This is a genomic window from Phorcysia thermohydrogeniphila, from assembly GCF_004339575.1.
Classification (GTDB): domain Bacteria; phylum Aquificota; class Aquificia; order Desulfurobacteriales; family Desulfurobacteriaceae; genus Phorcysia; species Phorcysia thermohydrogeniphila.
In genome coordinates this window covers 396,655-453,364 of the sequence record NZ_SMFV01000001.1, presented here as the reverse complement: position 1 = coordinate 453,364, position 56,710 = coordinate 396,655, and the positions used below count along the sequence as shown (strand labels likewise).

Here is a 56,710-nt window from a genome sequence, read left to right as displayed (position 1 = left end):
ACAGGCTAAACACCTGTTCTTTGGATAACCTTTTAGAGAGTCGGGCCAATCTCCGTGGGTTGTATCAAAAGAACCGTACATGGCAACGTTTTCAAGGGCAAGCTCTCCCTGCTTGTCATCCATAAACATGCTGACAGAGTAAACAGCAGTGACCTTTATGTCGTGCCCTTCAACTTTTCTTAAGTCCTTAGTGTGCATCCAGTAAGACGGAACTACAGGGTCTGCAGAGTAATTCTCGTAGCCGTCATAAATGCTGCAGCCTTCCATTGCTGGAGGTTCTGAGCCTGTTCCACCTGTGTTCCACTTACCATCGGAGAGGAGAATTACAAAATCCTGAGCACAAGGGTAAGGTTGACAGTTCTTGCCATTTTCATCGCATAGGTAGTGCGGGTCGCGGTAGAGGGTGGAAGAAGTTGCCATTTTAAAGCCGCTCTTATAGTTGTGCTCGTCGCTTTGCTTGAAGTAGTCGTAAGCTTCCCAGAGGGCTGGAGCTGTTGCTGTAGCTCCTTCTGGAATTACGGAGTTGATGTACGCTTTTATCCAAAGGTAAGGGTTTGAGGGGTCAAACTCGTCAATTTCGTCGTCTACCGTTGGATATCCTCCTATGTAAACCTTTTCGTCAACGGTGCTTGCAAACATTATAAGTCCAAGCCTTGGCTTTTCCTCCCTTGCCTCAAGCTGAGGTATTAAAGCTGTTTTTATTCTTGAGTAAGGTACAGTAACTTTAACTTGTTTCCCGTACCTTTCGTCTCCAATACCTATACCGAGAGTTTCAAGCTCACACTCTTTGCCATTGCACACGTACTCAGCATCGCATTTCTGGGCATCCTTTAGAGACTTAAGTTTTTTGCCTTCTTTACACTTAGAAGGCTTTCCACCCGTTATAGCCCATCTTAGTAAGTCCATCCGAGTCATGTAGGCAAAGTTTAACTTATTACCTGAACAAACCAGCTTACCCTTCTTTTTAGCCTTACTCACATCCCAATAACATATGCAGCTCCAGCCATCGTAATCGCATGTTAAGTAAAGCTCACAGTTCTCTTTTTTATTGGTTTCTTTCCACTTCTTCCCTTTGCCCTTTCCTTCATAAAGTTTGTGGGGGTCAAAGTAGCCCTCGTAGGTTTTGTTGGGGTCGTACTCGCCTACGAGTTCTGGGTTAGATTCAAGCCACCAACAGTAAGGGGGTAGAACGTTTTCAAAGATGGAATTGTAGTAAGCAGCAAACCTCATACTGCCGCTTTTGTCAACTACGAGGAGGACGTTGGGAGGGACTGCATAAGGAATAAATGGAGGAACGGCAGTGTAATCGGCTGTTTCTCCAAAACACACTCCAGCACAGTCTTTGCTCATTTCTGCGTCTTTGCACTCTTCTTGACAATTTGACTCGCAATTACACTCTTCGTCACATTGAGAGTAGTCGCATTCAGCAGAACATTTATCTTGACAGTTACATTCATTTGTGCACTTATCAATTCCTTCCTTTTCTATACATTTCTGGCAGTCTTCTATACATTCGTCAACGCAGGATTTACACTCTCTCTGAACGTCCTCTAAGCACTCTGTACATTCTTTGAGAGAACTCTCTACACACTTTCTACATTCGCTCTCTACATTGTCTCTACATGAGCTATACCAGAGATTGGTTGCATTTTCTTCTTCAAGAAGAAGTTGTGCTATTAAAGAATCTTGTTGCTTCCACCAGTTTTCTATGTCATCAATAATGTCTCCAAGGGCGGAGAATGGAAGGAATAAGAAGAAGAGGAAACTTAAAAATTTTTTAACCCTCCTCATTTTGTCCACCTTGAAACTGTTTTTTTCTCCTTAAAGTATAACGCTTTTTTGTGAAAAAATCGGGAATTCTCTTTTCACCTTTAAAAGGTTCTTGGCAGGTTAACAGTGTATTCTATCGTTTTCTTCAATAGCTTGTAGGGCCTCTTCAAAGAGTTCTAACAGAACTGTCGCCATAATTCCTTCGTGACGTGAACAGGATTAAAAGTGTAGGAAGATACAGAATGTTCTTCCTCGTTTTACCTGATATCTTATACCGTATCGTTCGCATATAAATTTAACGAGCTCCAGACCCACGCCGCTACCTTTTAAAGGAGCAGATGAGACGTCGTTGCATAAGGCAAAGTAAGGTCTTCCTTTTAAGTTCCCGAGTCTGACCCATATCTTAGAGGATGAATACTTAAAGGCATTGTCAAGCAGGAAGAAAAAGAGGTTTTCTGCGTCGCTTCTTTTCATAGAGAAATGGACATCCTTTAAAGAGAGATAAATCTTTTTTTCGCTTAAAAGGTGAGAAAAGTGTTTGAGTAGCTCTTCAATGAGCTCTTTGAGGTTTAATGGTTCAACTTCTTCGTTACTCCCGAGTTCTTTAACGGCAGAAAGTAGCTGAAAGAAGTTTTTTTCCATAAGCTCGTAGCCCTCTTCCATCCTCCTTAGTGGTTTTGAGGGGCCGCACTTAGATTTAATGAGTTCTAAGTTTATCCGCTGTAGGGAAAGGAAGTTACCGAGCTTGTGGGTAAAGACCAGTAGGATAATTTTTAGGTAGTCCCTTATCTCCTTTTCCTGCCTAAGGTAACGGTTGATAAACTTGGCTGTGACTATGCTTAAAAAGAGTAAAAGGGTTACCTCCCACAGAAAAATCGTTAGAGCTGCTTCTTTTAGCTTATTTTTTATGTGTCTTGTATTTATCCAAAAAATTTTCTCTTTCTTTTTTAGCACTGGCTTAAGTTCATCGGAGATAATTGCTCCCTTAGAAACTACAATATAGTCGGGAAGGGTGCAGTTATCTTGGCAAAGGAGTGAGTAGAGTTCAGCTTCTCTTATAACTCTCTTTTCTATTTCTCGCTTTAGGAGGGTAACGCTAACTGCGTTAAGGATTGAAAGCCCCAAGGTTAGGGAGAGAATTACAGAAAGGATGACTTTTGTTTCAAACTTCATCCTTTTAATCTGTAGCCCCTTCCTTTAAAAGTTTCTATAAGATTTCTGGGCAGTTTCCTGCGGAGCTCCTTTATGTAGGCCCTTAAGATATCGTCGCTGACAGGTTTTCCTTCCCAGACGTAGCTCATTATCCTCTCTTTTGAGAGTATTTCTCCTTTGTGCTTTAGAAGGAGGTAGAAGAGTTTCCACGCAGTTCTTGAGAGTTTAACTTCTTTTCCGTCAACGAACAGGGTTTCTGCGTCAAGGTCCACGGTTACGTTTCCTATCTTCTGGATTCTTGGGAGGGGTTTACGCCTTGACAGAGCTCTAAGGCGCAAGAGGAGTTCCTTAGGTTCAAAGGGTTTTGTAAGGTAGTCGTCAGCTCCCCTTTCAAAACATACTTCTTTATCCTCAAGGCTCTGTTTGGCTGTAAGTATGAGAATAGGAACGTCTGAGACTCTTTTTATGTGAACAAGGAGGTCTTCACCCTTTAAAAAATTTAACATAAGGTCAAGAACTACGGTATCGTAGCTGTTGAGGTCCAGTTTAAAGAGCTCTCTTTCATCCTGTATCCAATTTACCTCTACTCCACTGTCTTCAAGGAATTCTTTTAACGATTCTCCCAAAAGAGGGTCGTCCTCCACAAGTAGGACCTTCACTACATCCCCGTATAATAGCGTTTAAGGCACCTACAGCGTAAACTGTTCTCCTAAGTAGACTTTTCTGACGATTTCTTTTTCGGCTACTTCAGAAGGGGTTCCAGAAGCTATAACCTTGCCGTGTCCTATGATGTAGGCCCTATCAATAATTTTAAGAGTTTCCCTAACATTGTGGTCGGTTATGAGAATCCCTATGTTCATTTCCTTTAGCTCTTTGATGAGTTCCTGTATCTCGTAAACGGCTATTGGGTCTACTCCGGCGAAGGGCTCGTCAAGGAGCAGGAACTTGGGATTTATGCTGAGAGCTCTCGCTATCTCCAGTCTCCTTCTCTCTCCCCCAGATAGAGAGCTTGCCTTCTGTTTCTTGAGGTGAGAAATGCCGAAACGTTCAAGGAGCCAGTCTGTTCTTTCCTCTACCTCCTTCTTTGGGAGTCCGTGCATTTCAAGGACGGCCTTTATGTTCTCCTCCACTGTAAGTTTTCTAAAGATGGATGGCTCCTGAGGGAGGTAGGAAATTCCTTTCCTTGCTCTGATGTAGGTTGGGTCTTCTGTAACGTCGTCTTCCCCAATCAAAACCTTTCCCCCATCGGGTCTTATTAGGCCGACTATGCAGTAGAAAGTAGTTGTTTTCCCTGCACCGTTTGGCCCTAAGAGGCCAACAACCTCTCCCTCTAAAACCTCAATCGTTACACCATCAACGGCCTTTCGGTTGCCGTAAATCTTTGTTATGTTTTCAGCCCTTAGTAAATTAAGGTCTGAAACTCTCTCCAACTTTTCCCTCTGGATAGATGACAGTTTTTACTTTCTGTTTTATTCCTTCAACTAATATCCTGCCTTCCTTGTAGGCTACTATCCTGTCACCCAAGACCGTGTTCTTATCCTGCTGCAATTTAGCGTTGCCCTCTAAAACAAGCTTTTCTTGCACAGGGTAGTAGGTAAGTTTGTCACACCACCCTTTCCCTCTTGGATCTTCTATATAGACGTTTCCTGTGACCTCTATTTTTTCTATGAACTTTCCGGTTTTGTCAAAGTAAACGGTAAGTTTGTCTCCCTTCATTACTGTGTTGCCGCGCTGAGCAATAACATTTCCTGTATAGATTGCGACTTTTTCACTATCGTTGTAGCTGAGCTTTTGTGCTTCAATAACTATAGGGAGGTTATTCTCCTTAAACTCTACTGCAGAAGCTGGGTAATTGAGTAGTGATAGCAGGATAGAGAGCAGAGCAAATAATCTTAGAGCTTTCATTTTCCTTCCTCTCTGAGGATGGATTTAACCTTAGACTGGATTATAACTCTTTTGTTCTTCAAGTCTAAAATGCACTCTTTGCCTTCTACCGTGAATCTGTTTTTTAGTGTGACTTCACATGTATCGTGGGTTACAAATACCCCTTTGCTGGTGCTGTAGGTACCTGTTCTTGTCTTTCCAGAAAGATTTTCACTTTCTATACTTACGTTCTCCAGAAAAAGTTCTTCGGTTTCCTGATTGTAGATTGCTGACTCTGCGTGAATGAGAACCCTTTCTTTCTCTAAGAGCTCAAGCTCAGGGAACTTGAGAATGATCTCTTTGTTTCCCTCAAAAACTGCTTCGGGAGCTCTTAAGACCCAGCTCCTTTTCTCTCCTTTTGACTCTAAGGTAAAGTTCTTTATGAGCTGTTTTTTGTGGGTTTCAACGTGAAACTTTTCTGGAGGAGATTCTCTCCTTGCCATGAAGATGACAAAGGGAAGAATTGAGACGATAGCTAAGAAGGCAGCAATTTTGTATATGGCCTCTTTCACCTTGGGTTCTCTCCGCTTTTAAGGAGGTAGTCTATGAACTCCCTTACCGCTCCTTTCCCGCCCGGTAGAGTTGTAACTAAATTAACGACTTTCTTAACCTCAGGTACGGCGTCTGCTGGAGCTCCAGAAAAGCCGGCCTTTTCTAAAATCGGGATATCCGGAATATCGTCGCCCATAGCGGCAATTTCAAAGTCATCTAAACCGTACTTTTCCTTTATTTTCTCGTAAACCTTCAGCTTGTCTGAAACTCCCTGAAAGACCTCTGTTATGCCGAGTTCCTTGCACCTCCTATCTACAATCGGAGAGTTCCTTCCAGATATGACTACAACTTTTATTCCCCTCTTTATTGCGGTGACTATCCCATAACCGTCCTTAACGTTAAAGCTCTTGTACTCTCTACCTTCGCTGTCGTAAACAATTGAACCGTCGGTAAGGACGCCATCTACGTCAAGGACTATTAGCTTTACCACAGTGGGAGCTCCTCCTCAGAAATTGGCCAGTAGTTGGTGAATTCTACATTAACATTGATGCATTTGACAGATTCAAGGTGACAGCCGCAGAATACCCCGAACCTGTTCCAGTGGACGTGGCCGTGAAGGAGGAGTGAGCAGGATTCTCGGTGGTAGATTTCGGAGATTTCCTTCTGGAGCTCCCTATACCTGAACGTCCTTAAATCCCTTGCTGGATAGTGCGAAAGGAGAACCTTTTTGCCTCTCACTTCTAATATGGTGTAGAAGGGTACAATTTCATCAAAGAAAGGTTTTAGCTCTTCTTCAGGAAACCAGAGGTCGTGGTTGCCCTTTATGAGGATTTTCCTTCCGGGGACGCTCTTCCAGAGCTCCAAAAATTCCGGCTCTAATGTCCATAGAAAATCGCCAACGAGGTAGAGTTCATCTTCTTCTTTCAGAGCCTTTCTAAGGTTTTCTATGATAAGGCTCTCAAAACCTACTTTTCTCTTGAGAGGGTTGAGCCTTATAATGTTCCTGTGGAAAAAGTGGGTATCAGAAATAAAGTACCTCATAGGAAAATTATAAACCCTCCCGTAAAGGGAGGGCTCAGATTATTGCCTCTCAGGAGGGAGGATAGGAACAGTCCTTGCTTCAAGGGGGATTTCTCCAGTTAGGGACTCCAAGAAGGCCTTAATTTTGCGAACCTCTTCCATGCTTAGCTTTTGACCGAGTTCCTGTTCTGCCATGTGCCTTATGGCTTCTTCAAGGGTCTTGGCTGAGCCGTCGTGGAAATAGGGAGCAGTTAAAGCAACGTTTAATAGTTGTGGAGTCCTAAAGAGGTATTTGTCTTTGGGATTTTTTGTAACTCTAAATCTTCCCGTATCGTTGTTACTCTTAAACTTGTGGAACCTGCCATCGGAAAGGACGGGACCATTGTGGCAGGCTATACAGCCTTTTTCAACAAAGAGTTTCATTCCCTCCTTTTGCTCTTTCGTTAAAGCGTTTTCTTCTCCCAAGAGGTACCTCTGGAAGGGAGAGTTAGGAGTGTTAAGGGTCCTCTCAAATGCCGCAATTGCTTTTGCAACGTTTTCAAAGTTTACAGGGTCGGGGTCGTTGGGAAAAGCTTTTTTAAACAGTTCAACGTACTCTGGAATAGCTTTAAGCCTTCTTACAACGAGCTCAGGAGTTGCGTTCATTTCAACGTGGGCTTGGATTGGTCCTTTGGTCTGTTCTTCTAAGGTTGGAGCCCTGCCGTCCCAGAACTGAACCTTTAGGAATCCAGAGTTAAGGGTTGTAGGAGCGTTCCTTCCGCCGGTCTTCCAGCCGTGGCCGATAGAAGTTTTAACGTTATCGTCTCCTCCTAAGGCGATGTTGTGGCAGGTGTTGCAGGAGATAATCTTGCTTCTTGAGAGTCTTGGGTCGTAGTAGAGCATCTTGCCGAGCTTAACCTTTTCAGGGGTTAAGGGGTTATCTGCAGGGATAGGAGGTAAGGTTGGTAGAGGGGTGAAGTAACGTTTATACTTTGAGTACTCGTCACTTTCATGGACTTTTCCGTGGGAGTTCTCCGCGTGGGCCTTTTTGACTGGAAGTCTCCCAAAGAGCTCCTTTATGGCTGCTAAGTATTTTAAGCCCGGAGGCATCTTCTCCTCTCTCATTGCCTCCTTAACGGCGTCAAGGAAATCTTCTGGGGTTGGGTGCTGGGAAAGGAGCTCTTCTTTGGTTGGAGCTACCGTTCCGTTGTGACACCCTTCACAGTTTTTTTCCCAAACGGCCGCCAAACCGTTTCCCGTTCCTGCCAAAAAGATTATGAGTGCGGTAAGTAGCCTTTTCATTTCCTCCTCCAAAGGCAGAATTTTTGTTCCCCGCTTGTTAGAAATAATATGTTGTTGCAAAAAATTTTCAAGTAGAGAGAAAAATCAGTCCAGAAGGCTTTCAGCAAAATTTGAGGCATCTTCAAGGGAACTAAAGAGGTATACGGGAATTTTGAGCAGTTTCCTTAGGCTTTCGTAGTTTGTCTCTACACTCTCATCAAATTTTTCTTTTGTGTTTAAAATGACGCACTTTACCCTTACCCCCTCACATTCGCACGCCTTTACAGTGAGTAACGTATGGTTTATCACCCCGAGCTTGTTGAGGGCTACTATGACGACGTCCATGCCAAGTTCTCTGGCAAGGTCTAAAAATGTGTACTCCCACGTTATAGGAACAAGTAACCCCCCGGCCCCCTCAAAGAAAACCTCCTCGTATTCCCCCGAAAAAGCCAGAATTTCTTTCTTTATCCTTTCAATAGAGATAGAGGTTCTTCCCATGTCTGCTGCGACAGAGGGGGCTACAGGAGCCTTAAAGGAGTAAATGGGCCTAATCTCCTTTCCGCAGGCTTCAGAGATTTTTTGGGCGTCCTCACAAATAGGAAGACATCCCGTTTCAACTATTTTAAAAGCACAGACGTTTCTGTTTTGCTCTCTTAACCATTTAACTAAGGAGATGGTAACGAAAGTTTTTCCGACACCTGTATCAGTACCTGTTACTAAAATCATCCGTTCCGCCTACCACAGGTAAGCTTTCTTTACTTTGTTCCTCATCTCTATTGCTGATGAGAGCTCCTCCTTTTTTGCGGAAAGGCGTTTCTGGAGCTCCCCAATAAGAGAGTAGAGCTGTTTAGCCTCTTCTATGCTAAGGGAGTGGATGTACTCGTAGTTATTAATAGACTTTGCAACTGAAAGGGCTTCCTTAAAGCGATTTTCTTCAATTAGCAACGCCAGCTGTTCTATTAAACTTTGTTCTTTATACCTTCCCATCCTTCCTTCAGGGTAGAGAGGATTTCAATGATATCAGAGAGCATCTTTAGGTCGTTTTTGCTATTAACAATCACTAATGCATTTATGACGAAGTTATAAATCTCCCGAAGGTTCTTCGCTATCTCTCCTCCTCTCTCCATGTCAAGAGAACTGTTAAGAACCCGTAGAATCTTATCAGCTTTTAATATCGCCTCCACCTTGGTTTTGACGTCACCGTTTTTTATAGCTTCCTCTGCTTCCTTAAGAAGGAGGATTGTTTTATCGTACAGCATAATAACGTGTTCAACCGGGGAAGCTGTCTCTACTTGAATCTTAAGGTAAGGGTTTACTCCTGTCATCAGCTATCTCCCTTAGGAGCTCGTAGTTGGTAAGAGGGAAGTATTTCCAAAAACAGAAACAATTTTTGCCCTAATGGCTTCCATTTCTTCCTGCAGGAGCTGTACCTGTATTAACTCTTGTCTAAACTGTTCTACCTGTTCTGTAATAAGCTTTTGCATTTCTGATATCTGTTCTTCCAGATAGCTTTTCTGATTTTCTAAGGACTTTTCGTATGCATCTACCGGACCGGAAGGGCTCTTAAGATAGATAAGGTAATCGTAAAGGTTAGTTTTGAGGGATTGGAGGAGAGATTCTACAGATTCAGGAGTGCTTGACAACATATCTTCAAGCGCTAAGCTATCTAAGGTTAAATGTCCTGTATCCTTGTCAACATCTATCAGATTGTTGTCAAAGAGGGGTTGAAGTTTGGAAAGTATGGATGACCTTATCATCTGCAAAGTAGTATTTCCTGAAAGCCTTCCATCCTTGCTGCTTTCGGTCTGAACAAAGTCAACAATACTGTTGTAGGCGTTGATAAAGTTTTGGAATGTTTCTTCAAAGCTTGTATAATCGTTCTCAACAGTGATAGATACTGCCGTAGAAGAAGTAGCTTTTACGCTTAACTCTAAACCGGGTATGGCTTCATTAAAAGTGTTAGTAGGACTGCTAATATCTTGACCGTAGAGCGTAATTATAGCGTCCTGTGCTTGCTGAACGTGGCTACTTGTGTAACTGTCTCCGAGTTGAAGCTGGTCAAGAAGGTCACCAGAACCTATTTCAGTTATGCTGATAACGTTTGTCTCGCCGGTATCCTTCCCTGAGAGTAAAAGCCTGTATTGGCTTCCATCATAAATTACCGAGGCTATAACTTTGTCCTGAGCGCTGTTTATAGCAGAAGCAATCTCTTGTAGAGTTGAAGGAGTACTTGTGTTTGTATCTGTATCGTAGTCTACAGTTGCAATTACGGTTCCAGCGTAGGAAATCTGTAGGGTACCTGCAGTTGTTGCTGGAACGCTGTCGGTAGAGGCGACTCCGTTTACTGATAGCCAGACATCGTTTTTTGCCAACTGTTTAACTGTAACGTCATAGCTACCAACTTGAGCTTTCAGCGGGTCGGTTACTTTAACTGAGAGAACAGATTCGTCGGAGGAGAAAGCAACTTTTTGTTCAAGTATGTTTGTTGAAGTAAGCTCATCAAAAACGTTGTAAAAGTTAGAAATTAAGTCCTGAAATTCGTTGATTGCAGAAATTTTACTGTTAAGTGTAGACTCCTGTTCTTGAAGCATAAGAACAGGTTGCATTTGAGCCTGATAGTAAGCGTCTAATATGGTTTGGTAATCAAAAGTTCCAGCTAAGTTACTAATATAAAACTCACCGGCCATAAGAGTTCTCCATTAAACTTTTTCGTTGTAAAGTATTCCTGCTATTTCGTCCAAGTATTTGGCAATTTTTAGGACGTACTCTGGAGGTATTTGTCTTATAACTTTGTTAGTTTCTCTATCAATAACTTTAACTACTACAATATCAGTATCTTTATCAATTTGTATCTCAAGCTGTGTGTTAAGCATGGACAGCTTTTTCTTTAAATCCTCAACTATTTTTTCAATTACTTCAGGGGTAGTTTTAACTGTTTCTTCTTTTCTTTTACTGTCAAGGTTCACCTGTTCCTGAGTATTTGGCTGTTTCAACTGTTGATTTTTTACCTCTAAGCTCTGGGAATTCATCTCAACTGACGGCTGTAAGTGAGCCACAGGCTTAACGTCCATCATTCTACCCCTAATAACTTATAAAGGGAGGGAGCAATCCCTCCCTCTATAAAGCTTATTACCTGAGAAGCTGAAGGACAAGCTGTGGAAGCTGATTTGCCTGAGCAAGCATAGCTGTACCGGACTGCATGAGAATCTGGTTCCTTGTAAACTCGGACATCTCCTTAGCAAAGTCAACGTTTCTAATCCGTGATTCACCTTCTTGAACGTTAATCCTCTGGCTTTCGTTGTTTATAACAATTTTCTCAAGCTCAATTTGGTAAGAACCTATTTTTGCATTAAGTTGGTCTACTGCTTTAATGATATTGTCTATATTTTGTATAGAGAGTTCTGCTAAGGTTTGAGAAGTTACGTCAATTGTAATGGTAGTATCTCCAATAACGATGGTGGACGGAGCGTTAGTGTCTTGAGCAGGGGTAGCTGTAGCTGTCCAAATTAACATTGCAAGGTTTTGGTTAGTCCTTCCACCGTAGTGGATTGTGAATGTATTTGGCCCTCCGGAGAAAATGTTTTTGCCGTTAAACTCTGTGTCTGAGAAAATTTTAGAGATTACGTCTACTAGCTTGTTGATGTCTTGCTGTATGATTTGTCTGGTAGCATTGTCCTGTGAGTCGTTAGCAGCCTCAATAGCCTTAGACTTGATGTCGTTGAGGATGTTGTAAACGTTCTGAAGGGCTGCTTGTGCAATTTGGGCTATGGAGATTCCATCTTGGGAGTTTCTTGTAGCCTGCTCAAGGGAAACAGCGTAAGTTTTCAGCTGGTCAGCAATGTAAAGACCTGCTGCGTCATCCGCAGCCCTGTTGATTCTGTAACCGGTTGCTAACCTTTCTAAAGCTTTGTTCATGTTTTGTTCTGTTTGAAGCAGGTTAAAATGTGTAAAGTCAGCTTGATAGTTGTAGTTGATTCTCAGTGCCATGGTGAACCTCCTTTAAAAGTTTTCTACTCTTAATTATCGGTAGGAGGTTTGAGAATTTTAGAGGCTGTATAGCACTTAAAGGACTTTAGTATCCAGTATAGGAAAGAAAGGGGAGGTAAGGAAAAGTCTATGCGGAGCTAAAATAGTTCTTGTGATGAAGGAAAGGGACGTAAGTGGAAAATGGCAGTTGGATATAGAAGAAGGTTGTTTGTAGGTCAGTAATATGGCAACTATTAAAGAAGCGATAGCTCAGGAGAACACAGTTTCTTATTTTCTACCCTTCTATAAATAACACCCCTTCATCAACTTTTGCAACTCTTCCTGATATAATTCTCTTTCCTAAGGAGTTTCTTCCTCTTTTAATGATGCATAAACTGTTTCTAAAGGTTATGGATTCCACGTTTTGCAAGATGAACTCTAAGTAGTTATCTATGTCAACCTCCGAATGTGTTATCTCTATGAACTTATGTAGCTTTCTCTTTAACCTATCCCTTAGGCTGGTGTCGCAAAACTCGTAGTGAATTATGTCAACAATGGTTTTGAAGAACTCTATTGATGAGATTTTGCCCGGTATGGGGTTGAAATTCCTCCAGTATGAGCAGTGGAGGTCTTCAACGATATATATACCATTTTCTGTAAGTAAGCTGAAATATCTTATAAAGTTGCAGATAATATTGTCTGCAGTGTGTGAGGCGTCATCAATAATAATGTCAAATTCCTTACTTAATGTTTTGATTTTTTCATAGGTAGTGTCTGAACAACTATCGCCAATGACGGTTTTAACTGGGTACGAAAATCTTAGTTCATGGCATTTATCGTTTATATCACATCCAACTATTAGCTTAGCTTTGGTGAAATACTTCTTCCAAATCTCCAGAGAGCCTCCATTTTGAATACCAATTTCCAGCAGACGTATTGGTTTTTCCCTAAAAGGGGAGAATATTTCTTCGTAAAATTCAATGTAACCTTCCCATTTGTCTGTAACGTAGTTATCATGTTGAAGGAAAAGATCTTTAAGCTGCATATTTGAGGTACCTCCCCTTAGTTTGAAACACAAAAGATAAAGTTCCGTAAGTAATATAAGTCTGCAAAAACTTTCACTACAATTGCAGCAATTATAACAAAAATGATAGAATCAATCTACTAAGCATATTACTTCAATTATTCTTAACTCTATTGTATGTCATAGAGGATTTTTGTGTCAGGGGTTGCGAAATTAGATGCGGCAGGGTTATTTGGGGTTATAGGAGGGAAATTTGAAAGGTGTGAGTGTTTTGATACCTACTTATAATAGACCTAAGCTTTTACGTAGGGCTCTTCTTTCTGTTTTGAGACAAACTACGCTTCCAGATGAGGTTATTATCTTGGATGATAATCCTAAATCTACGGATAACTACGAGGCTGTTAAGGATCTTATAGAGCAATACTGTTGGCTTATAAGATACGAAAAGAATGAGAGGAATCTCGGAGTTGTAGAGAGCTACTTAAAACTTCTTAAGCTGGCTAAGTATGAATATGTGAAGTTTCTTGCAGATGATGACTGGTTGCATCCTGAGGCTTTGGAAAAAATGAAGGGTGTTTTAGATAAATTCAGGGAGGTAGCTCTTGTTTCTTCTCGGAGAATTCCAGTAAATGAGGATGAGGAATGCCTGTTAGGTGTAAAGGCTGCTGAACCTTTATGTGAGGAGGACCAGATTTTAGATGGAAAAGAAATTATAAAGAAATCGTTTGTTGATTTGAGAAACTATGTTGGAGAATTTTCTACTTTTATGTTTAGGAAGTCTCTTTTAGATATAAATCCTTTTCACTTCTGTGGTTTAAGATTTAGAGCCAATGCAGATTGGATTTTATGGTCATATTTGTTGACGAAGGGAAAACTTTTTTATTTTTCGCAACCTTTGTCCTTTTTTACTGTTCATTCAAGACAAGATCAGGCCAATTTGGATGTTCAGCTTGCAGGATTAAGGGAACGTGTTGAGCTTATTTTGAACGAGCAGATACATCGCATGCTTAACGTTTCTTTGACTTTACGAGAAATTGCTCAGGCAGTTGAAAAATTGATATTGGAGGTAAAGCTCTTAGTTTCAAGAGGTTCTGGGAAGGAAGAAGAGAGCCTTATAAGGTCTTTTTTGGAGAGATATTCGGAAAAGTTATGTTCAAATAGGAGTAGTAAGAGGTTATGTGGGCGTCCTTCCTTCTCTGTAATAGTGGTTACTTACAACTCGTCTTCAACTATTGAAAAGTTGTTGAGCTCTTTAAAATCTTCGTTAATGCAAAATGATGAAGTGATAATTATTGACAATAATTCGCAAGATGAAACTTTTGCTTTGGTAAAGAGGTTTATAGAAAGAGAAAAACTTAAAAACTTTAGAATTTTAAAAATGGAAAAGAATTTTGGTTATGCTAAAGCTGTTAATGAGGGAGTAAAAGTTTCAAGGAACGATTACTTGGTTTTTGTTAATCCTGATACAGTATTGCCAGATAGTTGGACAGAGATTGTCTATGAGAACTTGAAGGATGATAAAGTAGGGGCGGTAGGCGCTCTATCAAATTTCGTTTTGAGTCCTCAGCATTTAGTGAGGTTCTCTAACTTTAGCTGGATTCTCAAAGGAAAAGAGATAGTGAAATACATAAACTTGGTAAATGAACACTTGAATAACTTGTATGGAAAGGACAGTGAGGAGAAGAAACTTCTTGTTGGTTTCTTCTTAGCAACGAAAAGAGAAGTTTTTGAGAAGGTGGGAGGCTTTGATGAAGAGCTCTTTTTAGGGATGGACGATTTAGATTATTCTCTAAAAGTGAGAAAGATAGGTTTAAAGCTTCTTCTTCCTAAGAATCTTTTTGTTTACCACGAGGGACATGTTTCCTTTAAGAAAAACAGGGAAAGTGAAAAGCACAAGAAATTGACGGAAAATATCTTTGCTGAAAAGTTAATAAAGAAGTACGGTTTCGGAAATGTACCCACGCCGGAAGAGCTATGGGGAGAGGAAGATACTCTCTATTTTGATGCTTTTGTCCCGATAGGTTCTAAGTATAAGTTCATGTTCAGATTTTCTGATAAAAAGGTAGATTTTCAACAGGTAGCGAAAGAGATTGCGAGAAGGCCAAAAGTAGGTATCGTTACCGTGTCCTACTATTCTTCAAATGACTTGGAGTTGATGGCGGAAAGCTTGAAAAAAATGTCCTATCAGGAGTTTGAGTGGTACATAGTTGACCATTCAGAGAATGAGGAAGAGGTAAAGAATTTAAGGAAGGTTTTATCAACCTTGCCTTCAGAAAAGGTTTTTCTGTTCACAAGAGAAAATAAAGGATATGCTGCTGGGGTAAACTTTGGAGTTGAAAAAGCTTTAGAGAATAATTGTGAGTACATCTGGATATTGAATCCTGATGTAGTAGTTGAAGAAGATACTTTACTTGAGTTGCTAAAGACACTTCTTTTTACCGATGTTCCAGTGGTAACTTGCAAAATAAGGGATTTAGTTGAAAAGGATAAACTTCAGTATGATGGGTTTAAGGTTTCATATACTCCTTTTCCTGACTATCTTCATCGTATACGAAAGGTTAGGTTTTTATCTGGAGCTAATATTTTTGCCACAGCCGAAGTCTTAAAGACTGTTAAGTTTGATGAGAGATATTTCTTATATTTTGAGGATAATGATTTCATGGAAAAGCTGCTAAAACGAGGGATAGTGCCTCTATATACTCCCTATACATCTGTTTATCATAAAAATAAAAAGAAAAGTTTCTTAACATCGCCCTTAGAAGTTTACTACTTCTTCAGAAATCACATTTTCTATTCTATAAGGAGCGGTAGTTTACCAGCATTTGAGAAAGCTATTAATGATGTCTTGGCCTTTTATAAGAATTCTTTTACCCAGAAGAGAAGAATAAAGGCTTTGGTCGCAGCTATTTATGATGGTGTGTTCGGTTTCTTGGGGAAGAGAGATTCTCTTTCTCATGTTCCCAGTTCTAAGAAAAGAGTTGAACTCTTGAGAGAGTACTTAGAGATAAGAAAGGTGAGCAAAGTTTTAGCGTTAGAGAAAGGGAGAGACTATCTGCTTACCCGTCCTCGTGATGTAGAGGTGTTTTCTAAGTACTTAAATGATGCTTTTCTTCTTGTAGCTTATTCAGGAGAAAGAGTTTATAGATGAAGGAGTCTCCATACCTAAGGGATAGCTTCCGTAAGATTTTTATCTTCTCAGTTTTGTTTGCCTCAAACCAGTAGAGGAGGAGACCTAAATTTCTTCCTTTGTTTTTCTTCCATTCTTCCCGAAGCTTTTCCATATTCTTGGAGGAAATAGAAAATGGGGGAGTGAGGATTTCGTTCTCAAATGCTGGTAAACATTCTGAAGCATTTCCCCACGAGGAAACAAAGGGATTGGAATTAATTATGTCTAATTGTTTTGCTACTTGTAGTATATAGTCAAAAGCCTTTGCAGAATTTCCTTTTTCTCTGAAAATTTTATAGGCGAAGAAGAAGAATTCTGGGAGGTTAATGTTAAGTGAGAAGACATGATTTAGGATTTTCTCTGCTTCTTTTCTACGATTGGTTTTCCATAGAAGTTGCAGGTAATAATTGTACATATATACGAGGAAAAAGCCATAGTCGGAGAAGTTGTCTTTGGCAGCTCTGAGGAATTCTTCAGCTGCTGAGAGAGCTTTTGAGAGGTAAGATTTATCCTTTGCAGATAAGAGGTTGTATGTTTGAACGAGAAAGAAAAGCTTGTAGTTGTATTCTTTGGAACCTTTGGGGAGTTCTTGTAGTTCTTCTAGGAGAAGGTTAAGGTTTCTTTCACCTTTTTTAAAAAGTAGTTTTGGATCAGCGTAACCGTAGTGGTTAACGAAAACGGGAATTCCTATGACGAGTTTTGCTTTGGGACTTTCGTGGACTTTACCTTTCCACTCTATTCCGGCTCTGTGAATGAAAATGTGGGAAGATATAGCCTTTATCTCTCCGTTCCTTCCGAAATTTTTCACTCCTATTGCGAAGGCGTCTACTTCTTTGGGGGCTCTCTGCATAGCAGAGAGTGCTTTTTTAAACTCTAAATCCTCAAGTTCAAAGTCGGCATCAAAGTGCCAGAGCCAGTCACCTGATGCCTCTTTGACGGCCCTGTTCCTTGCATCTGCAAATCCGTTCCACTCGTGTTCAACAACTTTACAGCCGTAAGATTTTGCTATTTCTTTAGTCCTGTCTGTAGAGCCTGTGTCTACAAGAACTATTTCATCAAACTTGCCTTTCAGAGACTTTAAGAGCCTTGGAAGGTTCTTCTCTTCGTTCTTTGCTATTATGCAGGCAGAGATTTTCATTGCTCCCCTTGACAAGGTTTAGAGATTTAAGTCTCCTACTAATATTTGGATTAGCTTTTTAACCTCTTCTTCCCTTTTGAGGCGTTTAGCTACGGAAGCCAAGTTGAAGAGGTAGTCTTGGTTTATTGGATTTATCGTTACCGCCTTGAAGAAGAAACGGTAGGCTTCTTCTTCCTTTTTCTGAATCCAGCTTAAGACCCCAAGGATGTTGTAGATGGGAGCTCCCTCGTAAACAGAGACCACGTCCTGAATGGCGGTTATAACCTCGTAAACTTTCCCGTCTTCAACGGCCTTTTCCAGTTCCTTTATTATGGACTCAATGTTCTCTATGAGCTGTTTCTCGCTTGAGATGGTCTCTTCAGAGACTCCCTGCTCAGGGGATAGGAGCTCCTTTGCCTCTTCAAAGAGCCCCATCGTTTTAAGGGCGTTGATTAGACACCTTAGGCTCTCTTGGTTGTGGAACTTAAGAAGAGCTCTCCTGTAAAAGTCGGTGGCGTTGAAGAAGTCGTAGTAGTTTGAGAGTTTATTCCCTATAATCGTTAAAGCTGTAGCTTCTGCAGCTTCTGGCTTTTCGTGCCATGAAAGGAACGGAAAGAGCTCCTTTTCCCAGTCAAAATCCTGAAGAACCCTTTTCCTCAGGACGTAGCTCCTCCAAGAGGTATCTATGAAAGAATCCTCAATTTTCTGGGTAACGTAGGTAAGTTCTGCTAACCTTACTTTTAGCCAGCGGATGTTTCTGTAGAGGAAGTCGTAGAAATCGTAGTCACCTAAGGAGCTATCAAAGCCTTTACCTTTTTCTACTACGGACTTAGACGTCAGGATGCCCCACTCAGGCACGTAGTCCTCTATAGAAAGGCTTGCAACGAGGTTTAGCTCCTTTTCAAAGGGCTGTTCAAAGTTCTTAACTTCCTCTTTTCCTCCAACATGAAAGATAATATTGGGGAAAACTATATCTGCTCCGGTTGACTCTCTTTCCTCTAAGAGCTCCTCAATGGCGTCTTCTTCCAGTATGGTGGAAGAGGAAACAAAGAGTAGGTTCTCTGAATTGGCAGACTCAACGAGGGCGTTCCTTATCTTTCCTTTCGGTTCTCCTTTTAGTCCGAGGAACTTTACAGGACAGTCAAGCTCAACGTCACTTTCCTCTCCAGAGAATATGACTTCGTGGATAAAATCGGCATTTTCGTTTATGGCCTCTAAGAACTCTTCCTTTGGTTCACTTTCGCTTAAAACGAGGAGAGAAACCTTTTCCACAGCGCCTCCTTATAGTTCCATGTAGGTGTTGTAGAGTTTAGGAGTGTAAAGTTTTATGTGAATGTCCTCATTTACAGGTTTTATGGAAAAAGTTTTAAGTTTGAGAGCTCCTGATATGTCGCCGAAAGAACCCTGAAACATGGGGATTCCTTCGCTTCCACCTAAAATCTTGGGAGCGTAGAAGAGGTGATACTTATCAATAAGCCCTGCTTTTAGGAGGTTCCAAGCCAGCTTAGCTCCACCTTCACACATGATAGAGAAAATGCCGAAACTCTCCCTGAGAGCTCTCAGCGTTTCTAAGAGGTTTAGCTCACTACCACTGACGGATACCGGCAAGATTTTAACTCCTAAATCCTTCAGAATGTTTGCCTTGTAAGATAGAAGGGATTCTTGGGCTGTAACGATTATTAACTCCTCCGCCCTCTCTTTTATTAATCGGCAGTTGACGGGAATTTTTAAGTCTCTATCTACAACTATCGCCTTTGGTTGGCTGTTTACCTTAAAGTAACGGACGTTTAGAAGAGGGTCGTCCTTTAGGACAGTTCCAATTCCGACCATAACGGCGTTGTGGTAACTTCGGAGTTTATGGACGAGTTTCCTTGACTCTTCAGAGGTTATCCACTTTGAGTTTCCTCTCTTGTCGGCGATTAGGCCATCAAGGGTTGAGGCAAGCTTTAATGAAACAAAAGGACGTTTCTCTTTGATGTTGACCAAGAAGTCGTCTATCAGCTCAAAGCACTTTTTTTTTAAAACACCTACTTCAACTTCTATGCCTGCTTTTCTTAAACGTTCTATTCCACCAGAGGCAACTGGGTTGGGGTCTCTAACGCCAACAACTACCCTCTTTATGCCGGCCTTTATTATTTTCTCGCTACAAGGGGGAGTTCTTCCGTAGTGGTTGCAGGGCTCTAAGGTTACGTAGAGGGTTGCTCCTTTAGCCCGTTCTCCTGCTCTATCTATTGCGATGCTTTCGGCGTGGGGAAGTCCGGCCCTCTCGTGGTATCCTGTTGAGATTACTTTTCCGTCCTTAACGATTACTGCACCGACGGCAGGGTTTGGGAGGGTTTTCCCCTTTCCCCTGTAGGCTTCTTTGACGGCAAGGCGCATAAACTTTTCATCTTCAGGCGTGGCCACTCCACCCCCTTAGAACTTTCTGTGAAGAATGTAGTAAAAGAGGAGGAAGAGAAGGAAGAGGAGAATTCCAAACTGAGCTTTAATCTTTTTATTCATCACCAAACCTATACAGATAGAAAGTTCATCGCCCTTCTAACTTCCTCCATCGTTTGCCTTGCAACTTCTCTTGCTTTCTTTGAGCCTTCAACGAAGACGTCTATTAGCTCGTCCCTCTTCCTTAGGAACTCTATCCTCTTCTCCCTTATAGGCTGGAGGAAGGCGTTGAGGTTCTTCGCCAGCTCTTTCTTACACTGAACGCAGCCGATTTCCCCTTTCCTGCAGGCTTCTTCAAGCTCTTCAACCTTTTCTTCTGGTGTAAATATCTTGTGGTAGGCGTAGACGGAGCAGACCTCTGGATGACCGGGGTCTGTTTTCCTAACCCTTGCAGGGTCTGTAACCATGCTCCTTACCTTTTTGTTTACCTCCTCTTCTGAGTCTGAGAGGTAGATACAGTTGCCGTAGGATTTACTCATCTTCCTGCCGTCAAGGCCGGGGAGTTTGGGCGCTTTTGAGAGGAAAGGCCTTGGCTCGGGGAATATGTTGCCAAAGAACCTGTTAAAGCGCCTTGTTATCTCCCTTGAAAGTTCCAAGTGAGGAAGCTGGTCTATACCGACGGGGACGGTGTCGGCTTTGTAAATCACGATGTCGGCAGTCTGAAGGACTGGGTAACCTAAGAAGCCGTAGGTGGCAAGCTCTCTGTCCTTAAGGTTTTCCATCATCTCTTTGTAGGTTGGATTCCTCTCAAGCCACCTTACGGGCGTAATCATGCTTAAAAGGAGGTGGAGCTCTGCGTGCTCCTTCACAAAGGACTGGATGAAAAGGGTGGCTTTCTGGGGAGAGAGGCCGGCAGCAAGCCAGTCGGCCATCATCTCTACGGTGTTCTCAGAGAGGGCGCTTGTATCGTGGTAGGAGGTGGTTATTGCGTGCCAGTCGGCTATAAAGAAGAAGCACTCGGCTCTATCCTGAAGCTCTATCCACGTCTTTAGCGCTCCAAAGTAGTTACCAAGGTGGAGCTTTCCGGTTGGTCTCATTCCAGAAAGGACTCTCTTTATGTCCTTCGGCTCTTCGTACTTTTCAAGGGCGATTTTCATCTCCTTGTCAACGTTTGCAACCAGAACCTCTCTCTCCATTTACTCCTCCACCCTTTCGTACCTCTCCATAATCCTCCTGTAAACCTCCTTGTAGCTCTCTACAACTTTACCCATGTCCTTCCTGAACCTGTCCTTATCAAGAACTTCCATTGTGGATTTATCCCAGAGCCTACAGGAGTCTGGCGTAATCTCGTCTGCGAGGATTACCTCTCCGTTGTGTCTACCGAACTCAAGCTTAAAGTCAACGAGGAGTATGTCTATCTCGTCAAAGAACTTTTTGAGGAGCTCGTTTACCTCAAGGGCTGCCTTTGTCATCTGTCCGAGCTCTTCCCTTGTTGCCCAGCCAAAGAGGTAAACGTGGTTGGGGCAGACCATCGGGTCGTGGAGCTCGTCGGACTTGTAGAAGTACTCTACGAGAGGTTCCTTTAAAGGAGTTCCCTCCTCAACTCCGTAGCGACGACAGAAACTTCCGGCGGCAACGTTCCTTACGACGACCTCAACGGGAATGATTTCGCACCTCTTTACGAGCATTTCCCTTGGGGAGAGCCTCTCTACAAAGTGAGTCCTTACTCCGTGCTTCTCTAGGTATTCAAAGATTACGGTTGAGATTGCACAGTTGATTACGCCCTTATCTTCAAGGACTTCCTTTTTAGCTCCGTCAAAGGCTGTGGTGTCGTCCTTAAAGTACTGAACGAGAAGGTTTTCGCTGTCTGTAGTATAGAGAACCTTGGCCTTTCCTTCGTAGAGTTTCTCTCTCTTCTCCATGGACTCCTCCGATTGGGTGCTGTTTTGCTGTTAAATTATAAGCCATTTCTGTTGCTATAATTCTTAGCTCAATCAATACCTTTTTGGTGAGGTAAGATGAAGGAGTACTGCGGCATTTTCGGTATATACGATAACCCTAACGCCGCCTACTACACCTACTTGGGGCTCTACGCCCTCCAGCACAGGGGGCAGGAGAGCGCTGGTATAGCTGTAACGGACGGTAAGCGGATTACCTACTATAGGGACTTTGGTCTCGTCTCTTCCGTCTTTAAGAGCGATAGCCTTAAAAAGCTTACAGGCCACACTGCCATTGGCCACAACAGGTATTCAACCTCTGGGGCTTCGGACTCTCCTGACAACATACAGCCAATCGTTGTCTCTTACAAGTACGGTCAGCTGGCCATTGCCCATAACGGTAACCTTGTAAACGCGCTGGAGCTCCGCGAAAAGTTAGAGGAAGAGGGCTCAATCTTTAGGGGAACTACGGACTCTGAAGTAATCGTTCACCTGATAGTCAAGTCAAGGAAGAAGAAGTTCCTTGAAAAGCTAATAGATGCCCTCTCTAAGCTTAAGGGTGCTTACTCCCTCCTCGTTATGACAAATAAGAAGTTAATTGCTGCGAGAGATCCTTGGGGATTTCGCCCCTTGTGTATGGGAGAGCTCAACGGCAGTCCCGTTTTTGCCTCTGAAACCTGCGCCTTTGACCTGATAGGGGCAAGGTATATCAGGGACGTAGAGCCGGGGGAGATAGTCGTAGTTGAAAACGGGAAGGTTAGCAGTCTACGTCTTCCGGGAAGCGAAAAGTGTAAGAAGTCCCAGTGTATCTTTGAGTTCATCTACTTTGCAAGGCCAGACAGCCGTATATTTGGAAAGAGCGTTTATGAAGTGAGGAAAGAGTTTGGAAGGATATTGGCGAGGGAGTACCCCGTAGAGGCAGACCTCGTTATTCCCGTTCCCGATTCTGGCGTAGTTCCGGCTCTCGGCTACTCTCAGGAAAGTGGCATTCCCTTTGAGATGGGGCTCATAAGAAACCACTACGTTGGAAGGACATTCATAAAGCCTGAGCAGAAGATGAGGGACATTGGGGTAAAGGTTAAGCTTAACCCCATTCCGGAGCTCCTAAAAGGTAAGAGAATAGTTGTCATAGACGACTCCATTGTGAGAGGAACGACGAGCAGGAAAATTATCAGGATGCTCAGGGAAGCTGGAGCAAAGGAAGTTCACATGAGAATCAGCTCTCCCCCTACAAAGTGGCCCTGTTACTTCGGTATAGACACTCCAACGAGGGACCAGCTTATAGCCTCTTCCTACTCTGTAGAGGAGATATGTAAGTTCATAGAGGCCGACAGCCTTGGATACCTCTCCTTAGAGGGGATGCTTGAAGCTACCTGTGGAAGTAGAGAGGAGTTCTGTACCGCCTGCTTTGACGGCAAGTACCCTGTAGACGTTCCTGAAAGGATAGTGGAGCAGTCAAAGAAAAAGTAGTGGCGCGCCCGGCGGGACTTGAACCCGCGACACCAGGATCCGGAGTCCTGGGCTCTATCCAGCTGAGCTACGGGCGCGTATCCTTTGGTTTCCTGAAATAAATATAGCCGGCAGGAGCAGTGAAAAAAGCGCTGAGCTATTTGTGCGTGATATTATACGTAGTGTCCTGCGTTTTAGCCATAGTCATCAGCGCTAAGGTTGCCAACATTCGCTCAAAGTGTACCCACCAGAAGGCTAAAATAACAAAACTGGTAAAGGAGATAGAGAGCCTTAAGGAGGAGAACAACAGACTGACGGTAAAGTACTACTCCATACTCAACCCTAAAACCGTTGACGAGAACTCTAAGGACCTCAGACTACTCAGGGAAAACGAGGTCAAGTACTTAAAATGAGAATCCTCCTAAAACTAAAGGAACTGTTACTCAGGCTTTACAACTTCGTAAAGCCCTTTAAGGACGATAGGCTTAACCTCTTTCTCTTCGTTTCGATTGTACTTGTCTTTATTTACTTGGGCAAGCTCTACCTTCTTACCTTCAGCCAGAGGGAATTTTGGATAAACTTGGTAGAGAAGCAGTTTGCAGGTGCTATAAAGATTTCCTCTGAAAGGGGAGAGATTCTTGATAGGAATAGAGCTCTCCTTGCTGCAAGCGAAAGGGTTATCTCCTTCTACGTGAGACCCTCAGAGATAAAGGATAAGGAGCTCTTTAAAAGAATTTTACTTAGAGATAAAGATGTTATTGAAGATTACGCCCGTGAGAAGGGACTGAGCAGTGAGAAAATCAAAAAATCTCTTAGCGTCTTTGAAAATATTTCCCCTAAGGACATAGACTTTGCCTACAAAAAAGAGTTTACCATCGTTAAGAAGGACGGAAAAACTATAAAAGTTCCCTTTGTCTGGCTTAAAAAGAGGATTTCCTGCTCCCGTAAAGAGGCCTATAGGGCAGTTAGAACGGCTTTAAACATCTACTACTACCTCTCTAAGGAGGATAGGTTTAAAAAAAGATATCCGGATTTGCTGGGCTACGTTACAGAGTTTAAGAGGGTTTACCCCTACAGCACCGGCTCTGTCGTTGTTGGGCTGACAAACAGGTCTGGGGAGGGGCTTTCTGGTCTTGAGTATTTACTTGAAAGGAGAAAGATAATAACCGGTGATACGATAACCCTCTCAGGAGAGAAGGATACCCGTGGTAGGGTTTACCTTGGAAAGGAGGCGAGACTCTTCTTAAGTAGACAGAAGGGGAACAACGTAGTAATAACCATAGACGGAAACCTTCAGTACATCTTTGAAAAAACAATAGAAGAGTTCGGTAAAAAGTGGCATCCCAACTTTATAAACGCCGTTCTAATGGACCCTTACACTGGGGATATTCTGGCTGCTGCAAGCTATCCCTTCTATAAGTACGGGGAAAAGAGAGGGAAAAAACTTCTCTCAAAGCTTAATGCAAGGTTCATAACTGCTCCCTATGAGCCCGGCTCTGTTATAAAGCCGATAACTTTAGCTGCAGCTATAAATGAGGGACTTGTAACGGCAGATACCGTGTTCTTCTGTCCTGCAACCTACCAAGTTGGAAAGAAAACCTTTAAGAACGAGTTTCACGGAAGGGACGTGAAATTAAGGGCGTGGGAGATTATTCAGTACTCGGATAACGTGGGGATAATAAAGGTAGCCCAGCTTCTTGGAAAGGAGAAGCTCTACGAGTACTTTAAGGCCTTCGGCTTTGGGGAAAAAACCGGGATAGAGCTCCCCGGAGAAGACCCCGGTGTACTGCGCCACTGGAAAAAGTGGAGGGACGTTGAGTTTGCCACCCTCTCCTTTGGACACAACATAATGACAACGACGCTTCAGCTTGCGGCTGCCTACTCTGCCCTCGTAAACGGTGGCGTTTACGTAAAGCCCCGTCTCCTCCTTGCAATCGTTGACGACAAGGGGAAAGTCATTAAGAGGTTTCCCGTAGTTAAAAAGAGGAGGGTAATCTCTGAGAGAACCTCTAAGGTAATGCGTAGGGTTCTCACCATGGTTGTTGAGGGGGGAACTGGAACGGGAACGCGCTTTGAGAACTTTTACGTTGGCGGAAAGACGGGAACGGCCGTAAAGTACGACCCAAAGATAAAGGCCTACAACAAGCAGAAGATTACGGCCTCTTTTGTCGGTGCTTTCCCTATGACGAACCCAAGGTTTGTTCTGGCCGTAACCGTTGACGAGCCGAAAGTTCCAAAGAGGGAGCTCTGGGCGAGCAAAATCGCAGTTCCCCTCTTTAGGGAGCTTGCAGAGAGGGTTCTCCTCTATGAGAGGGTAGCTCCCGACAAGAAGGAGTATAGGGTTGGGAAGGATGGGGCTATCCTCTGCTCGGAGATAAATAGGGATTACCTTTTAACGAACGGACTTCAAACGGAAAAGTAGTAAAATTAGCCATCAATCAATTTTAAAGGGGTAAGGAGTATGATTGAAATAGAGCTCCCAGACGGTAGCAAGCTTACCTTTGAGAGTGAGACGAGCGTTAAGGAGATTGCCGGTAGGATAGCAAAGAGCCTTGAGAAGAACGCAGTTGGAGCTCTCTTTAACGGGGAGATAATAGACCTTCACACGCCTATAAGGGAGAGTGGAAAGATAAGGATTCTAACGCCGAAAGACCCAGAATCCCTTGAAATCCTGAGGCACAGCGCTGCCCACATCTTGGCAAAGGCAGTTAAGAACATATACGGGCACGATAAGGTAAAGCTTGGAATAGGTCCGGCAACAGAAGAGGGTTTCTACTACGACTTTGACCTTCCCGTCTCCATCTCCGAGGAGGACTTAGAAAAGATTGAAAAGGAGATGGAGAGAATCGTAAAGGCGAAAGAGCCCTTTAGGAGGGAGAAGGTAACGAGGGAAAAGGCTAAGGAGCTCTTTAAGGACGACCCTTATAAGCTGGAGCTCCTTGAGGCAATTCCTGAGGATGAAGAGATAACAATCTACTGGCTCGGGGAGGACTTCTTTGACCTCTGTAAGGGTCCACACGTTGAGCACGCAGGAATGGTAAAGGCCTTTAAGCTCCTCTCTGTTGCCGGTGCGTACTGGAGGGGAGACTCAAGGAACAAGATGCTCCAGAGGGTTTACGGAACGGCCTTCTGGAAGAAGAAGGAGCTTGACGAGTACCTCCACAGGCTTGAGGAGGCGAAAAAGAGGGACCACAGGGTTCTCGGTAAACAGCTTGACCTTTTCAGCATTTACGAGGAAGCCGGTCCGGGACTTGTCTTCTGGCATCCAAACGGTGCAATCATAAGGCAGGAAATAGAAAAGTGGGTTGAGGAAGAGCACAGGAAGAGGGGTTACCAGAGAATATACACTCCCCACATAATGAAGGCCGACCTCTGGAAGACTTCAGGCCACTATAACTTCTACAGGGAGAACATGTTCTTCGTTCCCGTTGTTGAGCACGACGAGGAGCAGAGGCTCGGTAACGAGGAAGTTCCCCTCACGAGTGAGGAGATAAAGGAAGCCCACTGGTACGCAGTAAAGCCTATGAACTGTCCCGGACACATCCTTATATACAAATCTCAGGTTAGAAGTTATAGAGACTTACCCATAAGGTTCTTTGAATTTGGAACTGTCTACAGGTACGAAAAGAGCGGTTCTCTCCACGGTCTCTTAAGGGTTAGGGGATTTACTCAGGACGATGGACACATATTCTGCCGTCCCGACCAGCTGAAAGAGGAGATTCAGGGAGTTCTTGACTACGTGATGGAGCTCCTCTCCACCTTTAAGCTTGACTACGTCATAAACATCGGCACAAAGCCCGAAAAGTATATCGGTAGCGACGAGGCTTGGGAGCACGCAACGCAAGCTCTGATAGACGCCCTTAAGGAGAGAGGATTTGACTACAACATCGTTGAGGGTGACGGAGCTTTCTACGGTCCAAAAATTGACATAGCCGTCCTTGACGCCATTGGAAGGAAGTGGGACGGGCCAACAATTCAGGTTGACTTTAACCTTCCGGAGCGCTTTGACCTTACCTACGTTGACAAGGACGGCCAGAAGAAACGTCCCGTAATGGTTCACAGGGCTATTATGGGAAGCATTGAAAGGTTCATAGGACTTCTCATAGAACACTACGCAGGACTCTTCCCAACTTGGCTTGCTCCAACTCAGGTCGTAATAATCCCGGTTAGCGACAAGTACCTTGAGTACGCCGATGAGGTTTACGAGAAGCTAAAGGGAGCTGGCATAAGGGTGAAGCTTGACGATGAAAGTGCAAAGGTCGGGTATAAGATAAGGAAGGCGGAGTTAATGAAGATTCCTTACATGCTCATAGTTGGTGAGAAAGAACAGCAGAGCGGAACGGTCTCTGTAAGGTCAAAGAGGGAAGGTGACCTTGGAGCTATGGACTTAAACGCTTTTCTGGATAAAATACTTACAGAAATAAAAGAGAAAACCTAAGCTTAGAAGGAGGGAGCCATTAGTAAGAAACTTGACCAGACCAGAGTAAACGAAAGAATCAGGGCTAAAGAGGTTCTGGTAATTGATAGCGACGGTAAGAACTTAGGGGTAATGCCTACTTACAAGGCGCTACAGCTTGCTCAGGAGCAGGGGCTGGACCTTGTTGAGGTCTCTCCGAACGCCAACCCTCCCGTTTGCCGTATTATGGATTACGGTAAGTACAAGTACCAGCAACAGAAGAAGATGCACGAGGCAAAGAAGAAACAGAAGACTATAGAAGTTAAGACGATAAAGGTCCGCCCCAGAACAGACGAGCACGACATGCAGGTAAGGATAAAGCAGGCAAGGAAGTTCCTTGAGAAAGGGAACAAGGTAAAGGCCGTTGTAATGTTTAGAGGTAGGGAGCAGGCCCATCTGGAGATAGGAGAAGCCCAGCTCATGAAGATATACGAGGCCGTTAAGGACATAGCAGAGATTGAGCGCAAGCCTAAGAAAGAAGGCAGGGACATGATAATGATACTTGCGCCTAAGAAAAAATAGCTTATAATTCTCATCCGTTTTCAAAACCGTAAGGAGGCACGCAATGCCCAAGATAAAGACGAGGAAGTCTGCTGCTAAGAGGGTAAAGGTAACGGCTAAGGGAAAGATTAAGCACTGGAAGCCAAACAAGAGCCACCTTCTCACAAAGAAGAGCAGGAAGAGGAAGAGACACCTCGGTAAGGCTGGATACCTTGAAGGAACACAGGCTGCAAACTTTAAGCAACTTGTTCTCTACAAGTAAAGGGACGTAAGGCAGGCTTAAAAGCTCCCCACAGGGGACGCCTGCACTACGGAGAAAGGAGGAGAAAATGAGGGTAAAGTACAGTCCGAGAAGGAAGAGAAGGAAGAAGCTTAAAAAGCTTACAAAGGGTTACTTTGGTGGCCGTTCAAGGCTCTACAGGACTATGAAAATTGCTGTAATGAAGTCCCTCTTTTACGCTTACCAGCACAGAAGGCTTAAGAAGAGGGACTTCAGGAGACTCTGGATTGTAAGAATTAACGCTGCAGTAAGGCCTTTAGGTCTCAACTACAGCAGGTTCATCCACGGTCTCAAGAAGGCTGGAATTGAGCTTGACAGGAAAATCTTGGCAGATATTGCCGTTAGAGACCCAGAAGCCTTCAAGGCTATCGTAGAGAAAGCTAAGCTTGCTCTTCAAGGCTAAAACGTTGGGCGGGTCTTCCCGCCCTTAATCAATCCATATAAAAGAAAAATCAAACTCAAATCTGTACTTTCCAAGTTCAGAAGTCATCTTCTCTGAGCTCACGTCCGACAGTTTTACGTAACGTGGTTGCAACAGCTACCTTAAAACGTAAACATTCATCCACAAACGTAGCTGTTGCTTTTGAGACTTCCCTTAGAAGAGAACCTCTCTCCCTTTGACTCACAAAGACTACACCTCTTTGATGTCCAGCGTGGATACACAAAGTCAACGCTAAATCCCTCTTCTACAGATAGTTCTTTAACTCTATCGGTTGTTTTCTTCCTTAACCAGTAATTGAGTTTCCTGTTCAACTTTCTGCTCTTTTCTCCCTTCTTACCTCTTAACCCTTTTAGGTTTTAAAAAGAGGGGGATTAATCCCCCTCTAATTTTCATCTTCGGGGCAGCTATCTAGACAGTTATCCATACAGTTGTCGTATATATCATTTTGACAACCTGGATCGTCAGGTTCACAAAGACTGTCAGCCATGTTATCGCAGGTTTCCTCACATTCTCTTTCACAAAACTCATCCATTATCTATACCTCCTTCTATTCGTGATTGGAATTGTTTTGACTCTCTAATTCGGGACGGGTTAAGGCTATCAATCCTACGACAGGAGTTAATGTTTCCCAGTCGCGTGGGAGAAGCATAGAGGTTAACTGTAGGGCAAATAGAGCCCATCCTATTGGACCACCAAAAATTGAAGCGGCAATTTTTTGTAGGAGAGCGTTAGCTCCGAAAGAAAGTCCTCTGCCGATTATAATTTTTGCTAGATAGTTTGCTATCTTAGCTATGAAAATATGGAATTTAAAACCTAGAATTGTACGTAAAACAGTTAAACTCATTTGACCTGAAGATATGGCTTTTAGAACCTTATCTGTGTTAATTCCGGCTTCTTTTAGCTCGTCTTTTAGAGCCTCTACTAGCATCTTTTTATCTTCTTCACTTAACCCTTTCCAGAAATGTTCGATAAACCTCATCCTTATCCATTCTTCTCTTTCCAGTATTCCTTCCCAGGTATCCTCAGAATATTTGAACTTTGGTTTAGAAACATTAAAAGCTTGGGGAAGGACGTCCTTAGTTAGCATATCTAAACATACTCCATAGTTCCCACTTTTTCCTGTTATCCAATCAACGATTCCAAAACCATCGGTGAACGCCACTTCCATTCGATTAATCATTTTGTCAATGGATGCTTCTTTCCCTAATTTCTCAAGTTTTTCATCGTCCTTTAGGACTTCTTCTTTAGGTTTTCCCCACGATTCAAGATACAGGTAGATTACTCCCCTTAGCTTTGGAGGCATAGCCTCCAGAACAGGTCTTACAGCCTCGTCGAAGGTGATAGCCATGCTTACCTCCCCTCCTGTGAATAGTCTATATTTATAGTAAGACCTTAGTAACTACATGTCAATAGTTATTAACTACTTGGGAACTAGGAGGATAATATGAAAAGGCAAGGAAAGGAATCGCAAACAAAAATTTCTTCTTTTAGCATTCCTAAAGTTGCTGACGCTATGTTGACTGATCTATCTAAACTGGCTGGTGTAACTAAATCTTTGTTTTTAACTATATTACTTAATAATCTTTTACCTTTGCCTAGTAATAAAAGTTTAATTGAGAAAATTTTGGTTAAAAGCGGTCAAAAAGATAAGGAGATACTACTGAAAACGATAAATGCTCTTGCTAAGGGTTATGGTTTTCAAATCAAGGAAAAGAAAGAGAGCTTTTCTCAAGGAGTTTGGAGCATAACTTTTCTTGATCCTAAAACAGGTAGTGAATTTGAAGTTACCCTGTTAGAGGATAACTTCAAATTAAAGAGGTTTGTAGTAAAAAATCGAGATGGTGAGGAAGTAGCATTGATGAGTGAAGGTAAGTTGAGTGCACAGAATGTTCCTCTAAATATTATAGGCTTTATAATGAAAATTTTTAATTAGGCTGAATTTTGGTCTGGTAAATATCGAAACTTCTTTCTTTTTAGCGATCTTACTGGTAGTTTTCTAATTGCTCCATTATTCTTTTTTATGTTTTTTGTCTAAGGACGCTACTCTATAAATTCCAGCTTTCTCTATGACTTCAAGGTAGAACTTTAAAACCTCTGCATACAGGGAAAGCCTTCTGTCAAGTGATTCCCTTTTCTCCTTGTTGGGTTCGTAAATTTTCAGGAGAACCGTTTTAACTACTTTCAAGGTCTTCCTCTAAAAGTTTCTGGACTTTCTTAAACTTCTGAGACCTTGCTCTGTAAATCCTTGCTGTAAAGGAAGTATAATGGTGTTAAATGTCTATGTTTGGGTATGAAATTTTAACGTCCTTCTCTTAAAGTAATAATCTTTGCTACTCTGTCTTCTGGTTCAACCAGAACGTAGTACTTGACTCCTTTCCTCTCGTAGAGCCTAAACTTCACACTTCTGTCTTTTAAGGCAGTTGACTTAGATAGAAAGGAGCTTTTGTAATGTAAGGAGTTTGGGGTCTATTACAGATGACAAGGTTATCTGGTTGAACTACCGTGTCTTCTGAAATCTTCCAATCAGTAGAAATGAGAGAAATACACTCGGGACAGTTTTTGAGCCTTTCTTCAAGTTGCCAAGCTATTCTACTACTAACTGCCTGATGTTTCCAAGAAGGGGAGGGCACATGGCATAGGGAATACCCTCTATCAGCTCCCACTTTCCTTCCCAGTGTTTGTAGTCTTCGTAGGTGTAATGGGGAAGTTCGCTGTTTTTTATTAGGTTCATTCACTCTCCGTTAAAACGGTTAACTTGCCCTCTTCCATGAGAGTAATCTCCCTATCCTTCAACTTAAGTTTTATTGTCGGTTTATCAATGAGGAGGTCTATGTGGACGTTTGCCTTGACCTTTCCTCCAAAGGCGCTGTTGTCTCCGACTGCAATGTGGCACGTTCCGAGGATTTTCTCGGCCTCAAGGATGTTGGTGTAGTGTTTAGCCTTTTCGTTCGTTCCGATTCCAAACTCAGCTACGTTGTTGGCGTTCTCCTCAAGCCTGAAAATTCCCCGTAGGAACTCGGAGAACTCAACTTCTCCTGAGATTTCTTCTACCTTTCCCTCTTTAACTGTTAACCTTACGGGCTCTTTTAGCTCCCTGTCAGGAGCAAACTTTGTTACGAATATTCCCTCTGCAGAGCCTTCTACGGGGGCGATAAAGGCTTCTCCTGCCGGAAGGTTTCCAAAACTTGAGGGGGTGCAGAGCTTTCCGGTGTCGGCAAGTCCTTCTCTACCCTCTACAGAGAACCTTATGTCTGTTCCGAGTGGACAGGTTACGTGAACTTCCCTTGCTTCAGTTAGGAGATTTGATAGGAGCTTACTCCTTTCTGCCACCTTGTTCCAGTTTGCCTGCATTGAGGTGTAGAACATAAAGGGCTCAAAGAGGGGCATGCTGGCAAAACGCATTGAGAGGAAACCTGTGCAGAGCTTCCTGTAGAGGGTATGGCTTATTGAGAAGCGGTTTACTGCAACAATAACCGTTGGAAGGTTGGGGGGCTCTGTCGTTTCAAGGAGTATTTCTTTTACCTCTTCCTCTTCGCTCTCGGTAATCTCTTTCTTTAGAACCTTTTCAAGGAGGTTTTTCTGTTTCAGCTCCTCAACGAATTCACTTCCAAAGGTTGCCCTCCAGACCTCTTCCGGTGGTTCAAAGCCGTGCCTTCCTGTAGGGGAGTAACTAAGGTGGGTGATTGAGCTTGTGTGTGATGTTCCTACGAAGAAGAAGAGCTCCCCAATCCTCTCCTTGTAGCTATCTGAAAGGATTAATACCTTGTCTTCTTTCGTAACGCAGAGGTTGTGTTTAAAGAGGTTTCTTATCGCCTTCTTTATCCTCTCATCCTGCCAGTCCCAGATTCCCATCACTTCCCTCCTCTAAGAACTCTTTTGCCTTTTCTATTATCTTGTCCATCGCCGAGTCAAAGTCGTCCTCTATGATTCTCTTCCTTCCAAAGGGGTTTATCCTACTTGCTATTATCTGTCCCACGTAGAGCTGGTTTACTCCCTCTTCAAGGAGCTTGTTCCTTAGGGGGATGTAGTAGTTTTCGTAGAGCTCCTCTATCCTGTCAGCCCTCCTCCTTCTCTCCTCAAAGGCCTCACTTAGGGGCTTTTCTATGGGCTTGTCTATCCGTTTGATGAGGGAGTGGAGGGCTGAGGCCGGAAACCTCTCATTCCTTTCGTAAAGTATCCCGAAGGTTACGTAACAGGGCTCTGTGATGAAGTCAATGATTTCCTTTTCTGTTACGTTCAGAGGGAGCATTTCCCTGTATATCTTTAAGGCCTCTGTTGACTTGTCCTTTATTGAGGGGGACTTTTCTGTGTTTAGGGTTATGATGAACTTTGCCTTCTCCTCCGGGATTACTATGCAGGGGAGCTCCCCCTCAGAGAAGAGGTTCTTATAAGCCTCTAACCTGTGCTGGCCGTTGACAACGTAGTAAGTTCCCTCTTTCTCGTAAACTACGAGGGGGTCTATGAAGATTCCCACTTTGAGCATCGCCTCAGAGAGCTTTTTTACGTGGGCTTCAGAGATTTCCCTCTGGAAGGGAGCTGGCTTTAGCTCGGAGAGGGGGACGAGTTTAAACTCAAGCTCCGTTTTCCCTACGGGCTCTATGTACCTCATCGCCTCCTCTCCGTTTTAATTTTTGACTTTAAATATATTTGGCCGTTTTTCACTCCATCGGCAACTTCTTTTCTACCTGTTCAATCACGGAGAGGTTGATTTTTCCGGAGATAATTCCCTCTGCCTCCCCACCTTGCGCTAAAACCCTCCCCCAAGGGTCAACGATTACTGAGTTCCCTGCCATTTCCCCCGTTCCATTTGAGGCAACGAGGAAACGCTGATTCTCAATAGACCTTGCCGATGTTAGGACTCTCCAGTGCTCTTTACGTGCCCTTCCCCACTGGGCTGAAACGGCAAAAACCTGAGCTCCCATCTCCTTTAAGAGTTTGAATATTTCCGGGTAGCGAAGCTCAAAACATATTACCGGCGCGATAACCCCGCAGGAAGTTTCGGCCACTTTTAAGTCGCTAACGTCTCCGGCAGAGAACTGCTCCGTCTCCCCCGTCAGAGGGAAAAGCTTAACCTTTGGACGGGAAAGAACTTCCTTTCCCCTGTCTATTACCTTTATGGAGTTAAAGAACTTCCCGTTTACCTTCTCTATAACGGTAAAGACAACAGTTAAAGACATTCCCTCTGAGAATTTGGCTATGTCGTCCACTACTTTCTTAGAAAACTCTGAGGCTAAGTCCATGTCGCTGTAGAAGAAACCTGTCGGGAAAACTTCTGGGGCAACAACTAAGGACTCCTTTTCGCAGAGGTTAAAGAAGGTCAGAAACTTTGTGTAGTTCCTCTCAAACTGGCCGTCAGTGGTCTCAAACTGGATGGCAAAGGCCTTAAAGGTTTTCTTCAAGGATTTTCCTGCCTCCTTTTTTGTCCCAGACGATTTCACAGTAGGTTTTCCTCCCAGAGCCGACCTTGTAGTGGTAGTAGGCTAAGGGCTCTTTCTCAAAGTACCGGTGGTGGTACTCTTCTGCTGGATAAAAGTTTTTAAAAGGTTTTATCTCCGTAGCTATCGGTTCAGAAAAAAGGCCACTTCTTTCTAAGATTTCCTTACTCCTTAGGGCAAGTTCTTTTTGTTCCTCGTCATGGTAGAAGATGACCGTTCTATACTGGCTTCCCCTGTCTGTAAACTGCCCACCGGGGTCTGTAGGGTCTATCGCTGTCCAAAAGGTAATGAGGAGCTCCCTGTATGAGATGACTTCCGGGTCGTAGGTAACCTGAACGGCCTCAACGTGGCCTGTTTTGCCAGAGCATACCTCTTCGTAAGTCGGGTTTTCCTTGTCTCCACCTGCGTATCCGGGGATAACCTCTTTAACGCCGGGGAGGCCAGAGAAAGCTTCCTCAAGGCACCAGAAGCACCCCCCGGCAAAGGTTGCTTTCTTTAGCCTCACTTTAACTTCTCCACTACAGACATCGCCTTTGCAGCTTCCCTCGCCTTTCTCCTTGCTTCCTCTAAGGTTTCTCCCCTTGCAATTGCAACTCCCATACGCCTCTTAGGCCTTGTTGTTGGTTTACCAAATATCCTGACCCACACGTCTGGCTCTCTTAGGGCTACCTCAAGCCCTTCGTACTCTGGAGCTGAGCTGTAGCTTTTTGCGTGGAAGCAGTAGGAAGCCCCCGGAGAGATGAGCTTAATCTCCATCGGTAGACCAAGGATTGCCCTTAGGTGGATTTCAAACTCGCTCATATTTTGGCTTGCCATAGTAACCATTCCGGTGTCGTGGGGACGTGGAGAGACCTCGCTAAACCAGACCGTATCTCCTTTGACGAAGAACTCACAGCCAAAGATTCCGTAACCGCCGAGGGCGTCGGTTACTGCCTTTGCCATCTCCTTCGCTTTTTTAAGGGCAACCTCACTCATCGGTTGGGGTTGCCAGCTCTCGTGGTAGTCTCCATCAACCTGAATGTGTCCTATGGGCTCACAGAAGAGAGTTCCTTGGGTTTTCGTCCTGACTGTTAGGAGGGTTATCTCAAAGTCAAAGTCTATGAACTCCTCTATGATTACGGCGTTACCCTTACCCCTTGCGTTTTCCTGAGCGTAGTAGAAGGCTCTATCAATCTCCTCTTCGCTCCTTACTATGCTCTGTCCTTTACCGGAGGAGCTCATAACCGGCTTAACGACGACGGGCAGTCCGATTTCCTTCACGGCCTTCCTGTAGGTTTCTATGTCGGAGGCGAACCTGTAGGCAGAGGTCTTAAGTCCGAGCTCCTCAGCTGCAAGCCTCCTGATTCCTATTCTGTCCATTGTGTATTTAACGGCCTTTGCGCTTGGGACAACTACGAAACCTTCCTCTTCAAGCTCAACCAAGGCGTCTGTGTCTATTGCCTCAATCTCTGGCACTATAAAGTCTGGCTTTTCCCTGTAGACGATGTTCTTTATCTGCTTTCCGTCCTTCATGTCTATGACGTAGTAGCGCTGGGCTACCTGCTGGGCAGGGGCGTATTCGTAGCTGTCAACGGCTATGACCTCAATTCCAAGCCTTAAGGCCTCTATTGCAAATTCCTTTCCAAGCTCTCCACTTCCGAGGAGGAGAATCTTTGTTGCGTTATGGGCTAAGGGCGTTCCAATCTTCATCTCATCCCTCCAAAAGCGTTTGGGTTAATGATAACACTCTACTTCCGATTTTGTAGAATTCCGCTTACCCCAGAGGGGAGGTTTCCAAATGATAAAGAGGGCTATCTATCCCGGAACTTTTGACCCTGTGACCCTTGGTCACCTTGACATAGTGAGGAGGGGACTGGAGCTCTTCCCAGAGTTGATAATAGGGATTGCAGAGAACCCAAAGAAAAAGCCTCTCTTCACCATTGAAGAGAGGAAGGAGATGTTTGAGAAAAGCCTTGAGGAAGTTGGGCTTGCCGGTAAGGTGGAGGTTAAGACCTTTAACACCCTCCTTGTTGAGTTTGCTAAGAAGGAGGGAGCTGTAGCCATTTTAAGGGGAATCAGGATAATTTCCGATATGGACCACGAGTTTACGATGGCTTCACTCAACAGGAAGCTCTACCCTGAGATAGAGACCGTTTTCCTGATGCCCTCCGATGAGTACGCCTACCTTTCCTCTTCTGCCGTTAGAGAGATAGCCTTTTACGGAGGTGACGTTTCTCCCTTTGTAACAAAGTTCGTTGAGAGGAAGCTGAAGGAGAAGATGGAGCAGGTTAGACGGGGAGCTCTATAACGAAAGTATTCCTGTCAATTGTGTATATCTTTCCGCCGTGGTCTTCCACTATCTTTTTAACGATGGAAAGCCCGAGTCCCCAGCCGTCTTCCTTTGTTGACACGTAGGGAGCAAAGAGTTTATCGGCGATTTCTTCTGGTATGCCGGGGCCGTTGTCCTTAAAGACGATGAAAATCTTTCCGTCTTTTGAGGTGGTGGAGACGCTAACCTCTGTAGCTCCTGCCTCAATGCTGTTCTCTATCAGGTTTATTAGAACCTCCCTCATTAAGCTTCTGTCTAAGGGAATTTGGGGAATGTCCTCAAGCTCAAACTTTAAAGCCACTCTGTTCTCGTAGGGCTCAAGGGAGCTCCTTATCAGGCTGTTAACGTCTGAGAGCTTTTTCTCCGGAAGTGGTAGCCTTGCGAACTTCCTGAACTCGTCTATTAGCCTCTTTATGACCTCTACCTCTGCAAGGATTGAGTCAACGGCCTTGTCTATTATTTCACCTATTTCGGGATTTCCTTTCTTAAACTGTCTCCTTATCCTCTCAGCGTTGAGAGTAATCGGAGTTAGTGGGTTCTTTATCTCGTGGGCAATTCTACGGGCAACCTCTTTCCAAGCTTGAGCTTTTTGTGCCTTTACAAGGTCTGTAACGTCCTCAATTATGAGAATCCTGTCTGAAATCTCCGGAGAGATAATGAGCTCAACGGTTAAGAACTTTTCCCTTCCGTTTATCTCTTCTCTAACTTCTGTCTTCCTCTCTCCTTTTAAAATCAGTTCCTCAACTGCCTTTTTAAGCTCTGGGTAGCGTGAAAGGAGCTCCAAGATGTTCAACTCCCTGTTCTCTCCAGAAAAGCCAAAGAGCTCCCTCGCCCTCCTGTTGCAGGAAACGAGCCTGTAGTTTACGTCAAAGGTGATAATTGCCGGCGTGATGCTGTTTAGTATCTGCTCCATGTAGCGACGGCTCTCTTCAAGGGAGTGCTTTAGAGCTCTGAGCTGTTCCACCATGTAGTTAAAGGCCTCTATGACGTGCTTAAGCTCATCAGAGGCTTCCTCTTCTACCTTTACGTTGAGGTCTCCCTTTGAAATCTTCTGGGTTGCCCGGTAGAGGGCTTCTATCGGTATCGTTATCCTCTTCTCAAAGTAGCGTGCAAACCAGAGAGCTCCAAAGAGAACGGCTATTCCCATTATTGTGAATGTGAGGGTGTAGAGTGCCTTAATGGGGGTCTTGTAGGCGACCATTGACTCGTAGTTTGAGTGGAGCTCTGAGAGTTTCTCTATGTCCTTAACGAGCTTGTCCGGTAGCCTCTTTGAGATGCAGAAGGCTCTCCTTTTCTCTTTCTGGCAGACTATTAGGAGCTTGTTCTCGTGGTCAAGGAAGGTGTAGCTGACAGACTCCTTTAGAGAGCTTACCTCCTTGGGGTTTATCGGGATGTTGCCGACCTTCCTTACCCTTTTTCCTTCAACCTTTAAAAAGCCGTCCACTCCGTAAACTTTGAGCGTGTAGGGGTAGACGTTTTTCCTTCCCTTTAGCTGGCGAATTTTCCTCTTTAGGTCGTCGGAGATGAACTGTATGAACTGCTCTGTCGTGTCCTTGGAGATGTTCACTATTCTCTTGACCTGAATCCTTAGTAACCTGTCAAGTCCGTTGTTTACGACGCTACTTGAGAGGAAAATCGTAAAGAGGGCAGGGCCGAGGATAAGGAGAACGAAGGCAGTAAATATCTTGAGCCTTAGGTTCGTCTTAAAGTGGGGAAAGAAGAAGAGGACGAGGTTCCTTATGAAAATTGCAAAGAGAACCGTAAGGAGGATGAGAATCAGGGCAAAAAGGACGTGAAAGAGGGGGTTGTTAAGGTAAAACTCCCCCGTCAAAGAGGAGACGAGGCTCGTCCCGAAGTACCCGACGACGAGAATTCCAAGGAGTATTGACAGTATCTTAACTGCCTGCCTACGCACCTACTATCTCTCTAAGGTGGGTTACAAAGGGTAGTGAGTGTCTTATCGGATTAACTTCCCTCTCTTTAACCCTCTTAATTGCCCCCGGGAGGAAGTCTATGATGTCGCACGCCTTAAGGGCTTCTTGGGTTAACTCCTCTGCTGCCAAGTCTCCGGCGAGGGAGTGGAGGAAGACGCCAAACTTTGCTGCGTCCTCTGCCTCTACTCCCATTCCGAGGAGCGCTCCGATAACTCCACTTAGAACGTCTCCTGTTCCGGCAGTTGCCATTCCGGGATTTCCGATAACGTTTATGTAGGTCTTACCCTCGGGGGTTGCCACGACAGTCCTTCCACTCTTTAGAACTACCGTAACGCCGTACTCCTTGGCAAACTCTGAGGCGACCTCGTGGGGAGCTCTCAGTATCTCTTCCTTAGAGAGTCCCGATAGACGGGAGAACTCCCCTATGTGGGGGGTGATTATCACTTCTTGCGTTTTCGCTTTAAGTATCTCAGGAGATTCGGCCAAGGCGTTGATTCCGTCTGCGTCTATAACCATCGGCTTTTTGCAGTTCCTAATAAACTCCCTCGCAAACTCAAAGGTTTCCGGCTCGTTTCCAAGTCCGGGACCAACAACTACTGCAGAAAACTTACCCTCTGCGATGATTTTACTTACCCTCTCTATGGCCTCTATTCCGAAGTGCCCCTTGGAGGTGTCTGGGACGGGGATGGACATAACCTCAGTTAGCTTTGTTTCAAAGATTGGGTTGAGTGATGCAGGAACGATAACGGTTGAAAGGCCTGCTCCTGCCCTTAGAGCTCCTTCTGCTGCCATTACGGGAGCTCCAGTTTTTCCTGCAGAGCCCCCCACAACGGCAACGTGTCCAAAGGTGTACTTGTGGCTCATGACGTCCCTTTCTGGGTATGTAAATGCAACCTCGTCAAGGGTCAAAAGGTAGCGCTCTGGCCCTAAGATGAATGGGATATCTTCAGGTATTGATATATCAACGACGTAGAGCTCCCCGACGTAGTTACAGGCCGGTGGCATTATGTGGGCAATTTTTGGAAACCCGAAAGTAACCGTTATTTCTGCCGTTACGTGAGTGCCGATTATCTCTCCCGTGTCTGAGAAAAGCCCTGAAGGAATATCAACGGCAACTACCGTTTTACCGGACTTGTTGATTACCTCTATCAGGCTCTTGTAAAAGCCCTCTGCAGGTCTTTGAAGTCCAGTTCCAAAGATGGCGTCAACGATGAAGTCTGCGTTCTTAAGGAGGGAGTAAACCTCAATTAACTGAGACTCGCTTTTAACCACGTGAATTGGAACGGGTAGCTTAGAGAGAACCTCTGCGTTTATCTTGGCATCTCCCTTTAGTTCCTCAATCTCTGCCGTTAGGACGACTTCAACGTCATAACCTAAGTTGTAGAGATTTCTCGCGACTGCAAGTCCGTCCCCTCCGTTGTTTCCCTTACCGCAGACGATTACGGCAGAGTTCCCCTTTACTTTGCTGTAGATTACGGATACAACACCCCTTGCAGCGTTCTCCATAAGGACGATTCCGGGTATTCCAAGAACCTCTATCGTTTCCCTATCAAGGTTTCTCATCTCCTCAGCTGTCGTTACCCTCATCTCTATCTCCTCCCCTTCTTACGTTCGTACTCCCTCTTTAGCTTTTTGTACTTTTCAAGGGCGAGTCTCCTCTGAAGTGGTGAGAGCCTATCTATAAAAACAATGCCGTTAAGGTGGTCAATCTCGTGCTGGAGAGCTCTCGCAAGTAATCCTTCACCCTCTATCTCAAACTCTTCACCGTCAAGGTTTTGAGCCTTTACTTTAACGTAGAGAGCTCTCTTCACCTTCTTGTATAGTCCGGGAAGGGAGAGACAGCCCTCCTCTGCCAGTTCTTCCCCTTCGGCCTTAACTATTTCAGGGTTTATGAGGATTATGGGGTTTTTCCCCTGATTCTCCTTCCCCGAGTCAAGGTCTATAACAACTACCCTCTTTAAAACTCCAACCTGATTCGCTGCAAGTCCGACTCCCTTCTTCTCGTACATCGTTTCAAACATCTGGTTTACAAGTTCCCTTAACTCCTCGTTAAACTCTGTAACGGTTTCTGCCTTCTTCTTTAGAACCTCGTCAGGGTATATCCTTATCTGTAGTGCCATTCTGTTTTCCTCCTTAAAACCTCAAGGCTACTTTTGATATCGTCCACAGACTTGTTTTCAAGGTTAAATATATAGTTATCCGGTATCTTTTCTAAGAGGCTAAAGAAGACGTCAAGGTCAAGCTTTCCAGAGCCTATGGGGGCGTGCTCGTCCTTTTCCCCTCCGTTATCGTGGACGTGAAACTCAAAAATCCTTCCTTTGAACCTTTCTATCCAGTCAGAAAGAGGAACTTCAGAAAAGAGGTTTAGGTGACCAACGTCTATGCATACTCCAACTTTTGGTGGTAGGCTCTCTAACAGCCTTTCAAGGTGGACTGGTGAGCGGTCAAAGACGTTTTCAAGGGCTACTGGGCAGGGAGTTCTTTCTGCAACTTCTTCAAATGTTTCCACTGCCCTCTCAAACCACTCCTCGTATATCGGGTCAACTTTTGCCGGGTGGTAACCTGTATGGAATACGATGGTCTCGGCCTCTAAGATTTTTGCGGCTACGAGGGTCTCTTTAAAGCGTTTCCTTGTCGCCTTGAGGACGAGGGAGTCTGTCGCACCGGGATTAAGGTCAAGGAAGGGGGCGTGAACGGTAACTGTTCTATTTCCTATCAGCTTCCTTAGAGCCCCAAAGTCCTTAAGAGTAAACCTGTCAAGAATCTCTGAAGCCAACTGAATCTCAACGCCTATTCCAAGGGAGAGGACTTCTTCAACCCTTTTGAAGCTCTTTAAGAGCTCTTTTCCCGGAACGTGGCCAACGACCTTCATTTTATCTCTCCGTGGGTTTTATCGTAGAATTAGAATGAAGTCTAATTTTAGACGGAGTTTCAATGGGGTCAAAGCTCTTTACGGCTCTCTTTGTCCTCTTGGTTCTTTCGCCCTCTTACGGTTTTGAACTCTCAGGAGAAACAGGATTTTACAACACAGAGCTTAAAGGAGAGTATGAAAGACAGGTAGGCTATGACCTCTGGAATTCCAAAAAGGAAGGCTTCCTCCTTAAACTAAAAGTAGCGGAAGAGTTTAGGTTAGGAAGCGATGCTAAATTTAGGCTTTCAGTAACAACAGGGACAACAAAAGCGCCTTTTGTAACTCTTTTCTCGTCCGATGACGATAAACTTTTTTCGGGGGATTTTAGGAGTTTCAATTTAAGGGAACTCTACGTAGAAAAAGAGCATTTCCTTTTAGAAAACCTCTTTTTTAGGGCTGGAAAGCAACCTTTTAACCTTTTCCCCTTTATTGACGACTACTTATGGGGTGGAACTTTTACCTTTCGCTTTTCTGACACTCTCTCCTTTAGCTGGCATCAAATTGCGGGCTACGAAGGGAAATATTTACTCTTTAACTCAGAGAAAGAGGACGACGTAGACCTTTTTGGTGGTAAGTTTGACTGGAGAGCTCCCCTTGGGAAGTTTTCCGTAGGGTTCTACAGGCTTTCCGATGCTAAGGGAGAAGATGTAGGAGTTAACAAGAATACTTTTCTTTTTACCTTTAAACCTTCCCTTCAGGGAACGGTGGCTTCGTTTGCCGGAGCTCTCCAGAACGGAAAAGAACTTTTAACCGCTGAGCTTAAGCTAAAAGGCCTTGAAATTATTGGCGGTTACGCGGAAAAAGGTTTTACATCCTACGGCTTTAGGGAAGGAATTAGGGACTTAAGCTACATTTATAAACCTACGCTCTCAGATGTAACCTTCTTAAAGGCTGGAACTTCTTTCTCCCTTGAAGGCTTAAACTTGAAACTCCATACCCTCTACCTTGAAAACGTAGGTAGTGAGCTGGGAGGGGAGCTCTCTTACCCCTTTTACAGGGGGGAGCTCTTCCTTAGAGGGGCTCTTGGAACTGATGGCTCTTACTTTACTTACGCAGGTTACAGGTGGGGCGTGGACACTTCCCCTTTACCTAACTACCTTGGGAATGTTGAGGTTGAGAACTACTTTAACCTCTGGGGAGAGTACGCAGACTTTCCACAGAAAGAGTATTCCCCGCAGATTGGATACGAAGGCTGGGAGAGGGCAAAACACGTTGGCTACTGGCACTCTACCTATAAGCTCTCTTTAAAGCTTGAAGGATTCTCCTTAAAGGTATCTACCGGAAGGGACTCAAAGGTTGACTACGTTGTCTGGGGAAATACTGCCGACAACTTCCTTTACGCTCAAACTCACGGTAAGCTCTGGCACTTTGAGGAAGCCTCTTACAGCTTAGCTCCACTTACCTTTGGACTTCAGAGGGTAGAGGTTACAGGGTTCATCTCTGAAAACCTTACGGGTGTTAGCTTCTCTAAGGGTCTAAGGACTGGTGTTTTTACGGAAGAAGGTAGAAAATACCTCCTTTTTGCCTTTCCTTTAAAAAGAGGAGAGCTCCTTTCCTTCCACAAGGTAGGCGGAGAGAGAAATGTCCACCTCTTTGGATTTTCAGAAAATCTTGTCCCCTTTTCCTTTGGCTACTTAAGGGAACTATTTGAGGGCGGAAGGAAAGCTTGGGGAGCTTTCGTTAGAGGAGAAACGGAAGTTAGTGGCTTTAAAGGAGAAGTTTTCTTTAAGGTTTACTCAAAAAACTTTACCACCTTTGGAGTTAGGGAGTTTTTCAGGGACGAGGGTTTTATATACAGGCCGGGAGAGAAAGATGTTAGGTTTTTGAGGGCTAAGGTTTCTAAGAAAGTTCACTTAGGTTTTAGCAGTATAGACAAGTTCTCTCCTGAGATTTCCTTCCTCTATGACAGACTAACAAGGTTTTCAGGCGGTTACGTTGGAGAGGAAGGGGGAGTTACACTCTCGCTAAAACCGGGTAAAAGGTGTAGGCTGGAGATTGTGGAGCTCTTTGGCAGTGAAGACACCTACTACCACGGCCTTAGGTTTTCACTCTCTTGGTAGGCTCTTTGGTATAATAAAATGAGAAAATGAGTTCCTGTTCTTTAAAAGCCGAATAAGGAGAGGGCATTTCAACAACCCAAACAAAGTTCAGCAAGGTGTAACCTTCTTTTGACGTTAGCCCTTGTAGTTCAAAGAGTTGTAGTTATTTATAAATTTATTTAGAACGGGAAGACCTTGATCTCCAACACCTCAAAATTTGACCAGTTGAAATGCCCTAAAAAGTGGAAGGGTTCTTAAAGTTCCTCATAGGAGGGGAGTTTGAGGGGGGATGCCAATCCCCCCTCACAATTGTCTGCCCTAAAAAGCAGAAGGGACTGCGACCTCTCATAAGTAGGAATTTCAATGCTTGAGGGAAGTGTTGAAATGTTCCGAAAGGAAAGGGGATGCACCTTACTGTTTTAGCGAGGTTGTCAAAGGGAACTTGAGGGGGAGCTATTTAACTTAGAAAGGGGAGTATTGACCTGTGGAGTACTCGGTCGGAATTTTGACAATGACGGTATTTTTCTTGGTTTTTGACTTCTTTGAAATCAGTAAAGATGGAAATCTTTCATTCAAAGATGTCTTCATTGCTTCAGTTTCTTTCTTGGTTTTGAATTCCTTGGTTTTATGGTTCGCCAATAAGTTTTTCTTTAAGACTAACTTCCTTGATATATGGATAGTTTCTCTAAAGACTACACTTCTTATTTTCCTAATTTGTTGTCCTTTCTTTCTGCTAAAGAAGCTTCTTAAAAGATAGGGGCAAGGGGAGAAGAATCCCTTAACCCCTTTTGGTTTTTGCTATTTTAACTTCCTTAGTCTCTGGGTCGTACTCAATTCTTGGGAAGAGAATTCCTCCCTTTTCAAGTTCTTTGCCTACCTCTGTTCCACCCCAAGTTTCAAAGTCAGAAACCCTTAGCTCCTCTGCTTTCTTCTCAAGTCTTAGGAGCTCCGCCATCTTCTCAGCAGAACTCGGCATGTAAGGGTAAAGGAAGGCAGTAATGAACCTTAGTGACTCAAGCATGTTGTAGAGGACTCTATCAAGCTCTTCCTTTCCTTCCTTGTTTAGTTGCCACGGAGCTCTTCTGTCTATGTAGTAGTTGACAAAGGAGACAAACTGCCAGATTTCTTCAAGAGCTCTTGTAAGCTCAGCCTTTGGTATTAGCTCTTTTAACCTGCCGAGGGTGGCCAAGGCCTTGTTTTGTAGCTTTACGTCAAACTCGTCCTCTAAACCTTTTGGCTCTGGAACGATGCTCTTTCTGTACTTTTTGAGCATAGAGAGAGTTCTGTTAAAGAGGTTACCTAAGTCGTTTGCCAGCTCTCCGTTAATTCTTGCAACGAGCTTCTCGTAAGAGAAGTCTCCGTCAAGTCCGAATGTAACTTCCCTAAAGAGGAAGAACCTCACTTGGTCAACGCCAAATTTTTCAACAACTTCAAATGGGTCAACAACGTTACCCTTGGACTTACTCATCTTTTCGCCGTTAACGGTCCACCAGCCGTGGGCAAATACCCTCTTTGGAACTGGAAGACCTGCAGACATTAAAAAGGCAGGCCAGTAAACGGTGTGGAAGCGGAGGATATCCTTACCGACTAAGTGGAGGTCTGCCGGCCAGTAGTGGTTAAGTCTTTCTGTATCCTCAGGGTATCCAACGGCAGTCAGGTAGTTTGTTAGGGCATCAAACCAGACGTAGATAACGTGCTTTTCGTTAACTGGAACGGGAATACCCCACGTAAAACTTGTCCTACTTATGGAAAGGTCTTTTAATCCCTGTTTTACAAAGTTTATGACCTCATTTCTTCTAAACTCTGGGGCTATGAAATCAGGGTTTTTCTCGTAGAGCTCTAAGAGTTTATCCTGATACTTGCTGAGCCTAAAGAAGTAACTCTCCTCCTTAACCCTTGTGACCTCCCTTTTACACATGGGGCAGAGTTTGCCCTCAAAGAGGTCCTTCTCTGTGTAGTAGGTTTCACAGGGGATACAGTACCAGCCCTCGTACTCACCTAAGTAGATGTCTCCATTTTCGTAGCACTTTTTAAAGATGTACTGGACGGCCTTAACGTGTTCGGGGTCGGTCGTCCTTATGAAGTGGTCGTAGGAGATGTTGAGTTTTTCCCAGAGGTTCTTAAAGGCTGGAACGAGGCTGTCAACGAACTCCTTGGGGGTCATTCCCCTTTTTTCGGCAGCCTGCTGAATCTTTTGGCCGTGCTCATCAGTTCCAGTTAGAAAGAAAACGTCCCTTCCTAAGAACCTATTGAACCTTGCAATTATGTCTGCTGCTACTGTCGTGTAGGCGTGTCCTAAGTGGGGTTTATCGTTAACGTAATAGATTGGCGTCGTAACGTAGAACTTTTCCAAGATACTCCTCCCGGTATGATTTTGGGGTTATTATTATAAACTAAGGAACAGAGCCCCCTCCCTCCCCTACCGGGCAGAGCCGGTCTGAAGATTCTTCACAGTTTTTTCACGTGCGTATTATAACACATTGTCAAGTATTGTAAACTACCTAAGTGTCTAAATGTATAACTATTATGCAGGTTTAAATATTATTAAACATTAAACAGGTATGTTGAACTCCCTGAGAACTTCATTGAGTGAAGTTTTCTTGTCGGTTGACTCCTTTCTCTTTCCGATAATTAAGGCACAGGGAACTCCGTACTCTCCTGCGGGGAATTTTTTAACCCTCGTTCCCGGAATGACGACACTCCTTGCGGGAACCCTACCCCTATACTCAACAGGCTCGTCCCCTGTGACGTCTATGATTTTTGTTGAGGCAGTTATTACAACTCCTGCTCCGAGAACGGCCTCTTCCTCAATGATTGCACCCTCAACGATGATGCACCTTGAACCTATAAAGCAGTTGTCCTCTATTATTACTGGCCTTGCGTTAGGAGGCTCAAGGACTCCTCCGATACCTACCCCTCCGGAAAGGTGAACGTTTCTACCTATCTGGGCACATGAGCCCACAGTTGCCCAAGTGTCAACCATCGTTCCAGAGCCGACGTAAGCTCCTATGTTGACGTAGGAAGGCATTAAAATAGCTCCCGGCTCTATGTAAGAGCCGTACCTTGCCGTTGCAGGAGGAACAACCCTTACTCCCAGCTTTTCCCAGTTCTTCTTTAAGGGTATCTTGTCGTAGTACTCAAAAGGCCCTAGCTCCATAACCTTCATCTCGGAGATAGGGAAAAAGAGGAGTATCGCCTTCTTTACCCAATCGTTTACCTTCCAGTTGCCGACGCTTATCCTCTCGGCAACTCTCAGCTTGCCCTTGTCAATAAGGTCAACAGTTTCTCTGATTGCTTCCTGATACTTTTTCTCTTTAAGGAGCTCTCTGTTTTCCCACGCTTCTTCTATCATTCTCTTGAGCTCTTCCATCTCTACCTCCCTTTAGGAAAGTCCCTTAAAGTTGTTTGCTATGAGTATTCCTGCTGCCTCTATTTCGGCTGCTATCTTGTCAAGCTTCTTCTGGAAGAGGTTGTACATAACTACGGCGGGAATAGCCACGAAAAGTCCAAAGACAGTTGTGAGCAAAGCTTCGGCGATTCCACCTGAAAGCTGTTGAGGGTTGCCTATAACCGAAGCTCCAGTAGTTAAGACGCCGAATATCTTTATCATTCCAAGGACAGTTCCTACAAGTCCGAGTAGTGGGGAAACTGCAGCTATTGTTGCAAGTAGCGCCATTCCCCTTTCAAGCTCTAAGAATTTCCTCCTTGCCGTTACTTCAAAGGCGTGGAGGAAGTTTTCCTTTGTCGGTGTTCCAACGTTTTTAAGGGCGTCAAGGACTATTGACGTTAGGAGGTTTCTCCTCTTCTTACAGAGCTCTATAGCATTTCCAACGTTTCCTTCGCTTAAGAAGTCAACGAGGAGTCTCAGGTCCTCCCTCGGAACGAGGCGTGAAAGCCTTAAGGTAATTGCCTTTTCTATGATAATTGTTAGTGAGATAATGGATAGAAGGAGAAGTATGTAACCTACAATCCCTGACTTTTGAAGAAGGGTTAAAGTTTCCATTACTCTTTCATCCCCTCCGGTAGTTTTCTTGCAAATATCAGGTAGGCTGTGTGGGCAGGCATTCTGTCCTCTGGACGAAAGCGCTCAGGAACGAGTTTATACTTCCTGAGGAGTATCTCGCAGACCTCAACGTCCATAAAGGGCATTTCTTCAAGCTTTTTTAAGACCTCTATCACTTGGTTGACGGTTGGGACAAGAACGCCGAGCATGTTGCCGGTTTTTAGAGCTCTGTAGGCGTGCTCAATGTAGAGCCACGGCTCTCTAACATCTAAGAAGACGGCGTCCGCGTCTTTCTCGTCAAAGCCTTCGGCTATGTCCTTGTGCTTTACGATTACCCTATTTTCTAAGTTAAGTTTCCTGAGGTTTGATAGGGCGTTCTTTATGAACTCCTCCCTCTTTTCATAGCTTATCACTTTTCCCGTGTCTCCAACTATATGGGCAAAAACGGCAGTCATTGCACCACTGCCGATACCGCACTCTACCACCGTGTCGCCGGGCTTTACGTTGAGCCTTAAAGCTATATAGGCAGAGTCCTTTGGGTAGATTATCTGAGTGAGCCTGTTGAGTTTATACATTATGAAATCGTAGAGCGTGCAGGGTAGGATAACGTAGCGAAACCCTTTATGGGTCTCTACAAATTCTCCGTACCTTTTTCCTACGAGCTCTGAGAGCTCCAATTCTCCCCTGTCGGTGTTAAACTTCCCCTTTGCAAGGGAAAGGTTTAAAAAGTACTTCTTTCCCTTTTCCGGGTCGTAGAGGATTACGGTGTCTGTCTCCTTAACTACGGCCATCTTCTTTTCCCTTTTCTTCCCTTTTTACTATGAGTAGCGTTTGCCCTCTGTAGACTACGTTTCTCCTTAAGTGGTTGAGCTCCCTTATGAGAGAGACGTCTACGCCGAAACGTCTAGCAATGGAAGTAATCCTCTCGCTCCTCCTTGGAACGTAGACGTACACCTTAGAGGATGCGATGTACTTAACCAGCTCACTCCTTTTCACGTATCTAAGGGGGATGTAAACGTAGTACCCTGCTGGGACAATTCTTCTCTTAAACTGTAGGTTAAAACGTCTTGTTATCCTATATGGAACTTGGAGCTTCTTTGAGATACGGTAGAGGGAAGTTCTGGAAAGAACTTTTACCTTAACGAGCCTTTCCTTTGGGTCTTCCTCTTTAAATAGGTTGGAGCTCTTTATAAATGAGAGAACGGCGTAAAACTTTGGAACGTAATTTAGTGTCTCGTCTGGGAGTTTCGTTAAGTCCCAAAAATGTTCAGCTCCGAGCTTTTTTAACCTCTTTTTTATAGTTCCGGGGCCGGCATTGTAGGCGGCTATTGCTAAGTCCCACCTTCCAAATACCGAGTATAGGTACTTGAGATATTTTGCTGCAACGATTGTTGACTTTTCAATGTCAAACCTTTCGTCTATGTAGCGGTTCACTTTAAGGCCGTAAAGCCTTGCTGTTGCTGGCATTAATTGCCAAAGGCCTGCCGCCCCTGCCTTAGAGATGGCTGCAGGGTTTCCGTTACTCTCAACTATCGCTAAGAAGACGAGGTCCTCTGGTAGTCCTTCCCTCTTAAAGATTTCTCTAAGCGTTGGGTAGAAGAGCTTAAAGTTGTCTATTTGTGAGATGAGCTTTAGCCTGTTCCAACGGCTTTTGTAGTACGACCTCCAGAACTGAAAGGAGGGTTTATCCCAAGGAAGGTCAAGTTCTACCTTCTCCGGCAGGTCTGGGGGCTCAGAACCCTTTAAGGTTCTGCAGAGAATCAGCTCTGACTCTTCCTTCACACAGGAGTTTAGGTTGTCTATTTGAGCCCCGCAGAGGCCTGCCGGAAAAAGTAGGAGGAAAAAAAGGAGAGCTCCCGAAAATTTAGGCATTATTCATAACCTCTTCGGGCATGTCAAAGTTGGAGTAGAGCTCCTGAACGTCGTCAAGGTCTTCAAGTGCTGTGAGGAGCTTTAGAACCTTCTCTGCAGTCTCTCCTTCAACCCTCGTTGTTGTGGTCGGGATAAGGTCAAGCTTTGCCTCTTCAATCTCTATTCCGGCGCTCAGCATTCCCTTCCTGACGTCTTCAAGCTCAGAAGGCTCTGTGTAGACTATGAACTTGTCGTCCTCCCTCTTAACATCCTCAGCTCCGGCTTCAATTGCAGCCATCATAACGGTATCTTCATCGTACTTTTCAGCAGGGACGATAATTACGCCCTTCCTCTCAAACATCCAAGAAACGCACCCGGAAGTTCCGAGGTTTCCGCCGTACTTTGAAAAGACGTGTCTAACCTCTGCAGCAGTCCTGTTCCTGTTGTCCGTTAGACACTTAACGATTATTGCAACGCCTCCGGGACCGTAACCCTCGTATGTAATCTCCTCGTAGGTCTCTCCGGCAATTTCGCCAGTTCCCCTCTTGATAGCCCTCTCTATGTTCTCCTTGGGCATGTTGAACTTCTTGGCCTTCTCAATGGCAGCCCTGAGCCTTGGGTTAAACTCTGGGTCACCGCCTCCTTCCCTTGCTGCAACGGTGATTTCCCTTGCCAGCTTCGTGTATAGCTTACCGCGCTTAGCGTCCTGAGCTGCCTTTCTATGTCTTATGTTTGCCCATTTGGAATGTCCAGCCATGGAGTTACCTCCCAGATTTTGTTCAAGAGAGAATATAGACTGCCCTCTTTAAGGCTCAATCCCAGTTACTACAAGCTTTCCATGCTTTACGCCCTTTAACGTAATAATTCTATCGGCAAGCTCCTTTATTCTGCTGGCCTTTCCTCTAACAGCTATCGTCTCAAGGCAGTGGTGGTGGTCTATGTGGATGTGCATAGTTGATATTATGTTCTCAAGGTAGCTGTGTTCTATCTCCGTTATTCTGTCGGTTAGCTCCTTCTGGTGATGGTCGTAAACTATCGTTATCGTTCCAAAAACTTCTCTGTCCTCCCCTATGGACTCCTCTATCAGAGCGTTCCTTATGAGGTCCCTTATGGCCTCAGACCTGCTGACGTAGCCTTTCTTCTCTATGAAGTTGTCAAACTTCTCTAAGAGCTTCTCGTCTATTGAGATGGCAAAACGGGCTACTCTTCCCATTTCTTAAACCTCTTGAATGGTCTTATTCTGTAGTCAACGTTTAAAGTTTCTGCCAGCTTCTTAAAGGATTCTTCATCAAATCCGGGATAGCTTACTGCCGTTATTGTAACTTTAAAGCCCTTCTCCTTTGCGTCCTTAATGAACTTTAAAGCAGACTCCCAGCTTCCCTTTCCGAAGGAAGGCCTGACTACCCTGTAGTACTCTTCTGGTGATGAGGCGTTGAGGCTAACGCTAAAGGAGTCAACAAGTCCTTTTAGCTCGTCTAAGATGTCCTCTTTGCCGGTTATGAGGTATCCAAGTCCACAGGTGTTAACCCTTATCCGTTTAGCTCCCATCTTCTTGAGCCAGTTCAGTACCTTCTTCATATCCTCAAAGCGGGTAAAGGGCTCTCCGTAACCGCAGAAGACAACTTCTTCGTAAATTCCGGGGTTCTTGACCCTGTACATGTACTCCTCGGCTACGTGTTCTCCTTTAAGGTTCAGGTTGTAGCCGAGGATAAAGTCCTCAGACCCCCTAAAGCAGAACTTACAGTTACAGGGGCAGTCAGTAGAGAGGTTTAGGTAGAGCCTGTTCCCTACAGGGTAGGCAAGCCTTTCCTTTTTTTCTGCGTCGCTTAGTGGAAGGTTAAAGAGGCGCTTTGCGTTGATGGTGGTTATCCTGACGATGTCTGTAAAGTTTAGTCCAAGTTCTTTGGCTATGGTTAGCGCCGTGTGGGCAACAAAAACAGGCTTGTTCCTCTTACCCCTTACGGGCTGTGGGGCTAAGTAGGGACAGTCAGTTTCAATTAGTAGCCGTGAGCTTGGGACAAACCTTAGAGTTTCCCTTAGGGCGCTGTTCTTTGGGTACGTGACAGGTCCGGCGTAGGAGATGTAGAGACCTGCGTCAAGGGCTGCCTCAAGGAGTTCCCTCTCTCCACTAAAGCAGTGGATAACCCCTCTGACGCCGTTAAACTTCGTCCTTATGAACTCTGCCATCTCTTTGGCAGCGTTCCTCGTGTGGACTATTATCGGAAGGTTTAACTCCCTTGCCGCCTCAACCTGCATCTCAAAGACTTCGTACTGCTTCTCTTTCGGTGAGAGGTTTCTGTAAAAGTCAAGTCCTGCCTCTCCGACTGCTACAACTTTGGGGGAACTCTTGGCAATTTCTAAAAGCCTCTCGTAGTCCTTCTCGGAGTAGTTCTTTGCCTCGTGGGGGTGGATTCCTACAGAGGCGTAGATGTTCTTCCCTTTATGGGCAACGTCTATCGCCTTTAGGCTATCTTCAAGGTCACAGCCAACGGTTATGACTGCAGTTAGCTTGTCCTCGCACTCCTTTATGACCTCTTCCCTGTCCTCGTCAAACTGGGGGAAGTGGATGTGGGCGTGAGTGTCTATCAAGTCTACCTCCGTCTAAGTATGGAGTTGTAACCGTCCTTTTTAAGCTCTTCCTTTACTTTAAGGGCGTCCTCTTTTGAGGAGAAGTAACCTACTATAACCTTAATATACTTACCGTGATGGGTAACAGTTTTCGCCTCGTAACCCTTTTCCCTTAGCTTCTCAGCGAGCCTTGAGGCGTTAATTTTATTCCTGAATACGCCAACTTGGAGGTAGAACCTGCCTTCCTCTTCCTCCTTTTCCACAACTTGGGGCTTAGGATGAACGGGCTTTGGTTGAACCTCTGGCTTTTGAAACGGAGGTGCTGAGAGGGAGCTGACATCTTGCTGGCTACTTTCTTCTTGCTTTTGACTCTCCTTTGATTCCTCTGCTTTGCTCTCCTCCTCTCCCTCTTCAGTTTCTTCCTCAGTTTCCTCTTCTGCCTTTTCACTAACGACTTTGTCCTCTATCGGCCTTGAGACGGGGCTTATTTCGGCAAGGGTTTTTAAGAGCCTCTGTTTTTCTACCTCAAACTTTGCCTTTGCTTCTTGAAACCCCGCCTCCTTCCCCACCATGTAGCCGATGATGTATGACAGGACAAATATGACGGTAGCCACTAAGATAAGGATGACCTGTAACCTCCTATCCCCTTCCATCACATCCTCCTCGGTGCGTTTATGTTAAGGATATCAAGGCCAGTTTTTATTGTTTTCCTTACGGCCTCTATAAGGTAGAGCCTTGCAGAAGTTAGCTCTTTCTTTTCCTCGTCAACAACCCTGTGCTTGTTGTAGAACCTGTGGAGTTTTGAGGCCAAATCTATGAGATAGTAGGTGAGCCTATGGGGTTCTCTCCTCTCTGCAGCTGCCTGAAGCTCGTAACGGAGCATGTAGCATCCAGTTATTAACTCTTTTTCCTCCTCTGAAGAGAGGAGGTTGAGGTGTTCGTCCCTTGGTTCAAGCCCCCTCTCCTTTGCTTTATCAATTATGCTACAGAGCCTTGCGTGGGCGTACTGGACGTAGTAGACGGGGTTTTCGTTCTTTGCTGAAAGTGCCAAGTCTATGTCAAAGTCAAGGGGAGTGTCGTGGCGCTTTAAGAGGAAGAAGAACCTTACTGCGTCAACGCCGACTTCATCCATTAGCCACCTTAAGGTTACAAAGTTTCCGGCTCTCTTTGACATCTTTACTTCCTGACCACCTTTAAAGAGCTTAACAAGCTGTATAAGGACAACCTCAAGCCAGTCGGGGTCTTTTCCAAGGGCTTCTATTGCAGCTTTTACCCTTGGGATGTAGCCGTGGTGGTCTGCTCCCCAGACGTCAATGGCCTTGTCGTATCCCCTCTCAATCTTGTTGTAGTGGTAGGCTATGTCTGAGGCAAAGTAGGTGTACTCACCGTTTGAACGCCTTACAACCCTGTCTTTATCGTCTCCAAAGAGGGTTGTTTTTAGCCAGAGAGCTCCGTCCTTTTCGTATAGAAGTCCTTTTTCGTCTAAGAGCTTTAATACCCTCTCAACCTCTCCTCTCTCATAAAGTCCCTTCTCGCTAAACCAGCTGTCAAACTCTACGCCGAGCTCCTTTAGGTCCTCTTTTATCTCTTTAAGGAGCTCCTCCTTTCCAAACTCTGAGGCTACTTCAACGGCCTCTTCTTCTGGGAGCTCCAAAATGTCAGGCCTCTCTTTTAGTAGTTTTTCTGCCAGCTCTTTTATGTACTCCCCTTTATAGCCGTCTTCAGGGAAGGGATAGTCTTCCCCTTTAAGTTCCTTCATTCTTGCGTAAATGGAGAGTCCCAGTAGCTTTATCTGTCTTCCTGCGTCGTTTATGTAGAACTCCCTCTCTGGGCTGTAGCCCGTTAACTTCATTATTCTGTATAGGACGTCTCCAACGACTGCTCCTCTTCCGTGCCCTACGTGTAAGGGGCCTGTCGGGTTTGCGGAGACGTACTCAAGGAGAATTTTCTTACCTTTCCCGATGTCTGAAACGTAAAAGTCTGTTTCTGCTACCTCTCTTAGGAGCTTTACGTAAAAGTTCTGGCTAAATGTGAAGTTTATAAAACCTCCACCGGCTACTTCTACCTTCTCAAACTCTGAAAGCTGAGAAAGCTTTTCAGAGAGCTCCTGTGCAATCACAAAGGGCTTTTCCCTTAGCTCCCTTGCCAGCAGGAATGAGACGTTTGTTGCAAAGTCTCCAAACTCCTTTTTCTTTGGCTTTTCAAAACTTGCCCTCTCTACTACGGAAACTTTATCCTCTCCGTAAACTTCCTTTATAGCTTCAGTTACCTTTTCCCTCACAAACTCCTTCATTTTCTACCCCTTCTCTTTAGTCCCTTTGCCAAAGGGAATTCTACCACTTGACCTTTTCTCTTGTGATTTCTTTGGGTTAATTTTAATTGGTCGTAATGCTAAGGTTTGAGGGAGTAACTTGAAGGTAAGGGTTAAAGTTTTTGTTACTGGACTTGTTCAAGGGGTTGGTTTTAGGCCTTTCGTTTATAGGCTTGCTAAGGAGCTCGGGTTAAAAGGTTATGTTCTGAATTCGGAGCTTGGAGTTGTGATTGAGGCTGAAGGGGAAAAGGAGGAGCTCCACACTTTTTTAATAAGGCTTCAAAAGGAAAAACCCCCGATAGCCAAGATTTTCAGCCTTGAGTATAAGTTCTTAGAGCCCGTTGGATATAAGGACTTTGAGATAAGGAAGAGCGAAAAGGGTGGAGAGGTAAAGGTCTCAGTCCTTCCAGACCTTGCAACGTGTAGTGAGTGTTTAAAGGAGCTCTTTGACCCAAAAGACAGGCGCTACCGCTACCCCTTTATAAACTGTACAAACTGTGGCCCTCGTTTCACGATTATAGAGGAACTCCCCTACGATAGACCGAACACGAGTATGAAAGAATTTAAAATGTGTGAAAAGTGCCTCTCTGAGTATGAAGACCCTACAGATAGACGCTTTCACGCCCAGCCAAACGCCTGCCCTGAGTGTGGCCCTACCGTCTCTTTCTTTGACGAGGAGAAAAGCTTAGTTGCTGAAGGAGAAGAAGCCCTAAGAAAAGTTACCGAATATTTAAAGTCTGGAAAGATTTTAGCAGTAAAGGGACTTGGGGGCTTTCACTTAATCTGTGATGCAACGAACGAAGAGGCTGTTAAAGAGCTCCGCCATCGCAAGAGGAGGGAAGAAAAGCCCTTTGCCGTTATGTTTCCTGATATAGAAACTGTTAAGAGGTACGCCTTCGTTTCTCCCTTAGAGGAGAGAGCTCTCACATCAGTTGAAGCTCCCATTGTAATTCTCGACAGAAAGCCAGACACAGACCTTGCAGAGTCCGTTTCTCCGGAGAACTCTACAGTCGGGGCTTTCCTACCCTATACGCCACTACACTACATAATACTCAGGGACTTTAAAAGGCCAATCGTTGCAACAAGTGCTAACGTTACAGACGAGCCGATAATAAAGGACAACGAGGGAGCTCTCTCCATTATTGGCAGTATTGCAGATGGAGCTCTGGTTCACAATAGGCGTATAGTCCGTCGCTGTGACGACTCCGTTGTCAGAATAGTGGCCGGAAGACAAGTTCCAATCCGTCGCTCAAGGGGTTTTGTTCCTCTACCGGTTCTACTTCCCTTCTCTTTAAAGAGACCTGTGTTAGCCCTTGGCGTCCACATGAAGAACACCGTTGCCGTTGCAAAGGAGAACAAGGTTTACATCTCACAGCACGTAGGCGACATTGACAACCCAAAGGCAGAGAGCTTTTTTGAGGAAGTTGTTAGTGATATGCTGAACCTCTTTGAGGTAGAGCCGGAAGTTGTCGTCTGTGATAGACACCCCCTTTACTACTCTACCCGATTCGGAAAAGAAAAGTTTTCGGATAAGCTCGTTCAGGTCTTCCACCACCACGCCCACGTTATATCCTGTATGGCAGAAAACGAAGTTCCCCTTGAGAGTAAGGTCATAGGAGTCTCCTTTGACGGGACAGGCTACGGGGAGGACGGAACTATCTGGGGAGGAGAGTTTTTAGTTGCCGGGTATACAGAGTTTGAGAGGAAGTTTCACCTTAAGACCTTTAGGCTTCCCGGTGGCGATAAGGCCGTGAAAGAACCCTACAGAGTTGCTGTTTTCCTCCTCTTAGAGTCCGGCATTGACCCGAAAAAAGTTTTAAAGGTTGAGCCTAAAAGGCTGTTATTTATAGAACAGATGGTAAAAAAGGGAATAAACTCTCCTCTAACCTCAAGTATGGGAAGGCTGTTTGACGGCGTTTCTGCTATTTTAGGAATAAGGGAGAAGGTTAGTTACCAAGCTCAGGCAGCCATACTTCTTGAGCAGAGAGCTCTTAAGTTCAACACGGAAGAATCCTACCACTTTGACCTTTTTGACAGTGAGGTTGACTGGAGACCGGTTATTGAGCAGTTAGTAAAGGATAAAAGTTCCCTTTCTGTAGAGGAGATAGCGAGAAAGTTCCACAACACGGTTGTTAAAATGGTTGTTGAGGTTGTTGAAAGGCTAAGGGACGAAACGGGTCTTAACGCCGTTGCCCTTTCTGGTGGGGTTTTCCAGAACAGGCTTTTAACGGAGGCTCTATACAGAACTTTAACTAAAAGAGGTTTTAAAGTTCTCCTTCACCAGATAGTTCCTCCCAACGATGGAGGAATTTCCTTAGGACAGGCCGTTTACGGAGGGCTAATTTGAGGAAGGTGCTAAAAATAGAAGGCATTCCGCTAACTGAGGGGCACTCGGGGCTTTACCTTGAGGTTGAAGACGGCGTAGTAAAGGAGGGTTTTTACTTTGCCCTCGTGCCGGTTCGGGGTTTTGAAACCCTCCTCATAGACAAAGAGGCGATTTCTGCTCCCATTATTACCTCTCGGATTTGTGGGCTCTGTCAGGTAACCCACGCTATAGCTTCCGCAAGGGCAGTTGAGGCGGCAGCCGGCATAGAAGTTCCTCCGGAGGCTGAGCTCCTAAGGGAGGTTCTCGGCCTTGCAGTACGCGTATACAACAACTTCCTCCACCAGATAGTGATTTCTGAGGACCTCTTCCCCGAAAAGGATGAAAGGTTTTCCTTTATCAAGAGAGTTCAAAGAGTAAGGAAGTTTACAGGTGAACTTCTTGAAACCTTGGGCGGAGAGATAATCCACTCGCCAAACGTAAGGGTTGGGGGAATTTCAGAACCTGTTGAGGACTCTATAAGGGAAAAGCTCCTCTCCTCCATAGAGGAGATAGAGCCTCTGGTTAGGGAGCTCTATGAAGAGTTTACAACTGGAATAGATAGGATGTGGGAAAGGGAGGGCTTAGATGAGACTTTCGGCTCTCATGACCTACCCTTTTTCTCCACAGATAAGTTCTACGGGAAACCTTTTG

General features: G+C 44.5%; 58 protein-coding genes and 1 tRNA gene (2 of these 59 running past the window's edge). 13 read left to right on the top strand and 46 right to left on the bottom strand.

Annotation, left to right across the window (positions count from 1 at the left end; genetic code table 11):
• The 16 genes from CLV27_RS02245 to CLV27_RS02170 all read right to left on the bottom strand — a co-directional run.
• A protein-coding gene (locus tag CLV27_RS02245; RefSeq protein WP_132525393.1) for a hypothetical protein crosses the window boundary here: on the bottom strand, positions 1 to 1,791 show its beginning. The gene continues 2,337 nt to the left of window position 1, outside the view; only the first 1,791 of its 4,128 coding nucleotides appear in the window; it begins with the start codon at positions 1,789 to 1,791; its stop codon lies beyond the left edge, outside the window.
• A 198-nt stretch (positions 1,792 to 1,989) separates the two neighbouring features.
• Positions 1,990 to 2,943 carry a histidine kinase gene (locus CLV27_RS02240; protein WP_132525391.1) on the bottom strand — a complete coding sequence of 318 codons (954 nt, stop codon included), beginning with the start codon at positions 2,941 to 2,943 and terminating at the stop codon, positions 1,990 to 1,992.
• Entirely contained in the window at positions 2,940 to 3,581 is a 642-nt protein-coding gene (locus CLV27_RS02235) for a response regulator transcription factor (protein WP_132525389.1), read from the bottom strand. Before CLV27_RS02235 ends, CLV27_RS02240 begins: the two co-directional genes overlap by 4 nt.
• Positions 3,582 to 3,611: 30 nt before the next feature.
• Positions 3,612 to 4,352 (bottom strand): LPS export ABC transporter ATP-binding protein, encoded by a 741-nt coding sequence (gene lptB, locus CLV27_RS02230; RefSeq protein ID WP_132525387.1) that lies wholly within the window; start codon positions 4,350 to 4,352, stop codon positions 3,612 to 3,614.
• Positions 4,330 to 4,827, bottom strand: a complete 498-nt coding sequence (gene lptA / locus CLV27_RS02225) for a lipopolysaccharide transport periplasmic protein LptA (RefSeq protein WP_132525385.1) — start codon at positions 4,825 to 4,827, stop codon at positions 4,330 to 4,332. The genes lptB and lptA overlap by 23 nt, the downstream gene beginning before the upstream one ends.
• A complete protein-coding gene (gene lptC / locus CLV27_RS02220) occupies positions 4,824 to 5,357 on the bottom strand; it encodes an LPS export ABC transporter periplasmic protein LptC (RefSeq protein WP_132525383.1) in 534 nt (177 codons plus the stop codon). The genes lptA and lptC overlap by 4 nt, the downstream gene beginning before the upstream one ends.
• Entirely contained in the window at positions 5,354 to 5,827 is a 474-nt protein-coding gene (locus CLV27_RS02215) for a KdsC family phosphatase (RefSeq protein WP_132525381.1), read from the bottom strand. The genes lptC and CLV27_RS02215 overlap by 4 nt, the downstream gene beginning before the upstream one ends.
• Positions 5,821 to 6,378 carry a metallophosphoesterase gene (locus CLV27_RS02210; RefSeq protein ID WP_132525379.1) on the bottom strand — a complete coding sequence of 186 codons (558 nt, stop codon included), beginning with the start codon at positions 6,376 to 6,378 and terminating at the stop codon, positions 5,821 to 5,823. The genes CLV27_RS02215 and CLV27_RS02210 overlap by 7 nt, the downstream gene beginning before the upstream one ends.
• A gap of 39 nt (positions 6,379 to 6,417) precedes the next feature.
• Positions 6,418 to 7,638, bottom strand: a complete 1,221-nt coding sequence (locus tag CLV27_RS02205) for a cytochrome-c peroxidase (protein ID WP_132525377.1) — start codon at positions 7,636 to 7,638, stop codon at positions 6,418 to 6,420.
• Between the two features lie 84 nt (positions 7,639 to 7,722).
• Positions 7,723 to 8,343 (bottom strand): dethiobiotin synthase, encoded by a 621-nt coding sequence (bioD, locus tag CLV27_RS02200; RefSeq protein WP_132525375.1) that lies wholly within the window; start codon positions 8,341 to 8,343, stop codon positions 7,723 to 7,725.
• Positions 8,344 to 8,352: 9 nt separating this feature from the next.
• Entirely contained in the window at positions 8,353 to 8,604 is a 252-nt protein-coding gene (locus tag CLV27_RS02195) for a hypothetical protein (protein ID WP_132525373.1), read from the bottom strand.
• The gene (gene fliS / locus CLV27_RS02190; RefSeq protein ID WP_132525371.1) at positions 8,577 to 8,942 is read right to left on the bottom strand and encodes a flagellar export chaperone FliS; all 366 of its coding nucleotides are present in this window, start codon (positions 8,940 to 8,942) and stop codon (positions 8,577 to 8,579) included. The genes CLV27_RS02195 and fliS overlap by 28 nt, the downstream gene beginning before the upstream one ends.
• A gap of 12 nt (positions 8,943 to 8,954) precedes the next feature.
• A complete protein-coding gene (gene fliD / locus CLV27_RS02185) occupies positions 8,955 to 10,304 on the bottom strand; it encodes a flagellar filament capping protein FliD (RefSeq protein WP_132525369.1) in 1,350 nt (449 codons plus the stop codon).
• Between the two features lie 12 nt (positions 10,305 to 10,316).
• Positions 10,317 to 10,691, bottom strand: a complete 375-nt coding sequence (locus CLV27_RS02180) for a flagellar protein FlaG (protein WP_243644838.1) — start codon at positions 10,689 to 10,691, stop codon at positions 10,317 to 10,319.
• A gap of 55 nt (positions 10,692 to 10,746) precedes the next feature.
• Complete coding sequence (locus CLV27_RS02175) at positions 10,747 to 11,604, bottom strand: flagellin (RefSeq protein WP_132525367.1); 858 nt, start codon at positions 11,602 to 11,604, stop codon at positions 10,747 to 10,749.
• Positions 11,605 to 11,878: 274 nt separating this feature from the next.
• Positions 11,879 to 12,628: a class I SAM-dependent methyltransferase gene (locus CLV27_RS02170; RefSeq protein ID WP_132525365.1), complete on the bottom strand. Its 750-nt coding sequence runs from the start codon at positions 12,626 to 12,628 to the stop codon at positions 11,879 to 11,881.
• Between the two features lie 241 nt (positions 12,629 to 12,869).
• On the opposite strand from CLV27_RS02170, the gene CLV27_RS02165 reads away from it, so the two are divergent.
• On the top strand, positions 12,870 to 15,755 hold the full coding sequence (locus tag CLV27_RS02165; protein WP_243644848.1) for a glycosyltransferase family 2 protein: 2,886 nt from the start codon (positions 12,870 to 12,872) through the stop codon (positions 15,753 to 15,755).
• Here CLV27_RS02165 and CLV27_RS02160 read toward each other — a convergent pair.
• The 5 genes from CLV27_RS02160 to purC all read right to left on the bottom strand — a co-directional run bounded on the left by CLV27_RS02160 (position 15,694) and on the right by purC (position 21,191).
• Positions 15,694 to 16,911 carry a glycosyltransferase family 2 protein gene (locus tag CLV27_RS02160; RefSeq protein ID WP_132525361.1) on the bottom strand — a complete coding sequence of 406 codons (1,218 nt, stop codon included), beginning with the start codon at positions 16,909 to 16,911 and terminating at the stop codon, positions 15,694 to 15,696. The two genes, CLV27_RS02165 and CLV27_RS02160, sit on opposite strands and share 62 nt — an antisense overlap.
• Positions 16,912 to 16,929: 18 nt before the next feature.
• Positions 16,930 to 18,162, bottom strand: a complete 1,233-nt coding sequence (locus tag CLV27_RS02155; protein ID WP_132525359.1) for a tetratricopeptide repeat protein — start codon at positions 18,160 to 18,162, stop codon at positions 16,930 to 16,932.
• Positions 18,163 to 18,171: 9 nt separating this feature from the next.
• Entirely contained in the window at positions 18,172 to 19,296 is a 1,125-nt protein-coding gene (ribD, locus tag CLV27_RS02150; protein WP_243644837.1) for a bifunctional diaminohydroxyphosphoribosylaminopyrimidine deaminase/5-amino-6-(5-phosphoribosylamino)uracil reductase RibD, read from the bottom strand.
• 104 nt (positions 19,297 to 19,400) lie between these two features.
• On the bottom strand, positions 19,401 to 20,465 hold the full coding sequence (gene trpS, locus CLV27_RS02145; protein WP_132525357.1) for a tryptophan--tRNA ligase: 1,065 nt from the start codon (positions 20,463 to 20,465) through the stop codon (positions 19,401 to 19,403).
• Entirely contained in the window at positions 20,466 to 21,191 is a 726-nt protein-coding gene (purC, locus tag CLV27_RS02140; RefSeq protein ID WP_132525355.1) for a phosphoribosylaminoimidazolesuccinocarboxamide synthase, read from the bottom strand.
• Between the two features lie 96 nt (positions 21,192 to 21,287).
• On the opposite strand from purC, the gene purF reads away from it, so the two are divergent.
• Positions 21,288 to 22,676, top strand: coding sequence for an amidophosphoribosyltransferase (gene purF / locus CLV27_RS02135; RefSeq protein WP_132525353.1), 1,389 nt, complete (start codon positions 21,288 to 21,290; stop codon positions 22,674 to 22,676).
• Here the strand turns inward: purF and CLV27_RS02130 are convergent.
• Positions 22,677 to 22,753, bottom strand: a tRNA-Arg gene (locus tag CLV27_RS02130).
• A 69-nt stretch (positions 22,754 to 22,822) separates the two neighbouring features.
• Here CLV27_RS02130 and CLV27_RS02125 point away from each other — a divergent pair.
• The 6 genes from CLV27_RS02125 (at position 22,823) to rplT (ending at position 28,295) form a co-directional block, all read left to right on the top strand.
• Positions 22,823 to 23,068, top strand: coding sequence for a hypothetical protein (locus CLV27_RS02125; RefSeq protein WP_243644836.1), 246 nt, complete (start codon positions 22,823 to 22,825; stop codon positions 23,066 to 23,068).
• Entirely contained in the window at positions 23,065 to 25,077 is a 2,013-nt protein-coding gene (locus CLV27_RS02120; protein ID WP_132525349.1) for a peptidoglycan D,D-transpeptidase FtsI family protein, read from the top strand. The genes CLV27_RS02125 and CLV27_RS02120 overlap by 4 nt, the downstream gene beginning before the upstream one ends.
• 39 nt (positions 25,078 to 25,116) lie before the next feature.
• A complete protein-coding gene (gene thrS / locus CLV27_RS02115) occupies positions 25,117 to 27,093 on the top strand; it encodes a threonine--tRNA ligase (RefSeq protein WP_132525347.1) in 1,977 nt (658 codons plus the stop codon).
• 18 nt (positions 27,094 to 27,111) lie between these two features.
• A complete protein-coding gene (gene infC / locus CLV27_RS02110) occupies positions 27,112 to 27,633 on the top strand; it encodes a translation initiation factor IF-3 (RefSeq protein ID WP_132525345.1) in 522 nt (173 codons plus the stop codon).
• Positions 27,634 to 27,676: 43 nt separating this feature from the next.
• On the top strand, positions 27,677 to 27,874 hold the full coding sequence (rpmI, locus tag CLV27_RS02105) for a 50S ribosomal protein L35 (protein WP_132525343.1): 198 nt from the start codon (positions 27,677 to 27,679) through the stop codon (positions 27,872 to 27,874).
• Between the two features lie 67 nt (positions 27,875 to 27,941).
• Positions 27,942 to 28,295, top strand: a complete 354-nt coding sequence (gene rplT, locus CLV27_RS02100; RefSeq protein ID WP_132525341.1) for a 50S ribosomal protein L20 — start codon at positions 27,942 to 27,944, stop codon at positions 28,293 to 28,295.
• Positions 28,296 to 28,450: 155 nt separating this feature from the next.
• On the opposite strand, the gene CLV27_RS02095 is transcribed toward rplT, so the two are convergent.
• Both CLV27_RS02095 and CLV27_RS02090 read right to left on the bottom strand, forming a co-directional pair.
• A complete protein-coding gene (locus CLV27_RS02095; protein WP_132525339.1) occupies positions 28,451 to 28,645 on the bottom strand; it encodes a zinc ribbon domain-containing protein in 195 nt (64 codons plus the stop codon).
• Between the two features lie 236 nt (positions 28,646 to 28,881).
• Positions 28,882 to 29,682, bottom strand: a complete 801-nt coding sequence (locus tag CLV27_RS02090; RefSeq protein WP_132525337.1) for a YaaW family protein — start codon at positions 29,680 to 29,682, stop codon at positions 28,882 to 28,884.
• A 96-nt stretch (positions 29,683 to 29,778) separates the two neighbouring features.
• Here CLV27_RS02090 and CLV27_RS02085 point away from each other — a divergent pair, with 96 nt between their 5' ends.
• Complete coding sequence (locus CLV27_RS02085) at positions 29,779 to 30,267, top strand: hypothetical protein (protein WP_132525335.1); 489 nt, start codon at positions 29,779 to 29,781, stop codon at positions 30,265 to 30,267.
• 75 nt (positions 30,268 to 30,342) lie between these two features.
• On the opposite strand, the gene CLV27_RS08485 is transcribed toward CLV27_RS02085, so the two are convergent.
• From CLV27_RS08485 to purT, 8 genes are all read right to left on the bottom strand, one after another.
• Positions 30,343 to 30,519, bottom strand: coding sequence for a hypothetical protein (locus CLV27_RS08485; RefSeq protein ID WP_165863659.1), 177 nt, complete (start codon positions 30,517 to 30,519; stop codon positions 30,343 to 30,345).
• A 113-nt stretch (positions 30,520 to 30,632) separates the two neighbouring features.
• On the bottom strand, positions 30,633 to 30,734 hold the full coding sequence (locus CLV27_RS02080) for a hypothetical protein (protein WP_132525333.1): 102 nt from the start codon (positions 30,732 to 30,734) through the stop codon (positions 30,633 to 30,635).
• A gap of 184 nt (positions 30,735 to 30,918) precedes the next feature.
• Positions 30,919 to 31,065 carry a hypothetical protein gene (locus CLV27_RS08480; RefSeq protein ID WP_165863658.1) on the bottom strand — a complete coding sequence of 49 codons (147 nt, stop codon included), beginning with the start codon at positions 31,063 to 31,065 and terminating at the stop codon, positions 30,919 to 30,921.
• Entirely contained in the window at positions 31,062 to 32,186 is a 1,125-nt protein-coding gene (locus CLV27_RS02075; RefSeq protein ID WP_132525331.1) for an aminopeptidase, read from the bottom strand. The genes CLV27_RS08480 and CLV27_RS02075 overlap by 4 nt, the downstream gene beginning before the upstream one ends.
• Entirely contained in the window at positions 32,161 to 32,943 is a 783-nt protein-coding gene (locus CLV27_RS02070) for a ParB/RepB/Spo0J family partition protein (RefSeq protein ID WP_132525329.1), read from the bottom strand. Before CLV27_RS02070 ends, CLV27_RS02075 begins: the two co-directional genes overlap by 26 nt.
• 49 nt (positions 32,944 to 32,992) lie before the next feature.
• The gene (locus CLV27_RS02065) at positions 32,993 to 33,733 is read right to left on the bottom strand and encodes a nitrilase-related carbon-nitrogen hydrolase (protein ID WP_243644835.1); all 741 of its coding nucleotides are present in this window, start codon (positions 33,731 to 33,733) and stop codon (positions 32,993 to 32,995) included.
• Positions 33,717 to 34,274, bottom strand: coding sequence for a peptide-methionine (S)-S-oxide reductase MsrA (gene msrA / locus CLV27_RS02060; protein WP_132525325.1), 558 nt, complete (start codon positions 34,272 to 34,274; stop codon positions 33,717 to 33,719). The genes CLV27_RS02065 and msrA overlap by 17 nt, the downstream gene beginning before the upstream one ends.
• Entirely contained in the window at positions 34,271 to 35,458 is a 1,188-nt protein-coding gene (gene purT, locus CLV27_RS02055; protein ID WP_132525323.1) for a formate-dependent phosphoribosylglycinamide formyltransferase, read from the bottom strand. The genes msrA and purT overlap by 4 nt, the downstream gene beginning before the upstream one ends.
• A gap of 88 nt (positions 35,459 to 35,546) precedes the next feature.
• Between purT and coaD the strand changes: the two genes are divergently transcribed.
• Entirely contained in the window at positions 35,547 to 36,056 is a 510-nt protein-coding gene (coaD, locus tag CLV27_RS02050) for a pantetheine-phosphate adenylyltransferase (protein ID WP_132525321.1), read from the top strand.
• Here coaD and CLV27_RS02045 read toward each other — a convergent pair.
• From CLV27_RS02045 to CLV27_RS02030, 4 genes are read right to left on the bottom strand one after another with little or no spacing between them, the layout of a single operon-like run.
• On the bottom strand, positions 36,037 to 37,992 hold the full coding sequence (locus tag CLV27_RS02045; protein ID WP_132525319.1) for a sensor histidine kinase: 1,956 nt from the start codon (positions 37,990 to 37,992) through the stop codon (positions 36,037 to 36,039). The genes coaD and CLV27_RS02045 overlap by 20 nt on opposite strands.
• On the bottom strand, positions 37,985 to 39,598 hold the full coding sequence (locus CLV27_RS02040) for an NAD(P)H-hydrate dehydratase (RefSeq protein WP_132525317.1): 1,614 nt from the start codon (positions 39,596 to 39,598) through the stop codon (positions 37,985 to 37,987). The genes CLV27_RS02045 and CLV27_RS02040 overlap by 8 nt, the downstream gene beginning before the upstream one ends.
• Before the next feature lie 2 nt (positions 39,599 to 39,600).
• Entirely contained in the window at positions 39,601 to 40,131 is a 531-nt protein-coding gene (gene def, locus CLV27_RS02035; protein WP_132525315.1) for a peptide deformylase, read from the bottom strand.
• Positions 40,116 to 40,883: a sugar phosphate isomerase/epimerase family protein gene (locus tag CLV27_RS02030; RefSeq protein ID WP_132525313.1), complete on the bottom strand. Its 768-nt coding sequence runs from the start codon at positions 40,881 to 40,883 to the stop codon at positions 40,116 to 40,118. Before CLV27_RS02030 ends, def begins: the two co-directional genes overlap by 16 nt.
• Before the next feature lie 62 nt (positions 40,884 to 40,945).
• Here CLV27_RS02030 and CLV27_RS02025 point away from each other — a divergent pair, with 62 nt between their 5' ends.
• Complete coding sequence (locus CLV27_RS02025) at positions 40,946 to 42,982, top strand: hypothetical protein (protein ID WP_132525311.1); 2,037 nt, start codon at positions 40,946 to 40,948, stop codon at positions 42,980 to 42,982.
• 757 nt (positions 42,983 to 43,739) lie between these two features.
• Here the strand turns inward: CLV27_RS02025 and metG are convergent.
• The 10 genes from metG to argS form a co-directional block, all read right to left on the bottom strand.
• A complete protein-coding gene (metG, locus tag CLV27_RS02020) occupies positions 43,740 to 45,317 on the bottom strand; it encodes a methionine--tRNA ligase (RefSeq protein ID WP_132525309.1) in 1,578 nt (525 codons plus the stop codon).
• A 195-nt stretch (positions 45,318 to 45,512) separates the two neighbouring features.
• Entirely contained in the window at positions 45,513 to 46,331 is an 819-nt protein-coding gene (locus CLV27_RS02015; protein ID WP_132525307.1) for a 2,3,4,5-tetrahydropyridine-2,6-dicarboxylate N-succinyltransferase, read from the bottom strand.
• A gap of 12 nt (positions 46,332 to 46,343) precedes the next feature.
• Entirely contained in the window at positions 46,344 to 46,964 is a 621-nt protein-coding gene (locus CLV27_RS02010; protein ID WP_132525305.1) for a MotA/TolQ/ExbB proton channel family protein, read from the bottom strand.
• Positions 46,964 to 47,755: a tRNA (adenine-N1)-methyltransferase gene (locus tag CLV27_RS02005; protein ID WP_132525303.1), complete on the bottom strand. Its 792-nt coding sequence runs from the start codon at positions 47,753 to 47,755 to the stop codon at positions 46,964 to 46,966. The genes CLV27_RS02010 and CLV27_RS02005 overlap by 1 nt, the downstream gene beginning before the upstream one ends.
• Positions 47,742 to 48,836: a lytic transglycosylase domain-containing protein gene (locus CLV27_RS02000; protein WP_132525301.1), complete on the bottom strand. Its 1,095-nt coding sequence runs from the start codon at positions 48,834 to 48,836 to the stop codon at positions 47,742 to 47,744. Before CLV27_RS02000 ends, CLV27_RS02005 begins: the two co-directional genes overlap by 14 nt.
• A complete protein-coding gene (locus CLV27_RS01995) occupies positions 48,829 to 49,572 on the bottom strand; it encodes a YebC/PmpR family DNA-binding transcriptional regulator (RefSeq protein WP_132525299.1) in 744 nt (247 codons plus the stop codon). The genes CLV27_RS02000 and CLV27_RS01995 overlap by 8 nt, the downstream gene beginning before the upstream one ends.
• A 48-nt stretch (positions 49,573 to 49,620) precedes the next feature.
• Entirely contained in the window at positions 49,621 to 50,028 is a 408-nt protein-coding gene (gene nikR, locus CLV27_RS01990) for a nickel-responsive transcriptional regulator NikR (RefSeq protein ID WP_132525297.1), read from the bottom strand.
• On the bottom strand, positions 50,016 to 51,404 hold the full coding sequence (locus tag CLV27_RS01985) for a YchF/TatD family DNA exonuclease (protein WP_132525295.1): 1,389 nt from the start codon (positions 51,402 to 51,404) through the stop codon (positions 50,016 to 50,018). Before CLV27_RS01985 ends, nikR begins: the two co-directional genes overlap by 13 nt.
• Positions 51,405 to 51,406: 2 nt before the next feature.
• Entirely contained in the window at positions 51,407 to 52,036 is a 630-nt protein-coding gene (locus tag CLV27_RS01980; protein WP_132525293.1) for an SPOR domain-containing protein, read from the bottom strand.
• A complete protein-coding gene (gene argS / locus CLV27_RS01975) occupies positions 52,036 to 53,676 on the bottom strand; it encodes an arginine--tRNA ligase (protein ID WP_132525291.1) in 1,641 nt (546 codons plus the stop codon). Before argS ends, CLV27_RS01980 begins: the two co-directional genes overlap by 1 nt.
• A 118-nt stretch (positions 53,677 to 53,794) precedes the next feature.
• Between argS and hypF the strand changes: the two genes are divergently transcribed.
• On the top strand, positions 53,795 to 56,041 hold the full coding sequence (gene hypF, locus CLV27_RS01970; protein ID WP_132525289.1) for a carbamoyltransferase HypF: 2,247 nt from the start codon (positions 53,795 to 53,797) through the stop codon (positions 56,039 to 56,041).
• A gap of 5 nt (positions 56,042 to 56,046) precedes the next feature.
• Positions 56,047 to 56,710, top strand: the 5' portion of a protein-coding gene (locus CLV27_RS01965) for a nickel-dependent hydrogenase large subunit (protein WP_243644846.1). It continues 500 nt past the right edge of the window; the window shows 664 of its 1,164 coding nt (coding positions 1-664); its start codon is at positions 56,047 to 56,049; its stop codon lies beyond the right edge, outside the window.

Bases quoted from the DNA above. Each gene is read 5' to 3' on its own strand.
- CLV27_RS02240 (WP_132525391.1), bottom strand. From the start codon at position 2,943: ATGAAGTTTGAAACAAAAGTCATCCTTTCTGTAATTCTCTCCCTAACC.
- lptA (WP_132525385.1), bottom strand. From the start codon at position 4,827: ATGAAAGCTCTAAGATTATTTGCTCTGCTCTCTATCCTGCTATCACTA.
- CLV27_RS02210 (WP_132525379.1), bottom strand. From the start codon at position 6,378: ATGAGGTACTTTATTTCTGATACCCACTTTTTCCACAGGAACATTATA.
- CLV27_RS02205 (WP_132525377.1), bottom strand. From the start codon at position 7,638: ATGAAAAGGCTACTTACCGCACTCATAATCTTTTTGGCAGGAACGGGA.
- bioD (WP_132525375.1), bottom strand. From the start codon at position 8,343: ATGATTTTAGTAACAGGTACTGATACAGGTGTCGGAAAAACTTTCGTT.
- CLV27_RS02195 (WP_132525373.1), bottom strand. From the start codon at position 8,604: ATGGGAAGGTATAAAGAACAAAGTTTAATAGAACAGCTGGCGTTGCTA.
- fliS (WP_132525371.1), bottom strand. From the start codon at position 8,942: ATGACAGGAGTAAACCCTTACCTTAAGATTCAAGTAGAGACAGCTTCC.
- fliD (WP_132525369.1), bottom strand. From the start codon at position 10,304: ATGGCCGGTGAGTTTTATATTAGTAACTTAGCTGGAACTTTTGATTAC.
- CLV27_RS02180 (WP_243644838.1), bottom strand. From the start codon at position 10,691: ATGATGGACGTTAAGCCTGTGGCTCACTTACAGCCGTCAGTTGAGATG.
- CLV27_RS02175 (WP_132525367.1), bottom strand. From the start codon at position 11,604: ATGGCACTGAGAATCAACTACAACTATCAAGCTGACTTTACACATTTT.
- CLV27_RS02170 (WP_132525365.1), bottom strand. From the start codon at position 12,628: ATGCAGCTTAAAGATCTTTTCCTTCAACATGATAACTACGTTACAGAC.
- CLV27_RS02160 (WP_132525361.1), bottom strand. From the start codon at position 16,911: ATGAAAATCTCTGCCTGCATAATAGCAAAGAACGAAGAGAAGAACCTT.
- trpS (WP_132525357.1), bottom strand. From the start codon at position 20,465: ATGGAGAGAGAGGTTCTGGTTGCAAACGTTGACAAGGAGATGAAAATC.
- purC (WP_132525355.1), bottom strand. From the start codon at position 21,191: ATGGAGAAGAGAGAGAAACTCTACGAAGGAAAGGCCAAGGTTCTCTAT.
- purF (WP_132525353.1), top strand. From the start codon at position 21,288: ATGAAGGAGTACTGCGGCATTTTCGGTATATACGATAACCCTAACGCC.
- CLV27_RS02120 (WP_132525349.1), top strand. From the start codon at position 23,065: ATGAGAATCCTCCTAAAACTAAAGGAACTGTTACTCAGGCTTTACAAC.
- thrS (WP_132525347.1), top strand. From the start codon at position 25,117: ATGATTGAAATAGAGCTCCCAGACGGTAGCAAGCTTACCTTTGAGAGT.
- rpmI (WP_132525343.1), top strand. From the start codon at position 27,677: ATGCCCAAGATAAAGACGAGGAAGTCTGCTGCTAAGAGGGTAAAGGTA.
- rplT (WP_132525341.1), top strand. From the start codon at position 27,942: ATGAGGGTAAAGTACAGTCCGAGAAGGAAGAGAAGGAAGAAGCTTAAA.
- CLV27_RS02090 (WP_132525337.1), bottom strand. From the start codon at position 29,682: ATGGCTATCACCTTCGACGAGGCTGTAAGACCTGTTCTGGAGGCTATG.
- CLV27_RS02085 (WP_132525335.1), top strand. From the start codon at position 29,779: ATGAAAAGGCAAGGAAAGGAATCGCAAACAAAAATTTCTTCTTTTAGC.
- CLV27_RS08480 (WP_165863658.1), bottom strand. From the start codon at position 31,065: ATGAACCTAATAAAAAACAGCGAACTTCCCCATTACACCTACGAAGAC.
- CLV27_RS02075 (WP_132525331.1), bottom strand. From the start codon at position 32,186: ATGGGAATCTGGGACTGGCAGGATGAGAGGATAAAGAAGGCGATAAGA.
- CLV27_RS02070 (WP_132525329.1), bottom strand. From the start codon at position 32,943: ATGAGGTACATAGAGCCCGTAGGGAAAACGGAGCTTGAGTTTAAACTC.
- purT (WP_132525323.1), bottom strand. From the start codon at position 35,458: ATGAAGATTGGAACGCCCTTAGCCCATAACGCAACAAAGATTCTCCTC.
- coaD (WP_132525321.1), top strand. From the start codon at position 35,547: ATGATAAAGAGGGCTATCTATCCCGGAACTTTTGACCCTGTGACCCTT.
- CLV27_RS02040 (WP_132525317.1), bottom strand. From the start codon at position 39,598: ATGAGGGTAACGACAGCTGAGGAGATGAGAAACCTTGATAGGGAAACG.
- def (WP_132525315.1), bottom strand. From the start codon at position 40,131: ATGGCACTACAGATAAGGATATACCCTGACGAGGTTCTAAAGAAGAAG.
- CLV27_RS02030 (WP_132525313.1), bottom strand. From the start codon at position 40,883: ATGAAGGTCGTTGGCCACGTTCCGGGAAAAGAGCTCTTAAAGAGCTTC.
- CLV27_RS02025 (WP_132525311.1), top strand. From the start codon at position 40,946: ATGGGGTCAAAGCTCTTTACGGCTCTCTTTGTCCTCTTGGTTCTTTCG.
- CLV27_RS02015 (WP_132525307.1), bottom strand. From the start codon at position 46,331: ATGGAAGAGCTCAAGAGAATGATAGAAGAAGCGTGGGAAAACAGAGAG.
- CLV27_RS02010 (WP_132525305.1), bottom strand. From the start codon at position 46,964: ATGGAAACTTTAACCCTTCTTCAAAAGTCAGGGATTGTAGGTTACATA.
- CLV27_RS02005 (WP_132525303.1), bottom strand. From the start codon at position 47,755: ATGGCCGTAGTTAAGGAGACAGACACCGTAATCCTCTACGACCCGGAA.
- CLV27_RS02000 (WP_132525301.1), bottom strand. From the start codon at position 48,836: ATGCCTAAATTTTCGGGAGCTCTCCTTTTTTTCCTCCTACTTTTTCCG.
- CLV27_RS01995 (WP_132525299.1), bottom strand. From the start codon at position 49,572: ATGGCTGGACATTCCAAATGGGCAAACATAAGACATAGAAAGGCAGCT.
- nikR (WP_132525297.1), bottom strand. From the start codon at position 50,028: ATGGGAAGAGTAGCCCGTTTTGCCATCTCAATAGACGAGAAGCTCTTA.
- CLV27_RS01980 (WP_132525293.1), bottom strand. From the start codon at position 52,036: ATGGAAGGGGATAGGAGGTTACAGGTCATCCTTATCTTAGTGGCTACC.
- argS (WP_132525291.1), bottom strand. From the start codon at position 53,676: ATGAAGGAGTTTGTGAGGGAAAAGGTAACTGAAGCTATAAAGGAAGTT.